Annotated in this window: 53 protein-coding genes and 1 tRNA gene (1 of these 54 only partly in view); 24 read left to right on the top strand and 30 right to left on the bottom strand. The window is 67.7% G+C overall.

Annotated elements, in window-relative coordinates; translation table 11 throughout:
* From QA609_RS10405 to QA609_RS10395, 3 genes are all read left to right on the top strand, one after another.
* Positions 1-549, top strand: a 549-nt coding sequence (locus tag QA609_RS10405; protein ID WP_278302541.1) for a 4Fe-4S dicluster domain-containing protein, incomplete at its 5' end; no start/stop codon positions are given.
* Positions 550-555: 6 nt separating this feature from the next.
* Positions 556-1,662: a dehydrogenase gene (locus QA609_RS10400; RefSeq protein WP_278302540.1), complete on the top strand. Its 1,107-nt coding sequence runs from the start codon at positions 556-558 to the stop codon at positions 1,660-1,662.
* A gap of 49 nt (positions 1,663-1,711) precedes the next feature.
* Complete coding sequence (locus QA609_RS10395) at positions 1,712-2,347, top strand: molecular chaperone TorD family protein (RefSeq protein ID WP_278302539.1); 636 nt, start codon at positions 1,712-1,714, stop codon at positions 2,345-2,347.
* A 56-nt stretch (positions 2,348-2,403) separates the two neighbouring features.
* Here QA609_RS10395 and QA609_RS10390 read toward each other — a convergent pair whose 3' ends face one another.
* The 3 genes from QA609_RS10390 to QA609_RS10380 all read right to left on the bottom strand — a co-directional run bounded on the left by QA609_RS10390 (position 2,404) and on the right by QA609_RS10380 (position 5,657).
* Positions 2,404-4,143: an aldehyde ferredoxin oxidoreductase C-terminal domain-containing protein gene (locus QA609_RS10390; protein ID WP_278302538.1), complete on the bottom strand. Its 1,740-nt coding sequence runs from the start codon at positions 4,141-4,143 to the stop codon at positions 2,404-2,406.
* Between the two features lie 67 nt (positions 4,144-4,210).
* Entirely contained in the window at positions 4,211-4,936 is a 726-nt protein-coding gene (gene yqeC, locus QA609_RS10385; RefSeq protein WP_278302537.1) for a selenium cofactor biosynthesis protein YqeC, read from the bottom strand.
* Between the two features lie 136 nt (positions 4,937-5,072).
* Positions 5,073-5,657 carry a hypothetical protein gene (locus tag QA609_RS10380; protein WP_278302536.1) on the bottom strand — a complete coding sequence of 195 codons (585 nt, stop codon included), beginning with the start codon at positions 5,655-5,657 and terminating at the stop codon, positions 5,073-5,075.
* Positions 5,658-5,840: 183 nt separating this feature from the next.
* Here QA609_RS10380 and QA609_RS10375 point away from each other — a divergent pair, with 183 nt between their 5' ends.
* Both QA609_RS10375 and QA609_RS10370 read left to right on the top strand, forming a co-directional pair.
* The gene (locus QA609_RS10375; protein WP_278302535.1) at positions 5,841-7,688 is read left to right on the top strand and encodes a S9 family peptidase; all 1,848 of its coding nucleotides are present in this window, start codon (positions 5,841-5,843) and stop codon (positions 7,686-7,688) included.
* 240 nt (positions 7,689-7,928) lie between these two features.
* Positions 7,929-8,963: a flippase-like domain-containing protein gene (locus QA609_RS10370; protein WP_278302534.1), complete on the top strand. Its 1,035-nt coding sequence runs from the start codon at positions 7,929-7,931 to the stop codon at positions 8,961-8,963.
* Here the strand turns inward: QA609_RS10370 and QA609_RS10365 are convergent.
* On the bottom strand, positions 8,960-10,021 hold the full coding sequence (locus tag QA609_RS10365) for an NAD(P)-dependent glycerol-1-phosphate dehydrogenase (protein WP_278302533.1): 1,062 nt from the start codon (positions 10,019-10,021) through the stop codon (positions 8,960-8,962). The genes QA609_RS10370 and QA609_RS10365 overlap by 4 nt on opposite strands.
* An 83-nt stretch (positions 10,022-10,104) precedes the next feature.
* A complete protein-coding gene (locus QA609_RS10360; protein WP_278302532.1) occupies positions 10,105-11,094 on the bottom strand; it encodes an NAD-dependent epimerase/dehydratase family protein in 990 nt (329 codons plus the stop codon).
* Positions 11,095-11,261: 167 nt separating this feature from the next.
* On the opposite strand from QA609_RS10360, the gene QA609_RS10355 reads away from it, so the two are divergent.
* The 4 genes from QA609_RS10355 (at position 11,262) to QA609_RS10340 (ending at position 13,414) form a co-directional block, all read left to right on the top strand.
* Entirely contained in the window at positions 11,262-11,747 is a 486-nt protein-coding gene (locus QA609_RS10355; RefSeq protein ID WP_278302531.1) for a hypothetical protein, read from the top strand.
* Between the two features lie 41 nt (positions 11,748-11,788).
* Positions 11,789-12,214 (top strand): GIY-YIG nuclease family protein, encoded by a 426-nt coding sequence (locus tag QA609_RS10350; protein WP_278302530.1) that lies wholly within the window; start codon positions 11,789-11,791, stop codon positions 12,212-12,214.
* A 32-nt stretch (positions 12,215-12,246) separates the two neighbouring features.
* Positions 12,247-12,840: a peroxidase-related enzyme gene (locus QA609_RS10345; protein ID WP_278302529.1), complete on the top strand. Its 594-nt coding sequence runs from the start codon at positions 12,247-12,249 to the stop codon at positions 12,838-12,840.
* 109 nt (positions 12,841-12,949) lie between these two features.
* Complete coding sequence (locus tag QA609_RS10340; RefSeq protein WP_278302528.1) at positions 12,950-13,414, top strand: hypothetical protein; 465 nt, start codon at positions 12,950-12,952, stop codon at positions 13,412-13,414.
* A gap of 17 nt (positions 13,415-13,431) precedes the next feature.
* On the opposite strand, the gene gltB is transcribed toward QA609_RS10340, so the two are convergent.
* Entirely contained in the window at positions 13,432-17,979 is a 4,548-nt protein-coding gene (gene gltB / locus QA609_RS10335; RefSeq protein ID WP_278302527.1) for a glutamate synthase large subunit, read from the bottom strand.
* Between the two features lie 342 nt (positions 17,980-18,321).
* Entirely contained in the window at positions 18,322-19,803 is a 1,482-nt protein-coding gene (proS, locus tag QA609_RS10330) for a proline--tRNA ligase (RefSeq protein ID WP_278302526.1), read from the bottom strand.
* A gap of 181 nt (positions 19,804-19,984) precedes the next feature.
* Here proS and QA609_RS10325 point away from each other — a divergent pair, with 181 nt between their 5' ends.
* A complete protein-coding gene (locus QA609_RS10325; RefSeq protein ID WP_278302525.1) occupies positions 19,985-21,490 on the top strand; it encodes an alpha-amylase family glycosyl hydrolase in 1,506 nt (501 codons plus the stop codon).
* 82 nt (positions 21,491-21,572) lie between these two features.
* Positions 21,573-22,544 (top strand): NADPH:quinone oxidoreductase family protein, encoded by a 972-nt coding sequence (locus QA609_RS10320; protein ID WP_278302524.1) that lies wholly within the window; start codon positions 21,573-21,575, stop codon positions 22,542-22,544.
* 280 nt (positions 22,545-22,824) lie between these two features.
* On the opposite strand, the gene QA609_RS10315 is transcribed toward QA609_RS10320, so the two are convergent.
* From QA609_RS10315 to QA609_RS10290, 6 genes are all read right to left on the bottom strand, one after another.
* Entirely contained in the window at positions 22,825-23,232 is a 408-nt protein-coding gene (locus QA609_RS10315) for a hypothetical protein (protein ID WP_278302523.1), read from the bottom strand.
* Between the two features lie 102 nt (positions 23,233-23,334).
* Positions 23,335-23,565, bottom strand: coding sequence for a hypothetical protein (locus QA609_RS10310; protein WP_278302522.1), 231 nt, complete (start codon positions 23,563-23,565; stop codon positions 23,335-23,337).
* 80 nt (positions 23,566-23,645) lie between these two features.
* Entirely contained in the window at positions 23,646-24,158 is a 513-nt protein-coding gene (locus QA609_RS10305) for an 8-oxo-dGTP diphosphatase (RefSeq protein WP_278302521.1), read from the bottom strand.
* Between the two features lie 45 nt (positions 24,159-24,203).
* On the bottom strand, positions 24,204-27,821 hold the full coding sequence (locus tag QA609_RS10300; protein ID WP_278302520.1) for a UvrD-helicase domain-containing protein: 3,618 nt from the start codon (positions 27,819-27,821) through the stop codon (positions 24,204-24,206).
* Positions 27,814-28,827, bottom strand: a complete 1,014-nt coding sequence (locus QA609_RS10295) for a PD-(D/E)XK nuclease family protein (RefSeq protein ID WP_278302519.1) — start codon at positions 28,825-28,827, stop codon at positions 27,814-27,816. Before QA609_RS10295 ends, QA609_RS10300 begins: the two co-directional genes overlap by 8 nt.
* Positions 28,820-30,982, bottom strand: a complete 2,163-nt coding sequence (locus tag QA609_RS10290; RefSeq protein ID WP_278302518.1) for a hypothetical protein — start codon at positions 30,980-30,982, stop codon at positions 28,820-28,822. The genes QA609_RS10295 and QA609_RS10290 overlap by 8 nt, the downstream gene beginning before the upstream one ends.
* Positions 30,983-31,088: 106 nt before the next feature.
* Here QA609_RS10290 and QA609_RS10285 point away from each other — a divergent pair, with 106 nt between their 5' ends.
* From QA609_RS10285 to QA609_RS10275, 3 genes are all read left to right on the top strand, one after another.
* Complete coding sequence (locus QA609_RS10285) at positions 31,089-31,496, top strand: CBS domain-containing protein (RefSeq protein ID WP_278302517.1); 408 nt, start codon at positions 31,089-31,091, stop codon at positions 31,494-31,496.
* Positions 31,497-31,784: 288 nt separating this feature from the next.
* On the top strand, positions 31,785-33,134 hold the full coding sequence (locus QA609_RS10280) for a S8 family serine peptidase (protein WP_278302516.1): 1,350 nt from the start codon (positions 31,785-31,787) through the stop codon (positions 33,132-33,134).
* Between the two features lie 318 nt (positions 33,135-33,452).
* On the top strand, positions 33,453-33,683 hold the full coding sequence (locus QA609_RS10275; protein ID WP_278302515.1) for a hypothetical protein: 231 nt from the start codon (positions 33,453-33,455) through the stop codon (positions 33,681-33,683).
* Positions 33,684-33,706: 23 nt separating this feature from the next.
* Here QA609_RS10275 and QA609_RS10270 read toward each other — a convergent pair whose 3' ends face one another.
* From QA609_RS10270 to tuf, 6 genes are all read right to left on the bottom strand, one after another.
* Entirely contained in the window at positions 33,707-34,345 is a 639-nt protein-coding gene (locus QA609_RS10270; protein WP_278302514.1) for a hypothetical protein, read from the bottom strand.
* A gap of 9 nt (positions 34,346-34,354) precedes the next feature.
* Positions 34,355-34,813, bottom strand: coding sequence for a 2Fe-2S iron-sulfur cluster-binding protein (locus tag QA609_RS10265; RefSeq protein WP_278302513.1), 459 nt, complete (start codon positions 34,811-34,813; stop codon positions 34,355-34,357).
* A 455-nt stretch (positions 34,814-35,268) separates the two neighbouring features.
* A tRNA-Ala gene (locus QA609_RS10260) sits at positions 35,269-35,340 on the bottom strand.
* 127 nt (positions 35,341-35,467) lie between these two features.
* Entirely contained in the window at positions 35,468-36,127 is a 660-nt protein-coding gene (locus QA609_RS10255) for a rhomboid family intramembrane serine protease (RefSeq protein WP_278302512.1), read from the bottom strand.
* A 108-nt stretch (positions 36,128-36,235) separates the two neighbouring features.
* Positions 36,236-36,544: a 30S ribosomal protein S10 gene (rpsJ, locus tag QA609_RS10250; RefSeq protein ID WP_005552865.1), complete on the bottom strand. Its 309-nt coding sequence runs from the start codon at positions 36,542-36,544 to the stop codon at positions 36,236-36,238.
* The gene (gene tuf / locus QA609_RS10245; RefSeq protein ID WP_278302511.1) at positions 36,545-37,810 is read right to left on the bottom strand and encodes a translation elongation factor EF-1 subunit alpha; all 1,266 of its coding nucleotides are present in this window, start codon (positions 37,808-37,810) and stop codon (positions 36,545-36,547) included.
* A gap of 270 nt (positions 37,811-38,080) precedes the next feature.
* On the opposite strand from tuf, the gene QA609_RS10240 reads away from it, so the two are divergent.
* A complete protein-coding gene (locus tag QA609_RS10240) occupies positions 38,081-39,277 on the top strand; it encodes an inorganic phosphate transporter (RefSeq protein ID WP_278302510.1) in 1,197 nt (398 codons plus the stop codon).
* A gap of 27 nt (positions 39,278-39,304) precedes the next feature.
* On the opposite strand, the gene QA609_RS10235 is transcribed toward QA609_RS10240, so the two are convergent.
* The 4 genes from QA609_RS10235 to QA609_RS10220 form a co-directional block, all read right to left on the bottom strand.
* Positions 39,305-40,258 carry a homoserine dehydrogenase gene (locus QA609_RS10235; RefSeq protein WP_278302509.1) on the bottom strand — a complete coding sequence of 318 codons (954 nt, stop codon included), beginning with the start codon at positions 40,256-40,258 and terminating at the stop codon, positions 39,305-39,307.
* On the bottom strand, positions 40,258-40,818 hold the full coding sequence (locus QA609_RS10230; RefSeq protein ID WP_278302508.1) for an amino acid-binding protein: 561 nt from the start codon (positions 40,816-40,818) through the stop codon (positions 40,258-40,260). The genes QA609_RS10235 and QA609_RS10230 overlap by 1 nt, the downstream gene beginning before the upstream one ends.
* A gap of 135 nt (positions 40,819-40,953) precedes the next feature.
* Positions 40,954-41,316: a NifU family protein gene (locus QA609_RS10225; protein WP_278302507.1), complete on the bottom strand. Its 363-nt coding sequence runs from the start codon at positions 41,314-41,316 to the stop codon at positions 40,954-40,956.
* 321 nt (positions 41,317-41,637) lie between these two features.
* Positions 41,638-42,615 (bottom strand): ROK family protein, encoded by a 978-nt coding sequence (locus QA609_RS10220; protein WP_278302506.1) that lies wholly within the window; start codon positions 42,613-42,615, stop codon positions 41,638-41,640.
* A gap of 115 nt (positions 42,616-42,730) precedes the next feature.
* On the opposite strand from QA609_RS10220, the gene QA609_RS10215 reads away from it, so the two are divergent.
* Positions 42,731-43,183, top strand: coding sequence for a hypothetical protein (locus QA609_RS10215; protein ID WP_278302505.1), 453 nt, complete (start codon positions 42,731-42,733; stop codon positions 43,181-43,183).
* Between the two features lie 13 nt (positions 43,184-43,196).
* Here the strand turns inward: QA609_RS10215 and QA609_RS10210 are convergent, their stop codons facing one another.
* Positions 43,197-43,661 (bottom strand): universal stress protein, encoded by a 465-nt coding sequence (locus QA609_RS10210; RefSeq protein WP_278302504.1) that lies wholly within the window; start codon positions 43,659-43,661, stop codon positions 43,197-43,199.
* Between the two features lie 143 nt (positions 43,662-43,804).
* The gene (locus QA609_RS10205) at positions 43,805-44,272 is read right to left on the bottom strand and encodes a universal stress protein (RefSeq protein ID WP_278302503.1); all 468 of its coding nucleotides are present in this window, start codon (positions 44,270-44,272) and stop codon (positions 43,805-43,807) included.
* A gap of 110 nt (positions 44,273-44,382) precedes the next feature.
* Here QA609_RS10205 and QA609_RS10200 point away from each other — a divergent pair, with 110 nt between their 5' ends.
* From QA609_RS10200 to QA609_RS10180, 5 genes are all read left to right on the top strand, one after another.
* A complete protein-coding gene (locus tag QA609_RS10200) occupies positions 44,383-45,123 on the top strand; it encodes an SDR family NAD(P)-dependent oxidoreductase (protein ID WP_278302502.1) in 741 nt (246 codons plus the stop codon).
* Between the two features lie 54 nt (positions 45,124-45,177).
* Positions 45,178-45,888, top strand: a complete 711-nt coding sequence (locus tag QA609_RS10195) for a DUF2071 domain-containing protein (protein WP_278302501.1) — start codon at positions 45,178-45,180, stop codon at positions 45,886-45,888.
* A 30-nt stretch (positions 45,889-45,918) separates the two neighbouring features.
* On the top strand, positions 45,919-46,419 hold the full coding sequence (locus QA609_RS10190) for an MOSC domain-containing protein (protein WP_278302500.1): 501 nt from the start codon (positions 45,919-45,921) through the stop codon (positions 46,417-46,419).
* Between the two features lie 115 nt (positions 46,420-46,534).
* Positions 46,535-47,332: a YqcI/YcgG family protein gene (locus QA609_RS10185; RefSeq protein ID WP_278302499.1), complete on the top strand. Its 798-nt coding sequence runs from the start codon at positions 46,535-46,537 to the stop codon at positions 47,330-47,332.
* Positions 47,329-47,901, top strand: a complete 573-nt coding sequence (locus QA609_RS10180) for a cysteine hydrolase family protein (RefSeq protein ID WP_278302498.1) — start codon at positions 47,329-47,331, stop codon at positions 47,899-47,901. The genes QA609_RS10185 and QA609_RS10180 overlap by 4 nt, the downstream gene beginning before the upstream one ends.
* 3 nt (positions 47,902-47,904) lie before the next feature.
* Here the strand turns inward: QA609_RS10180 and QA609_RS10175 are convergent, their stop codons facing one another.
* The 3 genes from QA609_RS10175 to QA609_RS10165 all read right to left on the bottom strand — a co-directional run bounded on the left by QA609_RS10175 (position 47,905) and on the right by QA609_RS10165 (position 50,361).
* Positions 47,905-48,720, bottom strand: a complete 816-nt coding sequence (locus QA609_RS10175; RefSeq protein ID WP_278302497.1) for a ZIP family metal transporter — start codon at positions 48,718-48,720, stop codon at positions 47,905-47,907.
* Between the two features lie 51 nt (positions 48,721-48,771).
* Positions 48,772-50,043, bottom strand: a complete 1,272-nt coding sequence (locus tag QA609_RS10170) for a digeranylgeranylglycerophospholipid reductase (protein WP_278302496.1) — start codon at positions 50,041-50,043, stop codon at positions 48,772-48,774.
* A 168-nt stretch (positions 50,044-50,211) separates the two neighbouring features.
* A complete protein-coding gene (locus QA609_RS10165; protein ID WP_278302495.1) occupies positions 50,212-50,361 on the bottom strand; it encodes a hypothetical protein in 150 nt (49 codons plus the stop codon).
* A 152-nt stretch (positions 50,362-50,513) separates the two neighbouring features.
* Here QA609_RS10165 and QA609_RS10160 point away from each other — a divergent pair, with 152 nt between their 5' ends.
* Positions 50,514-50,756 carry a hypothetical protein gene (locus QA609_RS10160; protein WP_278302494.1) on the top strand — a complete coding sequence of 81 codons (243 nt, stop codon included), beginning with the start codon at positions 50,514-50,516 and terminating at the stop codon, positions 50,754-50,756.
* A gap of 77 nt (positions 50,757-50,833) precedes the next feature.
* Here QA609_RS10160 and QA609_RS10155 read toward each other — a convergent pair whose 3' ends face one another.
* Both QA609_RS10155 and QA609_RS10150 read right to left on the bottom strand, forming a co-directional pair.
* On the bottom strand, positions 50,834-50,998 hold the full coding sequence (locus QA609_RS10155) for a hypothetical protein (protein WP_278302493.1): 165 nt from the start codon (positions 50,996-50,998) through the stop codon (positions 50,834-50,836).
* Between the two features lie 124 nt (positions 50,999-51,122).
* Entirely contained in the window at positions 51,123-51,617 is a 495-nt protein-coding gene (locus tag QA609_RS10150) for a hypothetical protein (RefSeq protein ID WP_278302492.1), read from the bottom strand.
* Positions 51,618-51,793: 176 nt separating this feature from the next.
* Between QA609_RS10150 and uvrA the strand changes: the two genes are divergently transcribed.
* Together uvrA and QA609_RS10140 are read left to right on the top strand one after the other, a co-directional pair.
* On the top strand, positions 51,794-54,757 hold the full coding sequence (uvrA, locus tag QA609_RS10145) for an excinuclease ABC subunit UvrA (RefSeq protein WP_278302491.1): 2,964 nt from the start codon (positions 51,794-51,796) through the stop codon (positions 54,755-54,757).
* Between the two features lie 138 nt (positions 54,758-54,895).
* Positions 54,896-55,268, top strand: partial view of a hypothetical protein gene (locus QA609_RS10140; RefSeq protein ID WP_278302490.1) — the 5' portion only. It continues 23 nt past the right edge of the window; the window shows 373 of its 396 coding nt (coding positions 1-373); it begins with the start codon at positions 54,896-54,898; its stop codon lies beyond the right edge, outside the window.

Here is a 55,268-nt window from a genome sequence, read left to right as displayed (position 1 = left end):
TCCTGTATCGACTGTGGCGCCTGCGAGGTCGCCTGTCAGCGGACCTGGGACCTCCCGCCGGAGAGCGACCGCATCCAGGTCGTCGCGCTCGGTCACGGGACGGAGGAGGAGACGAACAAGCCGATGCAGTGTTACAACTGCGTCGAGGCACCCTGCGTCGAAGTCTGTCCGACCGACGCGTTGCGCATCCGCGACAGCGGCAGCGTCCGCGTCAAAGCCGACATGTGTATCGGTTGTCACTACTGCGGCGTCGGCTGTCCGTTCGGCGCCCCCCAGTACCCGGACGCCGAGGTTCCCGAGGCCGAGGAGGCCAATCCGATGGGCTCCCGGAGCGGTGGCCTGATGGACAAGTGTACGACCTGCGAGCCGCGCCAGGAGGAGGGGCTCGAGCCCGCCTGCTCCTCGGAGTGTCCGACCGACGCCTTGCTGTTTGGCACGCCCGAGCAGCTCTCCGAGAAGCTCGACGAGGACGGCGTTTCGACGCCGTTCAACGACGAGGCCGCCGAGATCGTCTTCGGCGAGGACGCGGACGAAATCATGGGGGACTGACCGCCGATGGCAACCGAAGTCACGTTCGATCTTCCGTACACCCAGTGGAACTGGCAGATCGGCGTCTACATCGCGATGATCGGGATCGCCAGCGGGGCGTACCTGATGGGGTACGTCGCCGACCTGCTGGCTTCGCGGCGGAACGCCCACGGACACGGTCAGGTCGCGAAGTACGGCTACCTGGTCGGACTGCTCGGGTTGGTGATCGGTCCGCCGATCCTGCTGTCACACCTCGCGACGCCGTTCCGGGCGATGCTGATCCCGCTGACGATGACGAACTTCGACTCGTGGATGACCATCGGCGCGTACCTGCTCGGCGGACTCGGGCTGGGAGCGTTCCTGATGTTCGCCTGGGTCGCGTTCGGCCGGAACCGGCCACACGCGCCCGATCGAGCCGACTCCGGCGCCGTCGCGGCCGACGGTGGAACCGAACGTGACGCCGCCAGAGCCGCGACAACCGACAGGACCGACGGACTGCGCGGCGTCGCCGACCGCGTCGGACTGCTCGACCTCGTCGACTCGATCGCCGACACCACTCGCCCCTCGGAGACGGTTCGGCTCGCGATCGGCGGCGTGTTCTCGATCGCCGCGGCCGGCGTCCTGGTCTACTCGGCGATGGCTTACGGCTCCGGAATGACCGAGCGGGTCGCGCTGTGGGACAAGACGTTCCTGCTCCCGGTCCAGATCTTCAGCGGCCTCGGCGTGGGACTGGCCGGAGCGGTCGGCCTGGCGGCGGTAGCTGGCCGAAAGCCTGGCCGCGCGATCCGTCAGTACTCGCTTGCGGTTGCCGGACTGCTGGCGGCGACGCTGGCGATGGTCATCGCGACGATCGTCCTGTTACCCGGGCAGATCCCCGCAGCTGAGCCAGGGATCAACAACCTGCTCACCACCTACGCCGTACCGTTCGTCGGTCTCGCCGTGATCGGCGGGCTGGTCGTGCCGATCCTGCTGTCGGTCGGCACGGTCGTCGGCCAGCGACGCGACGCGCTCTCGCCGACGGCGGCGACGGCGACGTACGCTACTGTTGCACTCCTCGCGGTCGTCGGCAAGATCGCGCTGGCGCTGAGTTACCTGCTCGCCGCCGAGTTCGAACCGCTCATCCTCCCGCTGTAGGCGGGATCGAGCCAACTGTTTTAACCCGATCTACACCCTCGTACCCAGTATGACACGGACGAACGATCCCACGAACGAGCTCGCGGATCTGTACGCGTTTCTCTCCGGCGTCCTCGCGGATCCACCCGACGAGACGGCCGTCGAACGGCTCAGTGCCGAGCAGCTTCCGCGACAGGCGTCACCGCAGGCGCTCGACACCGGCTACCAGCTGCTCGACAAGTGGCGGGCCAGGGTCGACGACCCCGAAGAGGAGGCGGCCGAGCTGAATCGAGTTCACACCCGACTGTTCGTCGGGCCGCGCCCGCGGATGCAGATCCACGAGTCCTGGTACGCCGACGACTACCTCGGCGAGCCGCTCGCGGCCGTCAAAAGCTCCTACCGCGACCTCGGCATTCGGCCGTCGACGGAGCTCCGCGAGGAAGCCGATCACGCCGCCGTCGAGCTGGCCGCCCTCGAGATCCTGGCCCGCGGAGGCAACGACGAGTACCGACGGGCGTTCCTCCAGGCCCACGGCTGGTGGCTGCGGGAGCTGGCCCGCGACATCCAGGAGATGACCGACAACCCCTTCTACGAGGGCGTCGGCTGGCTGCTCGAGGGAGTGTTCCAGGCCGACACCTACTTGCTCGGCCTCGACCCCGACGACCTCTCGCCGGGCTACGGGCAGCTCTCGACGAACGGCAAGTAGCACCGCTCTTTTCCGATCGACACCACGCGCCGCGACGCACAGAACAGTAGTCGACGCTACAGTCCCTCGAGGTCGAGTCGCTCGAGGGTTCGGTCGGTCGGGACGCCGTCGTCCCACCCCCGGCGCTCGTAGTACCGCTCGAGAGTCTCCTCGAAGCCGGCCGCGTCGATCGCCGCGCCGTCGTTGGGCCCGCCCTCGAGTGGCTCCGTGAGCCGCTGGGGAAGCGTGTCGTCCTCGCGGGTAAACCCCTCGCGGCAGTTGAAAAGGCGGATCAGCGTCCAGACGCGCTCGCCCACCAGACGGAGCTCCTCGGGGCTGTACTCGCGATCGACGGCTGCGAGCCAGTCCGCACCCAGCGTCGCCGAGAGGGCCTCGCCGAAGAAGTCGTCGGCGATCAGACTCCAGAGCACGGCCCGTCGGTCCTGCTCGGCGATCACTCTGTTCACGCGGTCGACGTCGCTCCAGTCGGTGCCGCCCAGCGCCTCGACCTCTACCGGCCGTGCGCGGCGGTGACAGGCGCCCCGATCGCTGGTCGCGTAGGCGAGCGCCATCGCGGACGCGCCGCGGGGGTCGTAGGCGGGCAGCGCCATCCCCTTCACCGAGGGGATCAGGTCGTCGCCGCCGTACTCGGTCGCGGCCGCGTCGACGCCGTCGGCCAGCGTCTCGCCGAGCGGGCTCGAGCGGTGGGCGATCTCCTCGATCAGTTCGCGGGCGCCGTCCTCGTCGCCGAACTCGAGGTCGCGGTCGATCAGCCCCTCCTGGCTCGCGCGGATCGCCCAGGCGACGGCGTTACCCCCCGAGATGACGTCGAGTGCGAGCCGATCGCAGACTGATCCCAGGGTGGCGACGGCGTCGAAGTCGTCGATCCCCAGACCCGCGCCCAGCGAGATTGGGGTTGACCCCCGCGGGACGCTCTCGCCGTCGTCGCTCTCGACCTGGAACCCGCCCGGAACCGGCTCGTCGGCTCGCTCGCGGTCGTGGGCGGCGTCGCGGACGGCTTCGATCCCGATCCCGTCGGCGCCGTCGAACCGGCCCTCCTGCCAGCCGCGAGTCGGCAGGACGCCGACCTCGTTCGCGAAGTCGAGCGTCTCGACGGTCTCGCTGGCGGCCTGCCAGCGGCCGGTGTCGTCGGTCGCGAACGCCTCCTCGTACCGCCGGTGGAGCTCGCGGAGGTCCGCGTCGAGTTCGGGCAGATCGCCGCGGGCGACCAGCGCCTTCAGCCGCTTTGCACCCATCACCGCGCCCGCGCCGCCCCGGCCGGCGTGGTGGTCGCCGCCGTCGGAGGCGATCGTCGCGTAGGAGACGCCGTTCTCGCCCGCAGGGCCGATGCAGGCGACCGCGGCCTCGCCCGCTCGCTCGTCGGTCTCGCGGGCGTCGAGCCCCCACCAGTCCTCGGCCGACGTGACCGAGACCTCGCCGCCGTCGATCTCGAGCCTGACGGGACGATCCGCCCGCCCGGTGACGAGGATCCCAACGTGGTCGCCCAGCGAGCCCGCGAGCCGACCGGCCATCGAGCCGCCCGCGTAGGAGTCGAGAAAGGCCCCGGTCAGCGGCGATTTGGTGACGACGACGGAGCGTTGCTCGCCGGGCAGGAGACCGGTCAGCGGACCGGTGAGAAACAACAGGACGTTGTCGTCGCCCAGCGGGTCCGTCCCCGGCTCGAGCTCCTCGTAGAGGTAGCGGGCGCCAAGTCCCTTCCCGCCGACGTACTTTCGGCGCCACGACTCCGGTACCGGTTCGGACGCGACGGACTCGGCCGCGAGATCGACGCGGACGAGAGTCTCCCCCGTTTCCATGCAGTCCCGTAATCGTAACCGCCGAGCGATAGTTAAAGCTCTCGGCTGCGAACGCCGCCGCTCGGACTCAGACGACGTCGACGACCCGATCCTCGAGCAACTGCGCGAGAACGACCCGGGGTACGTCCCGTCGCTCGTGGATCTCGCTGGCGATCTCGCGGGCCGTCTCCTCGAGTTCGGGCGTGTCGACCATGTTCGCGAGCGGGATCACCGTCGCGCCGTGGGGAACGTCCTTGCATCCGCCTCGGTCGCTCGCCACGACGGTCGCGACGTCGCCCGCCGTGATCCGGTCGCCGGGCTCGAGATCGGTGATCGCCGCGACCCGCTCGGGGCGGTGGACGTGCTCCTCGTCGAGTCGCTCGCCGACGATCTTCGCGCTCGCGATCGGGACGACGACGTCGGTCGCGGTCGGTAGCTGGGGCTCGTCGTCGTTCGGCGCCTTGAACCAGCGGGTGCGGGCGCCGTCGGCCTTGACGACCACCGACGTCTCCGGCCCGAGGTCGGCCACGAAGTCGTCGACCGTTTCGGGATCGTAGCCGAGGTAGCGGTCCGATCCCTCGCGGCCGGCGACGAGCCCGATCGGCCACGACTCGGCCGAGTCGATCGCCTCGAGCGGGCGATCCGTGACGATCACGTCCTCGACCTGCTCCTCGAACGGCGGGATACGAACGGTGGCGGTGACGACCGCGCGCTCGAGTTGGGCCGCGAGCGCGTACAGCGTCGACTTCTTGCCGCCCGCGCCGACGACGCAGGTGACGTTACCGCGAGCGGTCAGCGCCTCGGAAAGATCCATGTCGATACCGAAGCATCGGAGCGGTCGTACTTGTAGCTGCGTGTCCGACTAACGCGGCGCCGACGAGAGTTGCACCCGCCGGCTCGCGTCGGTCGTCTCGCTCACGCGATCAGCGAGGGTGCTCGAGTCCCTGCCGTCAGTCGTCGTCATCGTCATCGTCGTCGTCATCGTCCTCATCATCGTCATCATCGTCGTCGTCATCGTCCTCATCATCGTCATCATCGTCGTCATCGTCCTCATCGTCGTCGTCCGCTTCGTCCTCCTCGTCTTCCTCGTCGTCACCATCGTCGTCCGCCTCATCATCGTCGTCTTCGTCGTCAGTCGACGATTCGTTCCCGTCGGTTTCGTTGTCGGCCGTCTCGTTGCCGTCGGTTCCGTCGTCGGTCTCGTTGTCGTCGTCCTCGAGGTCGTCCCAGTCGAGTTCCTCCGTCTCGTCGTCGTCACCGCCTCCGTCGTCGTCATCGTCGTCGCCCCCTTCATCGTCCGCCTCGTCGTCCGAATCAGTGGCGTCGATCATCTCGGAGGGATCGTCCTCGAGCCCCGGCAGGTCCTCGGTCTCCGCGTCCGTCTCGGCGCTCGAGGTGTCGCCGCTGACCCCGAGTCCGAGGGTAACTCCGGCGATCGTCATCCCGAAGACGACGAGGACGGCGACCGTCGTAACGAGCAGCGCTCCGACGGATCCCCCGTCCGGCTCCCGGTCGTGCCCGCGCGTTCCCGACATCGTACCTCGACGTACGCACCCTGATCGGTATTGTTAAGCACCGCAAACCCTCGCTCGTCCGAGGCGTAACGATGGCGCCGATTGGTCGGCCCCGCGTCGTCGGTCGTAGGCGGCGACTACCCGAGGCGGTCGCCGGGTTCCGGGACCGAAACGACTACCGGGTCGCGTTCGTACCACCGACCCATGGGACGCTACGACATCGAACGCTACCTCAACGTTCGCAGCGCCTACGGGGCCTCCTTCGGTCCCGACGGCGAGCGGCTCTCCTTCCTGATGGACACGACCGGCACCGCACAGGTCTGGACGCTCGAGGGCCCCCGCGAGTGGCCCGAGCAGCGCACGTTCTACGACGAGCGGATCACCTTCGCCTCCTGGTCGCCCGAACGGCCCGAGCTGATCTTCGGGATGGACGAGGGCGGCAACGAGCGCGCCCAGCTCTACCGGCTCGACGCCGAGACGGGCGAGATCGAGAACCTGACCGCGATGCCCGACGCGAAACACCGCTGGGGCGGCTGGAGTCACGACGGCGACCGCTTCGCGTTCGCCTCGAACCGCCGCGACGAGTCCGTCTTCGATATCTACGTGCAAGGTCGCGACGAAACGGGCGAGGAAGCGGAGCTCGTCTACGAGGGCGACGGCTGGCTCTCGCTGGCGGGCTGGAGTCCCGACGACTCCCGACTGCTCGTCTCGCAGGCGTACTCCAACTTCGACCAGGACCTGTACGCCCTCGACCTCGAGACCGAGGCGCTCGAGCATCTCACGCCCCACGAGGGCGACGTCCGCTACCAGAGCGCCAGCTGGGCGCCAGACGGTGAGGGGATCTACCTCGTGACCGACGAGGGCGACGCCGACACGCTGTATCTGGCCTATCTCGACCTCGGGGGCGGGGCGCGGAGTGCCCCGGAGCTCGAAACGGTCGTCGCCGACGAGGAGTGGAACGTCGACGGGATCGCGCTGGACGACGAGACGGGCCGGTTCGTCTACTCGAAGAACGTCGAGGGGTACACTGACCTCACCGTCGGCGAGTTCGACGCCGACGAGCCGACCGCGTTCGAGACCTTTCCCGAACCGGATCTACCGGGCGGCGTCGCCGGCGGCGTGAGTTTCGATCCCGATGCCGAGCGCTTTGCCCTGTCGACGACCGGTGATACGGTCAACACGAACGCCTTCGTGGTCGACGTAGAGACCGGCGAGACCGAACGCTGGACCGCGGCGCCGACCGGCGGGATCCCGCCCGAGACGTTCGATGCGTCTGAGCTGGTCCACGTCGAGAGTTTCGACGGGCTGGAGGTGCCCGGCTTCCTCACGCTCCCCGGCGAGGACGAGGCGAGCGAGACCGAAACCGGCGAGGGTGTCCCCGTCATCGTCGACATCCACGGCGGTCCCGAGGGCCAGCGCCGGCCCTCCTTCTCGAGCGTCAAGCAGTACTTCCTCGACCGAGGGTACGCTTACTTCGAGCCCAACGTCCGCGGGTCGGCGGGGTACGGCGCCGACTACGCCGCGCTCGACGACGTCGAGAAGCGGATGGACTCCGTAGCCGACATCCGGGCCTGCGTCGAGTGGCTACAGGACCACGATGCGGTCGACCCCGATCGGATCGTCGCCAAGGGTGGCTCCTACGGCGGGTTCATGGTGCTCGCGTCGATGACCGAGTACCCCGAGCTGTGGGCCGCCGGGATCGACATCGTCGGCATCGCCAACTTCGTCACGTTCCTCGAGAATACCGGCGACTGGCGCCGCGAGCTACGGGAGGCCGAGTACGGCAGCCTCGCCGAGGACCGGGAGTTCCTCGAGGAGATCTCGCCGACCAACAACATCGAGCACATCGCGGCGCCGCTGTTCGTCCTCCACGGCGAGAACGATCCCCGGGTCCCGGTCGGGGAAGCCGAACAGATCGCCGAGCAGGCGGAAGCGCAGGGAGTTCCGGTCCGCAAGTTGATCTTCGAGGACGAGGGCCACGGCTTCTCGAAGCTCGAGAACCGCATCGAGGCCTACTCGGCGATCGCCGACTTTCTCGACGAGCACGTCTGAGGAGCACTCTCGCCCGCCGTTCCGACGGCCGCGGTTCTGCCAGCCGTGGTCCCCTCGAGCGCGACCGTTGGCATCCGCTCCGAACGGGTCGAACTCGACGTGACCCGGACATCGGTGTGGGCCTCGGCTCCGAGGTACTGACCTCGGTCGACCTCTCGAGACACCGAACACACACTCGAGAGTGACATTCAGGACTGCGATTCCACCGACGTTTTTAGCGTCCGATCTGTAGGAGCGCCCATGCAGTGGCGGCGAGCTGTCGCCGGACTCGTCGTTGCAGTCGGCGTCGTGGGACTGTTCGTCTCCGGGGTCGGCTGGAACGAGGTGCTCGAACACGTCCGAGCGGCGCATCCAGCCGCGCTCGCGGCCGCCCTCGTCGCGGGCCTCGGGATGCTCGCGCTCCGCGGCGCGCTGGTCAAACGACTGCTCGCGCCGATCGACGGCGCGGCGGGCGGAACGACGTTCGCGACGGCGTACCTCTCGGGTTACTTCGCCCGCAGCGCCCTCCCGTGGGGGCGCTCGACCGGGACCCCGGTCATGGCCTACCTGCTCGCGAGGGACTCCGACTCGGAGTTCGAGGACAACCTCGCGGTCGTCGCCGCCGCGGAGGGGTTCAACCTCGTCGGCAGCCTGGTGCTCGCCGGGATCGGCGTGGCGATCTTCGCCACCGTCGGCGGCGGGTCGATCGATACCGTCATTGGCAGCCTCGCGGTCGCTGGCGGCGGCGGATTGCTCACCGCCGGCGCCCTGATCGTCGTGTTCAACCGCGGCGTCGCACGCCGGGTCTCGTTCGGTTTCGCGGCCCGCTGCGAGACCGCCGTCGGCTCCCTCCCGCGGCTGCCGTCCATCGAGGGGCGTCTCACGGGTCGCATCGACGGTTTCTTCGGGACCCTCGAGGCGATCCAGGCTTCCCGACGAACGCTCGTCGTAGCGTTCGGGATCGCGGTCGCGAGCTGGGTTCTCAACGCCTTACCCCTCTACTTCGGGCTGCTCGCGCTCGGCGTCGACGTCCCGCTCGCGCTGGTGCTCGTCTGTGCGCCGCTGGCCTCCTTCGGCGGAATCGTTCCCCTCCCCGGCGGTAGCGGTGGGATCGAGGTCGTCCTGGCGAGCCTGCTCGTCGCAACCGCCGGCGTTCCGGCCGACGTCGCGACCGCCGCCGCGATCCTCTATCGGCTGACGACCTACTGGGCACACTTTGCGATCAGCGGCTGCGTGGCCGTGCTGGTCTCGGTGTTCGGGACGAAGCCCGCGCTACCGATCGACCGCGGCCTCTAGTCGATGACGCCCGTTTTCGTCGCGACCTCGCGGGCTGCCCGCTCGTTTATTCCGTTGCCAAGAATGGTGTAGCGGTCCCGGATCGCGTGGCAGGTCGTCAACGCTTCCACTACCGTCTCGTCGTCGATACCGAGTTCAGCCGCGGTCGTCGGCGCGTCGATACTCGCGAGCGCCGAACGGATGTCCTGCCAGATCCCGCGCTCGCCACCGTGGAGGTAGGCCGTCATGATCGAGCCGACGCCGACCTGGTGGCCGTGCAGGGCCGTTCCGGGCTCGAGCCGATCGAGCTGGTGGGAAAAGAGGTGTTCGGCGCCGCTTGCGGGTCTCGAGGAGCCGGCGATGCTCATCGCGACGCCCGAGGACATCAGCGCCTTGGTGACGATCCAGGCCGACTCCTCGAGGCCGGGTCGGACGTGGTCGGCGTTGTCGACGAGGATCTCGGCGGTCATCTCCGAGAGCGCGGCGGCGTACTCCGAGTACTCGACGTTCTGGAGCCGGCGGGCGAGTCGCCAGTCCATGACGGCGGTGTAGTTCGAGATGATGTCGGCACAGCCCGCGGTCGTCAGCTCCCAGGGGGCCTCCGCGAGGACGCCCGTGTCGGCGATCACGGCGAGCGGCGGCTCGGCGGCGACGCTGTGGCGGGTGTCGCCGTCGGGTACCGAGCCGCGGTTGCTGACGATCCCGTCGTGGCTGGCCGCGGTCGGCACCGAGAGAAACCCCATCTCGAGGTGTTCGCTGGCCATCTTCGCGATGTCGATGGCCTTCCCGCCGCCGATGCCGACGAGGTAGGAGACCTCCTCGGCCTCGGCGGTCTCGATCACGTCCTCGACGGCGTCGAACGACGCGGACTCGACGGTGACGACCGCCGGTTCGACTCCGATGGCCTCGAAGTCGGCCACGATCGGTTCCGCCGCGACCCGACGCGGCGTCGGGCTGGTCACGAACAGCGGCCGTCCCTGCAGGTGGAGTTCGTCCACGGCGTCGACGACGTCCGACAGCACGTCGTGGCCGACGATGACGTTCCGCGGAAGGCGAATCCACGTCGACTTCTCGAACATACGGTAGCTGAGTCACCACCGGGATATACGTGTTGTTGCTCGCCGACACGACCGCCGACGGGCGCTCGAGGAGCGGTCGGCAGTCAGAAGGTGTCGAGAATCCCCAGCACGCGCTCCTCGCTCTCGCGGTCGGGCTCGTGTTCGCTCCCGTCGCGGTCGCTCTCGAGGTGGTCCGCGACCGAGCGGGCCATCGCCTCGTCGATCGGCGTCGGCTCCCAGCCCAGGGCCGCGAGTTTGGCGGTCGAGAGGATATGAGGGTACTCCCGGTAGAGGACGTAGTCGTCGGGCTCGATGGAGCCCGCTTCGAGTTCGCGGGGGCCGGCGGTGACGACGTCGACCGTAGTGTCCAACTGCTCGGCGATCAACTCGACCATCTCCTCGAGCGTGGCGAGCCGTCGGTCGCCGACGTTGTAGGCTTCGCCCGCCTCGCCGCGCTCGGCGACGATCCGCAGGGCGCTGGCCACGTCCTCGACGTACGCGCGGTGCCAGACGTTCGTCCCGTCGCCGGGGACGACGACCCGGTCGAAACGGTTGACGCGGTCGATCCAGAAATCGAGTCGTTCGGTGTAGTCGTGGGGGCCATACACGATACAGGGTCTGACGGACATGGCCCGGACCCCGCGCTCTGCGGCGGCGAACACCGCTCGATCGCCCTCGGCCTTGCGCGGGCCGTAGGTCGCGCCGGAGTCGTCGACGGCCTGCTCCGGACTGCAGTCCGCCAGCGGCGTTTCGTCCTCCCGCTTGGGGATCTCCTCGCGACCGTAGGCCGCGCCGCTCGAGACGAAGACGTACGCCTCGCAGTCGTCGAAGATCCGGGTCGCCGCCTGGACGTCCTTCGGGTAGTAGGCGACGCAGTCGAAGACGGCGTCGGGATCGACCTCGAGTGCGGCCGCCTCGAGCGCCGAGTCGTTCGTTCGATCGCCCTCGATCCGACGGACGCGGTCGTCGTCGGCGAAGGGGTTCTCGTGACTTCCACGGTTGAGGATCGTTACGTCGTAACCGTGCTCGAGCAGTTCCTCGACGAGGTGGCGGCCGATGAAGCGCGTGCCGCCGATAACGAGTGCGTCGTCCATGATCGACGGTCGTCGCTTCGGGGGAAAACGGTGACGGACGCGGTCGTCGTCGGTACCGTGTGAGTCACATGCAAGCGAGCGCGCGCCCCGGCCTTATCCGACTCATCGGCCAACCCCCGTCCGAAGCGCGACCGTCAGCAAGCGTCCGCGAGCCACCCTATTCGACTATGACAGACCGAACCGACGACCGAGGACAGGACCGCGATCGAGGGACAGAGGACGAAACCGACGCCGACGACGAGCTCGGGGAGCCCGAACGGCAGGAACGCACGGCCCAGCGCGATTCCGCGAGCGACGAGCGACCCGACCGCGATCCCGCCAAGGGCGACGCGAACCGTCAGCGACCCGGGGGCAGCGAGTCGGGACGCCAGCACCGCTCCGAGCAAGGGGGACTCGAGGGTACCGACGACGGAACTCCCGACGCGACGGAGACCGCTGCGACCCCCGGCGCTGCGGGCGACGAGACCGGCCAGGAGCCGACCCGCGAAGCCGAGGTGACCGACGACGAGGACGAGGACGAAGACGAGGATCCAGTCCCCGACGCCGAGACGGGAGACCGATCCGGCGGCGGACTCGAGCACGACCAGGACCGACTCCGCGACGAGTCGGGCGGCTGGACCGAGGACGAGGACGACGGCGACCGCGAGCGGTAGGGATCGCCGTCGTTTTCCTGGCACACCGGGTAGCGATCGGTATGAGCGGAACCTACGTCCTGGCGATCGACGTCGAACGACCGCTCTCGCTCGAGGTCGGCGCGCTCGGCGAGTGCGAGTTCGCGGCCGAGACGTACGCCTACGTCGGCAGCGCCTTCGGCCCCGGCGGGTTCGCGCGGCTCGACCGCCACCGCGAACTGGCCCGAGGGGAGCGCGACGTTCGCCACTGGCACGTCGACTACCTGCTGGGCAGCGAGGCGGCGAGCCTCGAGGCGACCGTCAGATTCCCCGACGCCGACCGGGAGTGCGACCTCGCCGCCTCGCTCCCCGGGAAGGCGGTTCCCGACTTCGGATCCTCGGACTGTGACTGCGGGTCCCACCTGCTCGAGACGCCCGGTCTCGAGACGCTGCTCGAGGCGGCCGACGACGCTGGCGGGGTCCTCGGGATCCGGCCCGAAGGCGACTAGACGTTATACGGATCGGCCGCGAACCCGAGGGCATGTCCGAGACGGACGTCGACCCCGAACTACGCGACGATGCGATGGACCGATTTCCGGTACCCGATTACGAGGAGCTCCCCGGAGACCTGCAAGAGCGGATCGACGAGGAGACCGACCGAGCCGGCTTCACGCCGAACGTGTTCTCCGCACTGGCGTACAAACCGTCGCACTTCCGAGCCTTCTTCGACTACCACGACGCCTTAGTCGAGGACACCGCCCTCGAGCGCGAGGAGATCGAGATGATCGTGGTCGCCGTCTCCGGCGTCAACCACTGCTACTACTGCAACGTCGCCCACGGCGCGCTCGTGCGGATCTACGCCGACGATCCGTTGCTCGCCGACCAGCTGGTCGCGAACTACCGCACTGCCGACATCAACGACGCTCATCGAACCATGTTGGACGTCGCCGTGAAACTCACCGAGCGCCCGACCGAGCTCGAGGAGGCCGATCTCGAGGCGCTGCGCGAGGCCGGTTTCAGCGAGGAGGCGCTGTGGGACATCGCCTCGGTGACGGCCTTCTACAACCTGAGCAACCGGCTGGCGATGTTCGCCGGAATGCGTCCCAACGAGGAGTTCCACACGCTGGGGCGGTAGCAGTCGGTTGCCGATCTCTGTCTCGCCGCACGACGATGGGCCAAGACGGCGAGCGCTCGGGCTCACGATCGGAACCCCCTTGTAGAATGATACGAAAGGCGAAGGCGACGTGGACCTCGTCCCGACTCGACTCGAGCGGATCGCGGCGGTGGTCGCGGTCCTCGCCGCGCTACTGTTGGTGCCCGCCGCAGCGCTCGGTTCCGGGATCACCGTCGTCGTGTTGCTGTTCGTCGCGTTCACCTGCGGAACGGTCGCGAGAGCACGTACCGGTCTCGACGGCCTGCTGACGTTCGGGCTCCGATCGGTTCCCGAGGACGACCCCCGCGCCGAACGGTACCGCGAGCGCCGGGAGCGCGAGGACGACCGGATTCGGGAGGCAGTTTCGTTCGACTACGATCCGCACCTCGATCGACTGCTGGCGATCGGACTGGCGCTTCTCGGGATCGGCGCGCTGGCGGCACTCGCCGTCGGACCCGTGGACGACCCGCGGCTGTTGCTGGTCGCCCTGGTCGCCCTCAACGCCGCGCTGATCGGCTACGCGGCGTCGTACGTGGGCTCCGACTCCGACGACTGAAAACGAGAGCTCGGGCGTTAGTCGTCGCTCGCGGCGAACTCCGTCGACTCGGCGTCGGCGGGCGTCTCGGGCGCGCCCGGCAGTTCGCTGCGGACGTCGTCGCTGCCCTGCTCGGTGATCGCCTCGTGGTAGGCCTCGGGCATCACCTTCACGAACGACTCGAGGGCGCGCTCCCAGTTCGCGAGCAGCTCGCGGCCCCGTTCGGAGCCGGTGTAGGCGACGTGGTTCTCGACGAGTCGGCGCAGCATCTCGACGTCGCGCTCCTCGAGGTCGTCGTGCAGCGAGACCATGCCGGTGTTGGCGCGGTCGGCGAAGTCGGTGTCGGGGTCGTAGACGTAGGCGACGCCGCCGGACATGCCGGCCGCGAAGTTCTTGCCCGTCTCGCCGAGCACGGCGACGACGCCCCCGGTCATGTACTCGCAGCCGTGGTCGCCGACACCCTCGACGACGGCCTTCGCTCCGGAGTTACGGACGGCGAAGCGCTCGCCGGCGACCCCGTTGACGTACAGCTGGCCGTCGGTCGCGCCGTACAGTGCGACGTTGCCGATCGCGACGTTCTCGGTCGGATCGTAGCTCGCGGTTTCGGGCGTCCGGACGGTGAGCTTCCCGCCCGAGAGCCCCTTGCCGACGTAGTCGTTGGAGCTCCCCTCGAGGTGCATCGAGACGCCGCTGGCGAGGAACGCGCCGAAGCTCTGACCGGCGGTCCCCTCGAGGTCGACGGTGACAGTGTCCTCGGGCAGGCCGGGCTCGCCGTAGCGGTCGGTGATGCGGTTCGAGAGCATCGCGCCGACCGCGCGGTCGACGTTGGTCACGTCGGCCGCGAGCGTGACCGGTGACTGGTCCTCGATCGCGTCGCTCGCGGCGTCGATGAGTTCGCGGTCGAGCTGGTCGTCGAGCTCGTGGTCCTGCTCGCGGATCTTGTGACGGACGTCGCCTGCGGGCTCGGCCAGCACGGCCGAGAGATCGACGTTGCGGGCCTTCGGGTGATCGACGTCCGTGCGCTGCTCTAAGACCTCGACGCGGCCGATCATCTCGTCGACGGTCTCGAAGCCGAGTTCGGCCATGATCTCCCGGAGCTCCTGGGCGATGAACGTCATGTAGTTGATGACGTGCTCGGGCTCGCCGGGGAACCGCTTTCGGAGGTCCTCGCGCTGGGTCGCGACGCCGACGGGACAGGTGTTCTTGTGACACTGTCGGGCCATCACGCAGCCCGAGGTGACCAGCGGGGCGGTCCCGAAGACGTACTCCTCCGCACCAAGGAGCGCGGCGACGGCGACGTCCCGACCGGTCTTCATTCCGCCGTCGGCCGAGACCCGAATCCGATCGCGAAGTCCCGTCTGGCGGAGCATCTGATTTGCCTCGGCGAGACCGAGCTCCCAGGGGAGGCCGGCGCTCTTGATCGACGTGCGGGGCGAGGCGCCGGTGCCGCCGGAGTGACCCGAGATGTGGACCACGTCGGCGTTGGCCTTCGCGACGCCGGCTGCGACGGTTCCGATCCCCGCTTCCGAGACGAGCTTGACGTTGATGTCCGCGTTCTCGTTGGCGGCCTTGAGATCGAAGATCAGCTGTTTGAGGTCCTCGATCGAGTAGATGTCGTGCAGCGGCGGGGGCGAGATCAGTCCGACGCCCGGCGTGGACTTGCGGACGTGGGCGATCATCTCGTTTACCTTCTCACCCGGGAGGTGGCCGCCCTCGCCGGGCTTGCTCCCCTGGGCCATCTTGATCTGGAGCTCGTCGGCGTTCGAGAGATAGGTCGAGGTGACGCCGAACCGGCCGGAGGCCACCTGCTTGACGTTGCATTCGCGCTCGGTGTTGAACCGTTCGGGCGGTTCGCCGCCCTCCCCCGAGTTGCTCTTGGCGCCGATGCGGTTCATCGCGATCGAGTTGTTCTCGTGGGCCTCCGGCGACAGCGAGCCGAGACTCATCGCTGCCGTCGAGAACCGCTGGACAACGTCGGCGATCGGCTCGACGTCCTCGACCGGGATCGACTCCCGATCGGAGTCGAACTCGAGCAGGCCCCGCAGCGTCTGGAGGTTCTGCTGTTGGTCGTTGATCTGGGCGGCGAACTCCTGGTAGCGCTCGTAGTCATTCGCTCGGACCGACTGCTGGAGCGCGCCGACGGTGTCGGGGTTCCACTGGTGATGAATTCCGCTCGAGCGGTGTTCGAACTCGCCGTGGCGGTCGAGCTTCGAGTCCTCGGCGCCGAACGCCGCCTCGTGTCGCTCGCGGACGTCGGCCTCGAGTTCGGCGAGCCCGACGCCCTCGGTTCGGTTCTCGGTTCCCTCGAAGTACTCCTCGACGAGACCACCGTTGAGGCCGACGGCCTCGAAGATCTGGGCGCCCTGGTAGCTCTCGACCGTCGAGATCCCCATCTTGGCCATGATCTTCAACAGCCCGTCCTCGACGGCGTCGACGTAGGCGTCGATCGCGAGTTCGGTCTCGGCGCCGTCGGGGCCGGCGGTGATGTCCGCGATCGTCTGGTAGGCCAGGTACGGGTTGACCGCGCCCGCGCCGTACCCGACCAGCGTCGCGAAGTGGTGGACGGTTCGGGGGTCGGCGGACTCGACGACGAGGCCGACGTGGTTGCGAAGCCCGTTGCGAACGAGGTGGTGGTGGACGCCACCGGTCGCCAGCAGGCTCGGGATCGCCGCGCGGTCGGCGTCGACGCCCCGATCCGAGAGGATCAGCACGTCGTGGCCGGCCTCGATGGCCTCGATGGCGTCCTCGCGGACGCGCTCGATCGCGGCTTCGAGATCCGCGCCCGGCTCGTCGCTCTCGAGCTCGTAGGTGATGTCGATCGTCGCGGCCGTGATGTCGTTGGCCGAGCAGTCGCGGATCGACTCGAGTTCGGCGTCCGTGAGGATCGGCGAGTCGAGCACGAGCTGGCGGGCGTGTTCGGGCGACTCCTCGAGGAGGTTGCGCTGGTAGCCCAGCCGGCTCTCCATTGAGGTGACCAGCTCCTCGCGGATGTAGTCAAGCGGCGGGTTCGTCACCTGCGCGAACAGCTGTTTGAAGTACGTGAACAGGGGACGGTTGAACTCCGTCAGAACGGACAGCGGCGTGTCGTCGCCCATCGAGCCGACGGGGTCTTTCCCCTTCTGGGTCATCGGCTCGATCATGTTCTCGAGTTCGTCGTGCGTGTAGCCGAAGGCGGCCTGCTGGTCGCGAAGCGCCGAAACGGGATCTCGAGGCGAGCTGTCGCCGGTCGAGACGATATCGTCGAGGCCGACCTGTTCCCGCTCGACCCACTCGCCGTAGCGGTCGTCGGTCAGGTCCTCGAAGACCTCGTCGTCAGGGATGACCCGGCCTTCCTCGGGATCGGCGAGAAACAGCTGGCCGGGCTGGAGGCGACCGCGCTCGGCGATCTCCGAGGGATCGGTCTCGAGCGCGCCGGCCTCGCTGGCCATGATCAGCCGGTTGTCGGTCGTCACGTCGTACCGACACGGCCGTAATCCGTTGCGATCGAGGACGGCGCCGACGCGCTCGCCGTCGGTGGCGGCGACCAGCGCGGGACCGTCCCACGGCTCGACCAGCGAGGCGTGGAAGTCGTACCAGTCCTTGCGGCCCTGATCCATCGCGTCGTCGCCGCGCCAGGCCTCGGGGACGAGCATCCGCAGCGCGTGCTCGAGGTCGCGACCGTCCTGCATCAGCAGTTCGAGGGCGTTGTCGACGCTCGCGGTATCGGACTGGTCGGGGTCGTCGATGATCGGCTTGACCGCCTCGAGGTCTTCTAGCACGTCGCTCTCGAGGTCCGTCTCACGGGCTCGCATCCAGTTGATGTTCCCTCTGATGGTGTTGAACTCGCCGTTGTGGATGATGTTGCGGTAGGGATGGGCGAGATGCCAGGCCCCGAGCGTGTTCGTCGAGAACCGCTCGTGAACCATCGCGAACGTCGACCCCATGCGCTCGTCGGTCAGATCCTCGTAGTAGGAAGCGACCTGCTCGCCCTTGAGCAGGCCCTTGTAGACGATCGTCTTCGAGTCGAGCGAGCAGACGTAGAACCGTTCCTTGTTCTCGACGTCGGCGTTCGCAACCGCGTTCTCGAGTGCTCGCCGGGCGACGTAGAGCCGGCGGTCGAACGTCTCGCCGGAGACGTCGTCCGCGGGTGCGACGGCAACCTGCCAGACGTCGGGTTCGGAGTCGAGGGCGGTCGCACCGAGGTCGGCGTTGTCGGTGGGGACGTCGCGCCACTCGAGGGTCTCGAGGTCGTAGTCGGCGAGAGTGCCCTCGACGATGTCGGCGAGTTCCTCGCGAGCCGTGTCGTCGGTCGGGAAGAAGAGCGAACCGACGGCGTAGGTGTTCGGGAGATCGGCGTCGAGAGCGTCGGCGAAGAAGGCATCGGGTCGCTGGAGCATGATGCCGGCGCCGTCGCCGGTGTCCTTCTCGGCGCCGGTCGTTCCGCGGTGCTCGAGGTTGACCAGCAGTTCGAGTCCGTCCGCGACGACGTCGTGTCCACCCTCGCCGTCGAGATCCATGACGACGCCGACACCGCAGTTCGATCGTTCGTCCGCCGGATCGGCGAGCCCCGAAGAACGATCGGTGTTCGAAGTGTGTGGCTGTGACATACCCCCTCCTTTGGAGATCTCCCATAAGAGGCTACCCCATAATGGCTAAGTGTATTATATACACATATGAGGAGGTATAAGGTCTAATTGGATAATTTATACTGTGGTTTCGGCAGGAGTTCGGGTGTCCGCCGATCCCTACCCGGGGCTGATCGGCGAAACGGTACGGAAAGGTGTCAGAGGCACGTAGTGTTCACCCACCAGAGTGAACACCACACTCGTACATCGTTCCCGGGTGGTAAGCACTATTTGGTTAAAGAGTTAGGTAGACGTAGAATCCGCACGTACGAAAGACCCAGTCTGCGGCCTCGAGCGGCCGATCGGCCGCGATAGCGGGCCGACTCAGTAGCTCTTCGCGAAGTACGCGACCTCGTCGGCGGACTCCCCGCAGACGCCACACTCGTCGCTGCCGGGTTCGACGACCTCACCCGCAGATTGGCCGCCCTCGTCCTCGAGTGGCTGCATGACGATTTCGGCTGCGATCTTCTCCTTGATCGCCTCCTCGCAGGCCTGGTCGCCACACCACGGCGTCTTCACGTAGCCGCCGTGTTTGCCGATCGTCCCGAGGATGTCCTCGGGGCTGTGGGCTTCGCGGACGTTCTCCGCGAGGTTCTCCTCGGCCGTCTCGTACAGTTTGTCGAAGACGGTATCGAGGTGGTCCTCGACGGTGTCGACGATCCCCTCGCGGTCGGCGACGGCCTTCTCGCTGTCCGGGCGGTGGACCAGCGTCACCTCGCCGTCGTCGGCCTCGTTGGGGCCGATCTCGAGTCGCAGCGGGACGCCGTTCAGCTCGTGTTCGTTGAACTTGAACCCGGGGTTGCGTTCGTCGCGGTCGTCGAGTTCGACGCGGATTCCGGCGTCCTCGAGCTCGTCGGCGATCTCCTCCGAGTACTCGAGGACGTCCTCCTTGGTGTCGGCCTGCCAGATCGGGACGATCGCGACCTGGGTCGGCGCGATCGTCGGCGGGAGCACGAGCCCCTGGTCGTCCGAGTGGGTCATGATCAGGGCGCCGATCGCGCGCCAGGACAGCCCCCACGAGGTCGTGTAGGCCGTCTGCTCTTCCTCGTCCTCGTCGGCGAAGGTGATGTCGAACGCATCCGCAAAGGACTGGCCGAGGTTGTGGCTCGTCGCCCCCTGGACCGACTTTCCGTCGGGCATCAGCGCCTCGACGGTCGTCGTCGTATCGGCACCGGGGAACTTGTCGTGTTCGGGCTTCTTGCCGCGCAGAACCGGGATCGCCAGGACGTCCTCGTACACTTCCTCGTACTGATCCAGACGGGTCCAGACCTCCTCCCAGGCGCCCGCGTCGTCGGCGTGAGCGGTGTGGCCCTCCTGCCACATGAACTCCTTCGTCCGGAAGAACGGCTTCGTCTCGGTGGCCTCCCACCGAACGACCGAACACCACTGGTTGATCCGCAACGGTAGGTCGCGGTGGCTACGGGTCCAGTCGGCCATGAACGGGGCGATGATCGACTCGCTGGTCGGTCGCACCGCGAGTCGTTCCTCGAGTTCCTCGTGGCCGCCCTGGGTGACCCAGGCGACCTCGGGGTCGAAGCCCTCGACGACGTCCTTCTCGCGCTCGAGGAAGCTCTCGGGGATGAACATCGGGAAGTAGACGTTGTCGACCCCGGTCGCCTTGAACCGACTGTCGAGTGCGTCCTGGATCCCCTCCCAGATCGCGTACCCGCGAGGTTTCGTGACGATAAACCCGCCCATCGGGGCGTAGTCGGCGAGGTTCGCCTTCTGAACGACCTCGGCGTACCACTCGCCGGGCTTGTGCGATTTCGTCTCGGTGATCCCGAGCTCCTGACTCTCGTCGCTCATACCGCCACCTTCGTGACCGGAGCAATAAATGGGCCCCGTTTGGGACCGCCGCCGATCGCGTCGGTGTTCGTTCGATCGAGCGTATTCGTTCGATGAAGTATTTCAACCGTTGATAACTGTCGTCCGAAACTGGATTAAAATCATTATGTATTATCACACCATAGATTATAATCGTGGACGAATGCGACGGAATCACAGCCACAGGAGCGATTCGGCGGGTGTCGACCGACGGAGCGTGCTGCGCTCGAGCGCCGCGCTCGGCGCGGTCGCACTCGGCGGCGTAACGATCGGCTCGACCAGTGCGGCCGCCCGCTCCGAGGGAGCAACGGCCCCCGAGGACGGCGTCGGCTACCAGTACTTCCACCGGGAGTGGACCGAGATCGAGGCCGACCTCGAGCGGGTCGCCGACCTCGGCGTCAGCGCGATCTGGATCCCCCAGCCCGCCGTCTCGAAACTCGGCTGGGAGAATCTGACCTACGAGGATCAAGAGGGGTTCTACGAAGGAGAGGAATCCGTCTACGGCCGCGAACGGGATCCCCACCCGCCGCTGGGGTACCAGCCCGTCGACCTCCGCGATTTCGACTCTGCTCACGGGACGGAGGACGAACTCGCCTCGCTGATCGAGACTGCCCACGATCACGATATCAACGTCATCGTCGACGTCGTCCTCAACCATATGGCCAACCCCGACGGCCCCGACGGCGAGGTCGAGTACCCGCAGTTCGACCTCGACGAACACTTCCACGACTACGGTACGCTCGGGGACTGCGAACTCGAGGGCGAGGAGGCGGAGATGTACGAGTGCGATCTGCTCGACCTTCCGTCGATGGACGTCGAGCATCCCGAGGTGAAGGCGGCTCACGAGGCCTACCTCCGGAAAATCGCCGACCTCGGCGCCGACGGCCTGCGGATCGACGCCGCAGCCCACGTCTGGCCGTGGTACTTCCAGGAGCACATCAATCCCCTGGCCGACGAACTCGGCCTCTGGCGGGTTGGCGAGGTCTGGGACGACGACGTCGATCACTTACTCGAGTTCGCGGACACCGGGATGACCGTCTTCGACTTCCCGCTGTACAACGCGATCATGGAGGCCTTCGAGGGCGGCAGCATGGAAGCGCTCTCCCAGGAGGCAGCACGAGGGGTCGTTCACGAGGATCCCGAGGTCGCCGTCACGTTCGTCCAGAACCACGACACGACCGGGCCCGAGGTCGAACCCAACGAGCCCGAGGGCCGGGCCGTCGAGCTCGCCGAGGCGTTCGTCCTCGCCTACGCCGGGATGCCGATGCTCTACCGCGGCGGCGCCGAGGACCGACCTGAGCTCGAGGACGACGACCTCCAGGCGCTCGTCGAGGTCTCCCGAACCCTCGCTCGAGGCGACGTGATCGACCGCCACGTCGACGAGGACGTCTACGTCTTCGAGCGCGAGGGGAACCTGCTGGCCGGGATCAACACCGCCGACGAAGCTCGTACAGTAACCGTCGAGACCGACTGGCGGACCGAGCCGCTGATCGATCACGCCGGCGACGGCGCCAACGTCACGACCGGTCCCGACTGTACCGTCGAGCTCACCGTCCCCGCCGAAGGGTGGGTCATGTACGGCCCCAGAGACGGCGTTCCCGCGGATCCGGAGCCACCGGGCGAGCCGGCACCGCCCGCCGATCCGGAGCCCCTGTCCGACGACTGCTAAAGACGCGAGGTCACAAAGAAACGCTCAGCATTCGGTTTCCTGTTCTCGGACGTTTATACGCACGCGTTACGAGTGGTAACCTATGAAGGCCATCGAGGTAACGGAGTACGGCGACAGCGACGAACTCGAGACCGTCGACCGTGACGTGCCCGAGCCCGACGCCGGCGAGGTCCGCATCGAGATCGAGGCCGCGGGGATCAACTTCGCTGACGTCATGCAGCGACGCGGCGTCTACCCGGGCGGTCCAGAGGCGCCCTACGTTCCCGGCATGGAGGCCGCAGGGACGATCGACGCGACCGGCGAGGGCGTCGATCTGGACGAGGGCGACCGCGTCGTCGCCATGCTCGACCGGGGCGGCTACGCGGAGTACGCCACCGCGAACGCCCAGATGCTGTTCCCGATCCCCGAGGGGATGAGCTTCGAGGAGGCCGCCGGCTTCCCCGTCCAGTTTCTCACCGCCCACTCCTGTCTGTTCGAGTGGGGCGAACTCGAGGAGGGCGAATCGGTGCTGATCCAGGCCGCCGCGGGCGGGGTCGGCACGGCGGCCGTTCAACTCGCCTCGAACGCCGGCGCGGAGGTGTTCGGCACGGCGAGCAGCGAGGAGAAACTCGAGCTCGCGGCCGAGCTGGGTTGTGACCACCCGATCCAGTACACCGAGACGGACTTCCGCGAGACCGTCGAGGCCGAGACCGACGGCGAGGGCGTCGACCTCGTCCTCGAGTCGGTCGGCGGCGACGTCTTCGAGCGCAGCCTCGACGCGATGGCACACTTCGGTCGCATGGTCACCTTCGGCGTGGCGAGCGGCGAGCCCGCGAGCGCGGAGAACCGACGGCTCCTCTTCGAGAACAAGAGCGTCCGCGGTTTCCACCTCGGTCAGGCCGCGATGCACGACCCGAGCCGGATCATGCAGGCCGTCCCCGAGCTCACCGAGGGGCTCGCGAGCGGCGATCTCGAGGTGATCGTCGGCGAATCGTTCCCGCTCGAGGAGGCCGCCGACGCCCACCGGTACATCGAGGATCGCAAGAGTTCCGGGAAGGTCCTGCTGAAACCGTAGTCGCCGAACGGGTACGACTGGCAACCCGTCGACCGCTTCTTACTCGCCCGTCTCTTCGATCTCGCCGTCTATCTCCACCTCGTCCCCGGTTTCGACCGTCTCGCCGCTCACGTCGCCGTCGACTTCGACGTCCTCTTCGAGAGTCACCGATCCGTCAGTGGTGACGTCTCCGTCGGCGGTTGCTCCGCTGTAGCGATGCTCGAGGGAAGCCGTAAGCGACCGCGAAAATCCGCACCGACGAGCGCCGGCTATCGGTCGCCAGCAGCTCTACCGAACCGGCTCAGTCGTCGCCGAGACCGTCGTCTTCGTCGGTCGTCTCGTTGCCGTCCTCGTCGTCTACGGCTTCGCCACTGGCCTCGCCGGCGTCGTCCATCTCGCCGTCGGTCTCGTTGTCGTCCTCGAGACCGTCGTCCTCGTCTTCGTCGCCGAGGCCGTCGTCGGTCTCGTTCCCGTCCGTATCGTCCTCGTCGTCGAAACCGTCGTCCTCGTCGTCCTCGGTGTCATCCATCCCGTCGTCGTCCATCTCGTCGTCTTCGGTGTCGTCGACGCCGTCGTCGGCACCGTTCTCGTCGTCGAGTCCGTCGTCGGCGTCGTCGCCGTTCTCGTCGTCGTCGGCACAGCCAGCTACCGCACCTACTACACCGGTAGCGGTGATCGCCAGCATCCGTCGGCGTGTTGTATCAGTCATTGCGACGTTCGATGATACTGACCAGTAAGTCAAGGATATTGACGTTGCGATAGAAGGCCGGGTTCGCCGAGCGGAACACGCTCGGCGAGCTCGGTTCGGGGGTTACTCGTCGTCTTCGTCCGTATCGTCGTCGTTCTCGTCGCTCTCGGTCCCTTCGTCGACGTCGTCCATCGGGTCGTCGTCTTCCTGTTCGGTCTCGTCGGGCGGTGCGTCGTCGAGGTCTTCGTCGCCTTCGCCCTCCTCCTGGTCCTGGTCGTCTCCGCAACCGGCGATCGCACCGACCGCTCCGGCAGCCGCGACCGAGAGCAGTTGGCGGCGGGTTCCATCAATCATCGTGATCGGACGTGCTACCCGTCGGCGTCGAAAGTGGGTTGCCGTTGCGATACAATGCCAGGGCTCGAGCGACCCGACACCTATCGGGAGCGGTCGGGAGCGTCGAAGTCGACGCCCCGCTCGAGGTCGTGCCCTTCGAACTCGGCCTCGTCGAGCGGTTCGCCGCCGACGAACCGGAACTCGCCGACGACCGTCCCGCCCTCGAGGACGGCGGGCAGCCAGAGTCGGTCGTCCTCCCACATCCGGTCGTAGGGGACGTCCTCGACCGCGAACCACTCCGGACGGGCCTCCTCTGAGGGGCGGGGTTCGCCCGCAAACTGGCGAGTGCGAAACACGTGACAGAGGGTGTGACGACCGCCGTCGAGGCGGAAGTCGAGTTCGCCCGCCTTCTCGAGGTCGCCGGGATCGATCTCGAGACCGACCTCCTCGCGGGTCTCTCTGACCGCACACTCTCGAGGCGTCTCCTCGCCCTCGAGTTTACCGCCCGGGCCGTTGTACCAGCCCTCGCCGAGCCCGCGCCGTTTCTCGATCAGGAGCACCTCGTCGGCCCCACCGACGTCCCGAAGGGGAAAACACAGCGTCGCCTCGATCATGGTCGCGGATTCGTCCGGCACGGAATAAACGCGTTCGGTATCGCGTCAGTCGTCGTCCGCGGCGACGTCGGGCACGTACTCCGCGGGCGCACAGCCCAGCGACCGATGGGCACAGTGCCGACAGTGCTCTCCAGGTGTCGTCTCGTGGTAGGAGGGGTCGTCGACGCCCTCGAGGGTCTCGCGGACCGACGCCCAGGACGGCAGCGCCTCGGGCTCGAACAGGTCGACCCGCGGCCCCTCGACGCCGCCGACGTAGACGTAGCCGACGGCCGCGATCGGCTCGTCGAATCGGTCGTCGCAGGCGCGGGCGTACAGCGCGAGCTGGGTCGCCTTTCCGGGGTCGATCCGGCTCGCGGTCGCCTTGTAGTCGAGGACCACGAGCCCGCCACCCGCGGAGTCGGGCAGTCGCCGAACCGTATCGACGTAGCCGACGACGTCGCCGTCGATCCCGGCGACGTCCGCGAGGGCGAACGGCAGCTCCGCCGCGAGCGTCTCCCAGTCGGCGACCGGCGGGTCGATCTCCGGCGCGGTCGCCTCGAAGTAGCGGTCGATACAGGCAAGCACCGCCTCGCGGTGCACGAGCAGGCCCCGGGCGGTCAGCTGGCGAACGGCGGCCTCGCGCCAGTCGGCTCGAGTCTCGTACCCGCGGTGGAACGCCTCCTCGGCGACGTCGTGGAACACCGAGCCGACGACCCGCGGGGCCGCGCCCGACTCGTCGGTCCCGTCCTCGCCGGCCGTCGGGTCGTCGACCGCCCGCACGACGTGCTCGAGGTAGTGCTTCCGCGAGCAGGCCTCGTAGCTCTCCATGGCCGTGTAGCTGTGGCGCATCGCGATCGGGAGTCGGCCGTCGCCGGAGAGCGCCTCGACCGGGAACCGGCTGGTCTCGGCCGTCAGAGACCCAGCCCGTCGCCCCGCCGGTGTCCGGATCGACGACTCCCCGTTCGAGGCGTCGGCTGCCGGAAGCAGCGTTCCGTTCCGCAACAGCCGACCGAGTTCGTGAACGGTCTCGATCGCCTCCCGGGTCTCGAGGGGTTCGACGGATCGGTCCTCGTAGCCGGCGTAGTAGGTGATCGTCCCCGGACGCTCGTCGGCCGCGACGGCGAGTTCGTCGGTGCGGTCGACCACGGTGCGGGGATAGGTCCCCCGGACGGACTCGAAGCTCTCGGTCAGGGTCGACCACAGCTCCATGCGCTCGCCGGCGACCGACCACTCGATGGCGGGATCGAGGCAGGCGTCTGCGGTGGAGACCGCCAGCTCGTCCTCCTCGCCGTCGTAGTCGTACTCGCTCCCGAAGACGAACAGGTGGTTCGCCGCCCGCGTGAGCGCGACGTGGAGCACCCGCCACTCCTCGCCGACCGTCTCGGCCGCGATATCGGCACACAACGGCGAGGCAACGTCGTCCTCGAGGGTCGCCGCGAGCAGCCGGGTACGGGCGCGACGGGCGTAGTCGTGCTCGACGCACCACTCCTCGTCGGAGAGGTAGGGGACGAGGACGGTGTCGAACTCCAGGCCCTTCGCCTGGTGGACCGTCATCACGTCGACGCGATCGTCCGAGGAGGTTCCCCTGTCGCGTTCGGCGCTTCCGCCCCGTAGCGTCGCCTCGAGGGCGTCGACGAACTCCGTCGAGAGGGTACGGACCACGCTCTCGGCGTCGTAGCGCTCGACGAAGCGGTCGATCCGCTCGAGCTGACGGCGCTCCTCGCTCGTGAGGAACCACTCGAGACGGGTGAGCTCCCGGAGCCTGGCGAGCAGTCCCGACAGCGGGTAGACGTCCCGAAGCGACGCGAGGCGATCGAGGTGAGTGCGGGCCCGCTCGAGTTCGGTCGTCGCCTCGAGCGTCTCGGCGTCGACGTCGAAGACGGCGTCGTACAGCGACCCCGACCGCTTCTGGAGGGTCGCGAGATCCGTCTCGGGGAGCCGGTAGCGGTAGAGCAACACTCGGCGAAGGTGAACGTCGGCGTCGGGCTCGACCAGCACCCGGAGGTACGACAGCAGCGTCCGGATCCCGGGAGAGATCTCGCCCCGGGGCGAGCCCGAGATCTCGTGGGGGATCTGGCGGTCCCGAAGCTCGTCGGCGACCAGGCGGGCGTGGCGGTTGGTCCGGACGATCACGGCGATGTCCTCGAGGCTGCGCTCGGGAACGTTCTCGCAAGCGCCGTTGAGCAGCCGTGAGACGGTGGTCGCGACCTGCTCGGCCGTCGGGTCGTCTATCTCGTCGCTCTCGACTTTGACGACCCGGTCCGGGGGGGCATCGCGCTCGTAGGTGCCGGGCTCGCGGCCGTCCTCGCGAAGCGTCTTCGAGCCGTCGGCGTACGCACAGCGATTCGTCAGCTCGAGGATCTCCTGGCGCGACCGGAAGTTCAGCTCGAGTTCGATCCCTGCGTGGTCGTCGTAGCGCTCGGCGAGTCGGTCGAGCCCCCGGCGGTCGGTGCCCCGCCAGCCGTAGATCGCCTGGTCCTTGTCCCCGATCGCGAGCAGGTCGGGCCGATCGGGTCCGTCGGTGAGTTCGGCGATGAGCTCGAACTGCGTCGCGTCCGTATCCTGGAACTCGTCGCAGTAGACCTGCTCCCACTGGCCGGTGATCTCGTCGGCAACCGCGTCGTCGGTCAGCAGGTCGGTCGCGGTGCGAACCAGTTCGTCGAAGTCGAACGCGCGCTCGCGCTCGAGAGTCGCGTGGTAGTCGGCGTACACCTCGGTGTAGTGGCGGGCCAGCCGGAGGAACTCGACGTAGTGTTTCAGCCGACCGAACGGGGTCTGCTCGATCCGTTCGGTTCCCGTGCCGCCGATCCGGTTGCCGAACAGCGCCCGCGGCAGCTGTTTCGTCGTCGGCTCCTCGAGGGAGAGCGCCTCGTAGGCGTTGGTCACGCACCGCTGGAGGATCCGCAGGTAGGCGTCGATATCCCGGACGACGTCGTCCTCGCGGAACGCCGCAGGCGCCTCGGCGATCTTCTCCCGGCAGTAGCTGATCAGCGTCCCGTACTCGACGAGTCCCTCGCGTGCCGCCTCGAGGTGTTCCTCCCGGTTGAAGTACCGCAGCGCCTCGTTGTCGAAGGAGAGCTCCGTCTCGGCTCGTCGCTCGAGCCAGTGGACGAACTCCTGGCAGAGCTCGAGGGTTCGGGTCTCGGGGAGTCGCGCCCGGAGGTCGTCGGGGGTGACGTCCTCCCGGCTCATCGTCGCGACGAAGCGGTCGACCGCGTCGGCCAGGTCGGCGGGCGAGCCGTCGCCGACGCTGGTCGCCGCGAACGCGTACTCCCGTTCGGCGAGGAGCCGGCCGACGATCCGGCGGCGCTTCCGTTCGGTCACCACCTCGAACTCGGGGGAGTAGCCGAGGTAGTAGGCGTACTCCCGGACCAGCCGGTGACACAGCGAGTGGTACGTCGAGACGGTGATCGGGGCCGCGACGTCGGGCTCGAGACGCTCGGCGACGGCCTCGCGGATGCTCGCGGCGGCCTCGTTGGCGAAGGTAACGACGAGCACGTCCTCGGGATCGACGTCGCCGCGCTCGATCGCCCGTTCGATCCGCATGAGCATCGTCGTCGTCTTCCCCGTTCCGGCGCCCGCGTCGACGGAGGTGCAGGCCCGGTCGCTCTCGATGACCGCTCGCTGGCTGCCGCGGGGCTCGAGCGTCTCGGGGTCGTCCTCGAACGGATGCGAGCTATCCATCGAAGCGCACCTCCGCGGCGAGGCGGTCCTGGCAGCCGACCGCGTACTCGCAGTCGGGACAGGACTCCGATGCGATCTCGTCCCACCGCGGCGTCGGATCGAACGACCCCCCGAGGACGTCGCTGGCCACGTCGACGAGCCGCGAGTCGACCGTCTCGTTTCGGTGTTCGTGCGTCATCGCGTAGGTGTGGTGGTCGATGTAGACGTCGGTGAGGTCGGTGGGTTCGACGGTCGCGTCGACGGTGTCTTGGACCCAGTTGACCGCGGTTCGGTTCCGATCGGCGAGAGGGACCTGTACGTACCGGCAGGTCTTCGCCTCGAGGTCGAGCCGCTCTTGCAACCGGCGGAGCCCGTCCACGACGACGCTTGTCTCGAACAGGGCGCCGACCGCCCGCGGTTCGAAGACGTCGGAGCCGCCGTCGAAGTGGTCGACGAACAGCGCGGCGACGTCTCCCTCCCAGTCCGAGCGGTAGCGCAGCAGTCCGAGCGGGGCGAGCGTCGGGACGAAGCTGACCCCGACGAGGCTCGACTCCGTGCGGGTGACGTAGTCGACCTTGGCGTCGATCCGCACGCGGTTGGGGCCGTCCTCTGCGGACAGCGAACGGGCGCTCGCGAGCGGAAGCGCGGGTCCGACGAGTTCGTTCGCGGACCCCTCGAGCCGCTCGATTCCGGCCGCGTGATCGACGCCGACCGCCTCGAGGTAGGCCTCGAGGACCGCCTCGAGAACCGCCCGCTCGTGGTTCCGCTGGATCCGCGAGTGGAACGGCTCGTCGTGGCCGGCCCACAGCTCCGAGAGCCGCTCCGCGGCGATCTCCTCGAGTCGCTCCCGGTCGGTCGCGCCGGACCGTAGCGCCGCACAGATCGCCTCCCGGAGGAGGGCGACCCGATCGCGCGAGGCGTCGTCGTCCTCGGCCTCGAGCCCATGGACGTGTGCGAACTCGTAGCGTCGGGGACAGTGCAGGTACGTCTCGAGACCGTCGGCCGTCAGCGTCGGCGAGTCACTCACCGCGGACCACCTCGCCAGCCGCGAACTCGAACTGCGAGCGGATCGCCTCCGCGAGCACCGGGTCGAGATCGTCGTCGGCGAGCAGCAGCGCGATCTCCTCGAACAGCTCCTCGGTCTCGCCGAGGTCGGCCCGACCCCCGGTGCTCGCCTCCCGGAGGACGCGCTCGAGCTCCCCGCGGGGCTGTGCGAGCAGCGCCTCGGTCGCGGCCGCCTCGCCGCGGATCCGCGCCGTGTCGGCGTCGGCGTCCGCGAGGGTGAGTCCCGGCGCATCGGCGACGAGCTGCAGGTAGCGCGACTCCTCGTGGGTTCGTCGAAGTCCGCCCGAGCCGCGTTCGTACGAACAGCAGTACAGCCGCGTCCGGGCCGCGCGGGTGGCAAGCGCGAGCCGACGCCGCGAGCGCTGGGCGTGGTAGGCGTCGAAGGGGTCGGTCACCTCGCTCGGATCCGCGACGGGCGCGAACGTGTCGGCGACCGTCTCCGGGGAGGGGTCCGTCACCGCGGGGTAGTTCGGCATCGACTCGAGCCACGCCCGCGGGAACAGCCGCGTGAGGTGTCCGTCGCCGGGGTAGTGGTCGTCGAGCAGGTCGAGCAGGAAGACGGCCTCACGAGAGTCGTACTTCAGGTCGTCGGCCGCACAGACGGCGACGCCCCCGGTCGGCGGACGGGTCTCGACCGCGTGGACGTAGGGGGCGTCGTACCGGATCGTCCGGCGGAGCATCCGCCGGAGCCCCCGCCAGTCGGGGCCGACCAGATCCGTCTCCTCGACGAAGCCGGCGATCTCGAGCACGCGCTCGACGCTCGCGAACTGTTCGCGGGCGTCGACCCAGGACTCCTCGCGGGCGATCCGTCCCTTGAGGTCCGTGCGCTCGATCCAGCGCTCGAGCGAAGCCGAGACGCTCGAGTCCGAGCAGGCCTCGAGTAACGATCGGTCGAACTCCGGAACGCGGGCGCGGAGTCGGGTCGTCGAGTCGTCGTCCTCGAGCGAGCGGGCACCGCGCTCCCGGCGAGCCTGGAGCGTGACGAACGCGTAAAGCTCGTTGACGACGGGGTCCTCCGCGAGCGAGGGCGTGCCGATCGTCGCCGTCGGGATCCCGGCCTCGCGGAGCCGGCGTCTGGTCTCGGGGACGCGCTCGATCCGGGGGACCGCGACCGCGAACTCGTCGTAGCTCCAGCCGTGGCGACCCCGAAGGGATTGAATCTCCCGGGCGACGGCCCGGACCTGCTCGCGGGCGGTGCGGGTGCGGATCCGTTCGGCGCGTCCGGTCGCTGCCTCGGACGCGGGCTCGCCGGCTCCGTGGGTCGTCGGCGTCTCGCCGGTCGCGAGAAACCGCGTGATCGCGCGGTGGGGCGAGCCGTCCCCGCCATCGGGCTCGAGGGGGTCGACCTCGAGGCCGACTTCTCTCGCGATCGACTCGACGGTGCCGGGCTCGACTCCGGTGCGCTCGACGCTGGCGTGGCGCTGACCGAGACAGCGCAGCTCGGCGTCGCCGGTGAGGGCGGCGAGATACTGCCGATCGAGCCGGCGGAACTCCTCGAACTCGACGGCCAGCACGGCGTCGAAGGAGTCGGTGATCCGCCCGCGAACGCCGTCGGCGTCGTCCTCGAGCAGCGAGACCGCCCGCGGGACCACGTCGGCTCGCTCGACGTACCCCCGCTGCTCGAGCACCTCGTGGAACCGGTCGTTCATCGCGTACAGAAAGGCCAGACAGTCGTGGGGGTCCTCGAGGTCGGCGAGCCGGAGCCGCTGGCGGGTCGCACCCAGCAGCAGCTGACCGACGTCGCGGGCGAACCCGTCGCGGTCGGCCGCGCGCTCGAGATAGTCGGGAATATCGCGGCTGGCGCCGTCGATCACCAGCGAGATGAGCTCGATTCGTTCCTCGTACTCGAGGCGGTCGAGGGTTGGATCGTAGGCCTCGATCGCCTTCGAGGCGTGCTCCGGCAGGGACTCGACGCGGGGCGAACGGGGCGCGTCGTCGGTGCCGAGCGTCTCGGCGAGTCGGTCGAGGCCCGTCGGGTGTCGCTTGAGCACGAGGACGTTCCGGTCCCCGTGGCGTGCGGCCAGCTCCGCGTACAGCTCGGCCGCGGCCGCGAGCGGGTCGCTCTCGGGACCGGGGAGGAGTTTGCAGGAACCGGAGAGGCGGGGCGGCGAAGGCATCAACGGTACCGACTATGTCCGATTCCGTACTTAAACCTGCGCCGTCGAGTCGACACGCGTTGTCCGGTTGGCCAACCCTTATGGGTTACAGTACCAATCGCCTCGTATGGACGATATTTTCGTCGCGCGAGTGATGTCGACCGATCTGCAGACGGTAACGCCGGAGACGCTCGTCGAGGATGCGGGGCAGGTGATGCGTGACAACGGCGTGGGATCGGTCATCGTCGTCGGCGAACGGAACCGACTCGAGGGGATCCTGACAACGACCGACTTCGTCGATATCGTCGCCGAGAGCCAGCCGAAGGCCGAGACGTCGGTCTCCCGGTACATGACCACGGACGTCGTCACGACGGACGCCCAGACGGGGATCCGCGACGCGGCGGACCTCATGGTCGAGCACGGCTTTCACCACCTCCCCGTCGTCGACGACGAGGAGGGCGTCATCGGGATCGTGACGACGACGGACCTGACCGCCTACCTCTCGCGGGTGCAGTCGCCGAGTCCCGAGGCGTAGTCGCCCTCGTTTCGTTCTCGGTCGAAAGGGAGCCGACAGCGGACAGATCCGGGTAGCGCCGCGACTCCCGACGGTCCTCTCAGCACGAACGGCGCGGCCGCTCGAGGCGTTTACGTTATCGACGCCCGGAGCGCGGCCCTAAAACTAGAATTGTTGGTGATGGATTTTCCGCCTCCGACATAAATTTTGTCACCCTATTCAGATAGAGATATGGACGGCAACGCGTATCGGAACGCCCGCACCTGCACTCGATAGGAGTCGGCACCCGCGTCGCCGACCGCTCGAATCATGGACCGACGCACCTTCATCACGGCAAGCGGCGTATCGCTCGGAACCCTCGCACTCGGCTCCGTCGCGACGGCGACGGACGCAACCGACCGGTTTCTCGTCGATCGCTCGAGTCTACGCGACGAGGACCGCGTCGAGACCGTCCACGAGCTGGAGCCGGTCGACCTGCTGGTCGTCCGATCCAGCGAGAACGAACTCGAGGGACAGGGGGCCGAGTTCGCCCCCGACGTCCGACTCGAGACGGACGGCTACCGGCCGGCCCGACGGAGAGGGCTGGAGTCGACCGCGACGGGTGACGAGGATCTGTCCGACTACCAGTGGGACAAGGCGAATCAGGGGATTCCGGAGGCCCACGACCATACTCGCGGCGAAGGCACTCGAGTCGCAATCATCGACACCGGAGTCGCCGCGGGCCACCCGGATCTCGAGGGCCAGGTCAACCTCGATCTCTCGAAGAACTTCGCCGACGACGAGTACGGCGTCGGCGAGCCCTACGGCGGAGCTCACGGCACGCACGTCGCGGGGATCGTCGGCGCAAGCGACGACGGGACGGGGGTCGTCGGCTCGGCGCCCGGTACCGAACTCGTCGACCTGCGCGTGTTCGCCGCCAATCCGGCGAGCGCGGACCGGGCGGAGCTCCCGCCGGCGCACCTGGGCGACGCGTTCCAGAGCTCAGTGCTCGCGGCGCTGGTCTACGCGGCCGAGATCGGCTGCGACGCCGCCAACCTCAGCCTCGGCTGGACGTGGCTGATGCGATCCGAAGGGGCGGGCGAACTCTGGGGAAGGGCCCACCAGCGCGTCGGGACGTACGCGAGACGGCAGGGAACCCTCCACACCCACGCCTCGGGCAACTGGGGCGAGAGCCTCCAGTTCAACCAGGACGAGACGGACTCCTCGGAGACCGCCGGGGGAATCACGACGAGTTCGACGGGTCCCGTCGGGTTCGATCCCGAGACCGGCGAGTACGACGCTCCTCCCTACACGCCCTCGACGTACACGACCCACGGCGTCGGCGCAATCGACCTCGCTGCGCCGGGCGGGCAGGGTGGGGAGTACGAGTACGACGACGTGTTGAACGTGGTCGCGGATCCGGTGTTCGACGACGGTGAGTACCAGGGCGCCGAGTACGGCTACGACTGGCTGGCCGGTACCTCGATGGCGGCCCCGCAGGTCGCGGGCGCCGTCGCGCTCGTCAAGAGCGTCGACGAACAGGCGAACGCCAACCAGGTGCGGACGACCCTCGAGCGAACCGCCTCGGTGCCCGACGAGTACGCGCGCAAGTACTACGGCCGGGGCTACCTCGACACGCTGGCGGCGGTCGAAGATGCGACGGATCCGGGCCGGCCGTAGGCGGCGAGCCGAGCACCGAAACGTCAGTCCCAGCCGTCTCGAGCGGGCGGCCCCGCCTCGAGCGTGTCGGAGACTTGGGCAATATTTGACAATCGGCTATCGCTTATCCTTCTCGCAACCAGAGATGGGGACGGTCCCGGCGTCAGAGACGCGTAGTGCCGTCCTCCACCCACCAGCACGGGGGTCCGTTCCCCGTTGTCCTCGAGCCTCGAGCCGCTGCCGTCCCGCGATCGGAGCCGACTGGAGGCGCTCGAGCGGCCGCACCCGTCTTGCCCGTGTCCGGAGATTAATACGTACCGACGGTGGAGAGGAACGACGATGGCCGACGGCGATCACCGAACCGACAAGACGGGGGGTATCGAGATCGAACTCGAACTCGAGTGTGGCGATCAGCGGGGGGAAACACTGGTCCGGACCTTCGAACGCGTGACGATCCTCGAGTCGGGGTGGCTCCGGGGGAACGAGCCCTTCGATGGGTGTGGCGTGCGGTACTATCCGTCCGAGAAAGTGTTGGATATTCGCTCGGATGGGTTTGCAGAGCTCGAGTGAGAGACGAGGAAGAGTCGAGAGTGTTAGATACTACCGGGGTAGTCACCGTGCTCTCGGTAGTGGCTGACGACCTTGATGAAGGCACCGAGGTGCAGAGTCACGACGACGAGAACGGTAGCCACGTACAGGAGATGGAGCGGATCCTCCGGTAGCGCTCCGCTCGGAGTGAAGACCTGATCGTAGATGTGGACCGTCAGCAGCCAGAACATGACGTACGTGCCGTGGCTCTGGTGCCACTTCCAGGCTTTCGGTCCCATGAACTGGTAGGCCGCGTTGTTCGAGGTGAGCGCCAGAATCACCGCGATGAGTACGCCGGCGATGGCGGCAAACGCCCAAGCACTCATCCCCACGACGAAGCCGATCACGTCCCAGCCCATGGACTCGAACACGGCGAGGACGTGCACCAGCGACCAGATCACGAACCAGATCCCCAGTTCCGACCGCCAGTTGAGCGGGAAGTTCCCGGAGAACTGCCGAGTGATCGGCGGCCAGATCTTTGTCAGCGGTCCGATAACCATGACGAAAAACAGCAGGAACCACGGGACGGCGGCGACAATTCGCGGCGGTGCGTAGCCCGCCATCCACAGGAGTCCCGCCATCACGAGACTGATCCCGACGACTGCGGCGTGGTGCTTGCCACGATTGAACGGATCAACAGTCATTGCTCGAGACTACGCATCGTCCGGATGGGCGACCTCGAGTTCGGCACTGTCCCGCGGATACGCGACACACGTCAACACCCAGCCGTCGGCGATCTGGTCCTCCTCGAGATAGTCGTTTCCGTCGTGGGCGACGACGTCGGTGGCGTCCCCGTCGTAGCGCGCGGTACACTGGCCACAGGTTCCGGCTTCGCACGAGTACGGGATCTCCACGTCCGCCTCGAGGGCCGGATACAGCAGTTCCTCGGTCTCCTCGACCGTCACCTCCGTCTCCGCTCCGTTCTCGAGGAAGGTGACGTCGTGTGCCGCAGCTTCCTCGTCGTCGGTTTCGTCGTCCAGGCACCCGCCGAGTGCAGCGGCTCCCGCGGTTCCGGCTGCGAGCAGGACGTGGCGACGCTCGAGACCGAACCGCGTTTTCGCCGGACAGGACGAGGTAGTTGCTCGAGCAGAGCTGGGTGGTGAGTCGGTCATGCAGGGATACGCACCACCAGGAGTGTCAAAATATCCCCACTCGAGTTTCGTTAGAGAGGAAACAAACCCCGTTTTGATTTGTTCTTAAAAATGGCGTGGCTCGACTGTTACACGGAAGCGGCCGTTCCCGCGTGCTTGCTGGGAGAACCGCGACAGCGAGGATCCAGATCCTGTCTTCGACGACGATTCTCACGGCTCAGGAATTTGTGGGCCGCGCAGGAATCACGGACTCGCTGGGACTGAGCAAACGCTTCGCGTTTGCGAGGTACAGCGAGTCCATTGACTGGAGCGAACGAAGTGAGCGGAAGGAAATGGACTCGCTGGGATGTTGAACTACGCCCAGACGTTCCGGGTCGCTCGCTGCGCTCGCTTCCCGGGCTGCGACTGGTCTAGTTCAAATCCGAGCATCGACGATAATTTGCGCCGCTCGCGAGTTTGCTCGCGGCGCAGAATTATGGACTCGCTGGGATTTGAACCCAGGGCCTCTTCCTTGCGAAGGAAGCGATCTACCACTGATCTACGAGCCCGCGACCGTTTCTACCCGTGGTTTCTACTTGTAGCTTGCGTTTCGGAAACGACGTGGGCCGCGAGCACACGCGACGGGCCTCGAGCCAGACCTCCAACACTCCTGACCTCGAGCCACCCCCGAGACGATCACACACTCGCGTCGGCTCGAGCCCGCCTCGAGGCCACGTCCAGCACGCCGGCCCGACCCGCGAGCAGTCCGAGCAGGAACCCGGTGAAGTGGGCGATCAGGGCGACGCCGGGGGCGCCCGTCGCGATCGTGATCACGGCCGCGAGGACGACGAAGACGGCCACGGCAGCCCATCGGGGGATCTCGACGACCGACGCGAACGCGTCCGAGAGACGGTTGCCTGCGATCAGGTAGCCCGCCAGCGCGAACACCGCGCCGCTGGCGCCGAGCACGGCGGTCGGGTCGCCGACGCCGATCGAGGCGAAGAAGCTACTCGTCACCACCTGCGTGATTCCGGCGAGCGCCCCCGTCACGAGGAAGAACGTGTGAAAGCGCAGCCGCGTCGTCGCGCGGGCGATCGGCCAGCCGAACAGCACGAGCCCGACGCTGTTCGAGAGCAGGTGACCGAGCCCGCTGTGGGCGTAGACGCTGGTGACGATCGTCCAGGGGTTCGCGGTCAGCGGCGGCCCGAGGACGAACAGTCCGGCCATCAACCCGGCGCTGATAACTGCGGCGACGGTCTGGGCGATGAGCACGACCACGAAGATGAGCAGCACCTCGAGGATGGGACCGCCGGAGCGGGAGTCGGTATCGGAGCTGCGGCGCGAACGGGTCACCATACTACCGATATGGGATACGGCGGTAAAAGTTCACGCGGCCTACATTCGCCTGCCACGACGGCACCGCGGCTCACGAGGCGCGAAAAAACGGAAAATCCGCGCTCGAGATCAGTCTTCGAGGACGATCTCGATCGAAACGTCGTTCGGCACCTGAATGCGCATGAGCTGGCGGAGTGCGCGTTCGTCGGCGTCCAGATCGATCAGGCGCTTGTGGACGCGCATCTCCCAGTGCTCCCACGTGGCGGTGCCCTCGCCGTCAGGCGACTTCCGGGTCGGCACCTCGAGGGTCTTCGTCGGCAGCGGGATCGGACCGCTCAGGTTGACGCCGGTGTTGCTCGCGATCTCGCGGACGTCGTCACAGATGTCGTCTAGATCCTCTGGACTGGTGCCCGCGAGTCGAACGCGTGCCTGCTGCATTTATTCGTTGACCTCGAGGACCTTGCCGGCCGCGATGGTCTGACCCATGTCACGGATGGCGAAGCTCCCGAGCTCGGGAATCTCGCTGGACGGTTCGATGCTGAGGGGCTTCTGCGGTCGGATCGTCACGACTGCAGCGTCACCCGACTGGATGAAGTCGGGGTTCTCCTCGGCGACCTCGCCGCTTGCGGGGTCCATCTTTTTGTCGATGGACTCGATCGTACAGGCGACCTGGGCCGTGTGGGCGTGGAAGACCGGCGTGTAGCCGGCCGTGATGACCGAGGGGTGCTGCATGACGACGACCTGGGCCTGGAACGTCTCGGCGACGCTTGGCGGGTCGTCGGCGGGACCACAGACGTCACCGCGGCGGATGTCGTCCTTGCCGATGCCGCGGACGTTGAATCCGACGTTGTCACCGGGCTCGGCCTTGGGGACCTCCTCGTGGTGCATCTCGATCGTCTTGACCTCGCCGCCCACGTCGCTGGGCTGGAAGGAGACGTCGTCGCCGATGTTCATGATACCGGTCTCGATACGTCCGACTGGGACGGTACCGATGCCGGAGATCGTGTAAACGTCCTGGATCGGGAGTCGGAGCGGCGCGTCCGTCGGCGGCTCCGGCTCCGGCAGGTCGTTCAGGGCCTCGAGCAGGGTACGGCCGTCGTACCACGGCGTGTTCTCGGACTCCTCGGCGATGTTGTCGCCCTCGAACGCCGAGATCGGGATGAACGAGGCGCCGTCGGTCTGGAACTGAACCTGCTTGAGCAGCTGGTTGACTTCCTCGACGACCTCGTCGAAGGTGTCCTCCTTGTAGTCGACGACGTCCATCTTGTTGACGCCGATGATCAGCTCGTCGATACCCAGGGTGCGGGCCAGGAAGACGTGCTCCTGGGTCTGGGGTGCGACGCCGTCGTCAGCGGCGACGACGAGGACGGCGTTGTCGGCCTGGCTCGCGCCAGTGATCATGTTCTTGACGAAGTCGCGGTGGCCAGGACAGTCGACGATCGTGAAGTAGTAATCGTCGGTGTCGAACTCCTGGTGGGCGATGTCGATGGTGACACCACGCTCTCGCTCCTCGGCGAGGTTGTCCATGACGTAGGCGAACTCGAATCCGCCCTTGCCCTTCTCCTCGGCTTCTTCGCGGTGCTGTTCGATTACGTGCTCCGGGACGCTCCCCGTTTCGTAGAGGAGTCGGCCCACGAGCGTACTCTTCCCGTGGTCAACGTGACCGATGATGGCCAGGTTCTGGTGGGGTTTGTCTTCGCTCATTGTTGTAGCTCACGCGCAAAGGCGCTTATATCGGTCTCTTTTGCTCGTTGCGGTTAAAACCATTTCGAAAGCGTATTCGGTCGAACCCAACGCCCGCTTGCGGTTTGTGTCTAGTGCACACGGTTCCGACCACGATCGGCGTGTACACGCCGGTCGGGTCGAACTGGATTACGAGCCCGTTACTCAAATAGCTGTTCGGATCCACCTTCCGGACGAACTAGCGGCGTTCGGCGGTACCCGCATCGCCGACGGCGTCAGCAAAGGTTACAGATGATCGAACTCAGCGCTGCACTGCTGTTTATCGTGGCGATCGCCGCGAGCTTTTTTGCCGCGTGGACGATCGGCGCCGGATCGTCCGGATCGACGCCGTTCGCACCGGCGGTCGGCGCGAACGCGATCACGACGCTGCGAGCGGCGTTCGTCGTCGGCCTCCTCGGGTTCGCCGGCGCAGTGTTGCAGGGGGCGGCGGTGACCGAGACCGTCGGCGAGGGACTCATCGAGGGCGTGACGCTGTCGCCGCTCGCCTCGGCGATCGCGCTTACGATCGCCGCGACCTACATCGCCGCGGGGGTGTTCGCGGGGTATCCGATCGCGACCGCGTTCGCCATCACCGGTAGCGTCGTCGGCGTCGGGCTGGCGATCGGGGGCGAACCGGCCTGGGGAACCTACACCGAGATCGGGCTCTACTGGCTGGTGACGCCGATCGCCGTTGCCCCGCCCTCGTACGCGCTCACGCTGCTTCTCCGGGGAACGGCGGTTTCGGAGAAGCGACTCGTCGCCGCGCTCGCGGGGATCGTCGGCGTCGTCGTCGCGAACATGGAGTTTCTCTTCCTCGGTCCGCCGGGCGAACAGGCGTCACTCGCGACGGCCGCGGCGGCGGGGCTTCCTGGCCCGTCCCTCGTCGGCGCAGCAACGGTGACACTCGCCGTCGCCGCTGTCGTCACCTGGATCGTCGCGCGCTCGCTCGAGCGAGATTCCGTCGCGGCACAACGGCGATTCTTGCTCGCACTGGGTGCCCTCGTCGCGTTCACCGCCGGCGCCGGCAAGGTCGGCCTTGCGGTCGGACCGCTGTTGCCGCTCGTGGAGGGGACCGTCCCCGTCGACGCGGTCGTCCCCGTGTTAGTGTTCGGCGGGATCGGTATTCTGCTCGGGTCGTGGATGGCCGCTCCGCGGATGATCAAGGCCCTCTCGCAGGATTACTCCGAACTCGGTCCGCGTCGCTCGATCGCCGTCCTCATCCCGTCGTTCGTCTTCGCCCAGATCGGGATCTTCTTCGGGATACCGATGTCGTTCAACCAGATCTTCATCGGCGCGATGGCTGGCGTCGGCTACGCGGTCGGCGGCGACACCGTAAGCGAGCGAAAGCTGGTGGTGACTGCGGTCGCCTGGATCGGATCGCTCGTCTTCGGACTCGTCGTCGGCTACGGCCTCCAGACCGCGGCGGTCGGGCTCGGCGAACTCCTCTGAACCCGACTCGAAAACGGTTCCCGTGCGTTACTCCTCGAGCGACGGCAGCCGGCCGACGTCCGACAGCACCGCCGTCGCGGTCTCGGGACCGCCCGCGCCCCGGCCGCTGTTGTGGAGGCTGCCCGCGTGTTTGGTCTCGAGCTGGACGATGTTTCGCGTCCCCGTCACCGCGAGCGCGCCGTTTTCGGGGACGAGTCGCGGTCCGACGCGGACACCCTCCCGGGAGGCCTCGCCGATGAGCCGGATCGTTCGGCCGTCCTCGGCGGCGAGCTCGAGCGCGCTCCCGGGAATGTCCTGGATACCCTCGACGGTCGCGTCCTCGAGCGAGAACCCGCCGTCGGCCAGCACGTTCGCCAGGATGACGAACTTCAGCGCGGCGTCGGTGCCGTCGACGTCGAAGGTGGGATCGGCCTCCGCGACGCCGAGGTCCTGGGCCTCCGCGAGGACGTGCTCGTAGTCTAACCCCTCCGCGGCCATGCGCGTGAGGATGAAGTTCGCGGTGCCGTTGAGCACGCCCCGGGCCGCTGTCACCGCCTGGGGCGTACAGTCCTCGATCGTCGACAGCACCGGGATGGCGCCGCCGACGGTCGCCTCGAAGCGGATCGAGCCCGCGCTGTCGGCCTCGAGCGCGCGCAGCTCCTCGTAGCGCTCGGCGACGGGTCCCTTGTTCGCCAGCACGACGTGGTGGTCGGTCTCGAGTGCGCGCTCGACGTGGGTGAAGCCGGGCTCGGCGTCGCCCAGCGTCGTCGGCGTCGCCTCGACGAGGACGTCGTAGTCGGTCTCGAAGAGCGTCGCGGGGTCGGCGGTGCCGACGGACTCACCGCCGGCCTTGCGCTCGAGCGCGCGCTCGACGTCGATCCCGTCGGCGTCGACCGCCGCGCCGCTCGAGTCGGCGATCGCGACGACCTCGTGGCCGTACTCGCCGGCCAGGTCGGCGACCGACCGACCGACGTCGCCCGCGCCGACGATGGCGAGTCGCATCAGGCCTCACCCCCGACCAGCGGCTCGACGACGGTCAGCTCCTTGTCGGTGCCGACGGCGCGAATCGCCTCGAAGACCCGCTCGGCGCGCCCGGAGTCGATCGCGAGTCGGAGTCGCGCGCTCGCGGTCGCGTTCGTTCCCTCTGGGGCCGCAAGCGAGAGGTCCTTGACGACCGCGTCGGCTTCGTCCTCGATCCGCGAGAGCGTCTCCGAGAGGTCGGTCTCGACGAGGTCGCCGACCAGGACGACCGAGAGCTCCTCGCCGTAGTGTTCCGCGCCGGCCTGGATCACGTTGATGCCGGCGTCTCGCAGCGCGTCGACGATCCCGTCGAAGCGCTCGGGCGGGCTCTCGAGGTCGACCTCGACGGGGATGTGGCCCCGCGGCGTGATGTTGCCGCGCTCGTGGTGGATGCTCAGGAGGTTGCCGCCGTTGGCCGAGATCGGCTCGAGCGCGCGGAGCAACTCGCCGGGCTCGTCGACCAGCTCGAGGCGGACGGTGTAGGCGCGTACGCCGCCGTCGGTCTCGGGTTCCTCCTCGTCGGACTCGGGCACGTCAGCCATCGTCGTCACCTCCGAACTGTGGGCGTCCAGGCGTTGTCATACTCTGTGACTCCGTAATGGGCGTGTAAAAGGATATAGGACTTCCCAAAACTCTCCGGCCGTGTCAACAGCCGGCACGGCCGCTCGAGATCGGACTCAGAGGTGGTCCTCGCCGGGGTTCGAGGAGCCCCAGTCGCCCCGCCCGCCCTCGGTGCGGTCGACGCCCATGATCGACTCGGCCTGATCCGGCCCGCCGAGGCTCTCGCGGGCGTCCGGGATGCGAACCGTGACCTCGTCGATCTCGGACCACGTGATCAGTTCGGCCTCGATGTTACTCGTCGTGATGTCGCCGACCGAACACCCCTTGCAGCCGCCGCCGAGTTCGATGATAACCTCGCCGTCGTCGGGGTCGGCCTTCCGAACCGCGCTGGTTCCCCCGTGCATCTGGATGATCGGCATCTCGCGCGTGAGCCACGTCTCGACTCGGTCTTTGAGCGGGTCGTCCTCGGAGTCAGTCATCGCCCGACCTAAGCACTCGAGCGATGAATAGGTTTGGTCCGAAACCCTCACGATCGTTCGATACAGCGCCGACGGACCGATTCCAGTCCGGGCGCGCTCGACGAGTCGAACGCGTCGTCCCGAGCGGCCGCGTTGCCCGCGAGAGCACAACCGCGACTCGCGGCGGGAGGGCTGCTCTCGGCGTTCCTCGAGTTGGGGAGCCGGACCGACGAACGAAACGGCCCAAGAGGCGGCTCGAGCAGTGTTGGTATCGTCCCGACGTCCCGGCACGCGCGGACGACGGCACGCGGGTGCGCCGGAGCCGACTGACGGCGGCCGGCCTCAGCTTCGCATCCGCTCCCTGTCGCCGGTCCCCTCGGTGAGGGCGCTGGCGATCGCCCCCTCGAGGACGACGTCGTCGCCGTGGTCGGTGACCCGGATCTCGGGAACGTTGTTCAACAGCATCTCCGAGACGCGTTCGCGGATCGGGTCGACGACCAGCTCCTCGTTGTACAGGGCGACGGCCCCGCCGAAGGAGACGACGATCGGCGCGAACGACTGGACGACGTTCGTGACCCCGATCGCGTTCCAGTGGGCGAGCTGCTCGATGGTGTAGTCGGCCAGCTCGTCCCCGCCGGCCAGCTCGAAGACGTCCTTCGCGGTGAAATCGGGACTCTCGAGGGGGAGCTCCGTCGAGACGGTCGGATCGTCGTCGGCCAGCAACCGTGCGAAGTCGGGAATGCCGTTGCCCGAACAGTACGCCTCCCAGTGGCCGTCGTGACCGCAGCCACAGGTCAGCCGCCCTCGAGGATCGACGACGCAGTGGCCGACCTCGCCGGCGTTGCCGTCCCAGCCGGCGAGGATATCGCCGTCACAGCAGACGCCGGCACCAATCCCCGAGGAGATCGTAATATAGACCATGTCGTCGGGGTTGCGCGCGGCGTGGAACCGCTCGCCGATGACGCCGGCGGTGGTGTCGTTGTGGAGGTGAACTTCGTCGCTGCCGATGAGCTTCTCGATCGGACCCGTCAGCGGGATGCGGTCGATCGAGTCGGGCAGGTTCGCCGGGTCGATCACCGCCCCCTCCGCGAGGTCGAACGGGCCGATCGAACCGATGCCCGCGGCGACGATCTCCTCGGGCGCGACCCCGGCGTCGCCACACGCCTCGCGAAGCGTTCGAAGGACGCCCTCGGTGACGTCGATTCCGGTGGGGCCTCGCGGCGTCCCGTTGCGACTGATGCCGATCGTCGTCGCGTCGTCGGTCGCGACGGCCGCCCGGACGTTGGTCGCACCGAGATCGACGCCCGCGTAGTAGACCATACTACAGCAGAGCACGGTCGTCGTACTTAACTACCGGTATCTTCACTCGACCCCGAGTAGCGACCGAGGGCAGATCGGGCGCCACAGGTATGTCACGTGAGACCATAGGTAACATATGGCAACCGACGAGTACGACTCCGATCCGGTTCCAGGTGCTGCGCTCACCGATGCGGAGCTCGAGGCGCTCCACGAGGTCGAACTCGGATTCGAGTGGCTCCAGCGCGCCCAGGGCTGTCTGCTCGAGTTCCACCACGCGACGGGCCACGGGATGGACCATCTCGACGACGCCGAACGGCTGCTCAGGGAAAGCGGCCACGACGAGCTCGCCGACGCGATCCGAACCCAGCTACTCCCCCACGGCGTCGTCGACGGTGACCGCTGGTCGTACGACGTCCTCGAGGACTTCCAGGGGACGCTGCTGGCCGAGACGGCCGCGCTCGAGGCCCGCGTCCGGCGGGAGCTAGTCGACGGTCGACGCCACGTTCCCGAGCGACGGCAGGAACGACGGTGGAAGGAACGGGCGGACCGGGACGAGCCGACGGAACGGACCGCGGGCGAGGGCGAGTAGCCGTCCGCCCCGCTCACTCCATCACGTCGAGATCCCGGTAGTACGTGACCGGACAGGGAGCCGCGAGGATGATCTCCTGGGAGACCGAGCCGAGCACCGCCTTCTCGGCCGGTGAGCGCCGGCGTCCGCCGACGACCAGCCGGTCGGCGTCGACCGCCCGCGCCATCTCGACGACCTCGGTGGCCACGTCGCCGAGTGCGCCCCGAACCTCGGTCTCGACGCCAGCCGCCGAGAGACGCTCCTCGAGGTCGGGAACCGGCGCCCGGCGGGCCGCGACCGCGGTGGGGTCGACGTCCTCGACGCGCTCCTCGAACCCCAGATTCTCGCGGAACTCCTCGTACTCCGCCTCGGTGAAGGCGTGACCGATCACGACGGTCGCCTCGAGCGGGGCCGCGATCTCGAGGACGGTCTCGGCGAGTTCCTCGGCCCGGACGGTGTCCATCGGCCCGACTGCGAGCAAGACGGTATCGATAGCCATGCGAGTACGTGTCATTCCCACCCGCTTAACGGTTCGCGATCCCGCAGTCGGTCACCGACGCCGCTTCAGAGGGCGTGGTCGTCGTCAGTTCCGGTGCAGCCGCGACCGCTCCGCGAGTTCGGAGCTCGGTGTAACGAACCGCCTCACTCCTCCGCCTCCTGGCGTTCTCGGACGAACGTTACCGGACACGGCGAGGAGAGCAAAACCTCCTGGGCCGTCGAGCCGAAGACGGCCTTTCCGGTCGGCGAGCGCCGACGACCGCCGACGACGACCCGATCGGCGGCCACTCCGGTCGCCAGCTCGACGATCGTCGAGCCGTGGTCGCCGATATCGCCGCGGACGTCGTAGTCGACGTCCGCCGCCTCGAGTTTCCGGCGCAGGTCCCTGATCGTCGAGTGTCGGGAGGCGACCTCGTCGGGACGGACCTGACCGCTCTCGTCGTCCATCTCGAGGTTCTCGAGCACCTCGTTGTACTCGTCCTGGGTGAAGACGTGGGCCAGAACGACCGTCGCGTCTGCGGGCTGTGCGACTTCGATCACCGTCTCCGCGAGCTCGTCGGTGCGGTCGGCGTCGCCCGGACCGACGGCGAGGAGAATCGTCTGTAGCGTCATATCCGCTCTATGTATCGGTGCCGACTTAAATTCGGGAGTTCGGGAGTGGGTTCCGCGCGCCAGTCGCCGGTTCCGGGTCGCTTTTGCCCGCTGTCGCCGACGAACGCGATATGAACGATCCCGATCTCTCGAACCGGACCGTCCTCGTCACGGGTAGCGCGAGGGGCGTCGGCCGCGAACTCCTGCTCGCGACCGCCGACTGCGGGGCGAAAACCGCGGTTCACTACCACACCAGCGCGGACGCCGCCCGGGAGGTTGCCGAGTCGGCCCGCGATCGGGGCGCGCCGGAGGCGATGACGGTGCAGGGCGACGTCACCGATCCCGAGAGCGTCGACGGGCTCTTCGCGGCCGTCGAGGCCGAACTCGGCGACGTCGACGTCCTCGTGAACAACGTCGGCGACTTCGCGCCCGCCCACTGGGAGGAGCTCGAGTTCGACAGCTGGAATCGGGTGCTCGAGACCAACGTCAACGGCACCTACCTCTGTTCGAAGCGCGCGCTCCCGTCGATGCGGGAGGCCGACTACGCCCGGATCGTCAACGTCGGCTACGCCTCCTCGGAGAAGGGACTGGTGAGCCCGAAGAACTTCCCGTACTTCGTCGCGAAGGCGGGCGTGTTGATGTTCACGCGGATGCTCGCCGCCGACACCCGGGACGACGGGATCACCGTCAACGCCGTCTCGCCGTACGTCGTCGAGAACTCCGACGAATTCCCCGAGGAACTCCCGCGGGACCGCCCCGCGAGCTTCGACGACCTGATCAACCCGCTGCTGTTCTTCCTCGATCCCGACAGTGAGTACGTCAGCGGCGAGAACATCGAGGTCGACGGCGGCTGGCTTCCCGAGACGGTGTGAGAGAGGCGACCGTTAGGGACGGCGCTTTTTCGGCGGGCACCGCTCTCTCGAGGTATGGTGCTTCCCGTTGCGATGGGGTGGCGACAGCTCCTCTTTGCGAACTGGCCGGTCGATCCGGAGGTCGTCGACGCCAGCCTGCCGGACGGGCTCGTCGCCGACACGCACGACGGCCGGGCGTGGCTCTCGGTCGTCCCCTATCTGAACGTCGCCGTCCGGCCGCGGGGACTGCCCGCCCTCGCAGGCTTCGAACTGCCGGAACTCAACCTCCGGACGTACGTCCGGTGTGACGGCAAGCCGGGGGTCTACTTCTACAGTCTGGACGCCGAGGGCGTTCTCGGCGTCGTCGCCGCACGCCTCGCTCATCGGCTGCCGTACTACAACGCGAGCGTCGAGATGGAGCGAACGGGCGAGCGAGTCGTGTTCTCGAGCGAGCGTCGCCATCCCGGCGCGCCCGACGCGATCTTCGCGGCAACGTACGAGCCCGTCGGCGAGGCGTTTGCGCCAGAGCCGGGGTCGCTTGCCGCCTTTCTCACCGAGCGGTACCGGTACTACACGCCCGGTCACCGCGGGGGGCTGCGCTACGCCGACCTCTCCCACGAGCCGTGGACGCTCCAGCCGGCGACCGCCACGTTCGAACGAAACGGGCTGTTCGAGGCGAACGGGTTCGAGACGCCAGAGACGTCGCCGGTCTGTTACTACGGGGCGGGCGTCGACATCGTTTCGTCACGAAACCGGCCGTGGACCGGCCCGACGAACACCGGTTGAGCTAACCCGACGGCGCGAGTGAACTCGATCATGACCGATACGGCACGGGTGCAAGCGATCCACGTCGCCGCCGAGCAGGGTGAACCGACGACGGCGCGCGAGCGCGTTCGGGCGCTCGCCGGACGCGGGCTCGAGGGCGACCGCTACTGTCTCGCCGACGCCGAGGCGGGAGACGAGCCCGACGAGCGTGCGGGAGGCACGTTCGCCGACCGAGAGGGCAGCGATCTGACGCTGATCGAACGCGAGGCACTCGAGGCCGTCGAGCGAGACTACGATATCGAACTCGAGCCGGGCGTCCACCGGCGAAACCTGACGACCGAGGGGGTCGCGCTGAACCACCTCGACGGGGCGCGGTTCCGGGTCGGCGACGTCGTCTGCGAGGGCGTCGAGCTCTGCGAGCCCTGTTCCTATCTCGAGCGCCACCTCGCCGAAGACGGGGTCCGCGAGGCGCTGGTCCACCGCGGCGGGCTCCGAGCGCGAATCCTCGAGGGTGGCGTCCTGACGGTCGGCGATCGGCTCGAGGCGCTCTGAACCGGAGCCGCGGGCTCGCACACGTTCGGTCGGCTGGTCTCCGGGCGCGCCGTGACCAGCCGAATCGGGGCGACAACGCGAAGGTACATTGCCGCGCGGTCCCAGCACTCGCCCGATGAACGAACCCGGCGTCCAATCGCTGATGGACCAGGAGACGCTCGACGAACGGGTGCAGACCGGCGACGCTCCGGACTGGGTCGTCGCCCACTGGCGGTCGTTCCGAGACGGGTTGCTTGGCGAGCGAAACGGGACCCCGTTTCCCTGCTTTTTCGGCGCGGAATCGGTCCAGCAGGGTGAGCCGCTGTACACCGCGGTGCCGTCGATGTCCGACGCCGACGCCCTACTGACGCTGCGCGATCGGATCCTCGAGTACCTCGAGGTCTACCGCGAGCACTCGCCGCGAGCCTCGCTGGTGACCTTCTTCGAGCCGCCCGAGGAACCGCTCTCCGAACGGGAGTACCACGAGACGTTGTGGCACATCTTGCAGACGCTCCATCTCCACGATCCCGAGCCCTGGCCCGAGGGGATCCCGACGGATCCCGACGACGAGCGCTGGGAGTTCTGTCTGGGTGGTGAGCCGATGTTCCCGACCTGTCGAGCGCCGTTCTACGACGAGCGCAAGAGCCGCTATTGCCCGATCGGGCTCGAGGTAACGTTCCAGCCCCGCGCGCTGTTCGAGAACCTCGGCGTGACGGCCGACACCCACGCGGGCCAGCAGGCTCGCGACGTCATCCAGGACCGCCTCGAGGGGTACGACGGCGTCTGTCCCCACGCCGATCTGGGCGACTGGGGCGTCGAGGGCGACCGCGAGTGGCCCCAGTACATGCTGACGGCCGACGACGCCCAATCGCCCGATGAGTGTCCGATGACGGTCACTCGAGATCATCCGAAACCCGGTGCGCAACTCCCATGACCGACAGGGCAAACGAAAGCGACGGGGAGCCCGCACTGATCCTGATCGACCTTCAGGACGGGTTCGACGATCCGACGTGGGGAACGCGGAACAACCCCGACGCGGAACAGCGTGCGGCCGAACTGCTCGAGGCCTGGCGCGAGGCCGACCGTCCCGTCGTCCACGTTCGCCACGACTCGAGCGAGCCGGCGTCGCCGCTGCGGAGCGACGGGCCGGGCTTTGCGTTCAAACCGGAGACGGCGCCCGCGGAGGGCGAGCCGACGTTCGAGAAGTCGGTCAACAGCGCCTTTATCGGGACGGGCCTCGAGTCCTGGCTCCGGGAGCACGGGCTCGAGCGGCTCGTCCTCGCCGGGCTCACGACCGACCACTGCGTCTCGACGACGACCCGGATGGCCGAGAACCTCGGCTTCGAGCCGACGGTGGTCGCCGACGCGACGGCGACGTTCGACCGCGAGTTCGACGGCGACGCGTTCGACGCCGAGACGATCCACCGGACGGCGCTGGCCCAGCTCGAGGGAGAGTTCGCGACGGTGGCGACGACGGCGGAGCTGGTGGCCGAACTCGACTGACGATCAGACGGTGCCGATCCCCTCGGCCGCCGCGATGATCGCGAGCGTGGCGACGAAGCCGACGAACGCGCCCGCGAGGAGCTCGGGCCGGCCGCGGTTCTCGAGGTCGGCGCCCGCGGCGATGCCAGCCGGGAGGAACTCGACGACGACGAGATAGAGCAGGGCGCCGGCCGCGACGCCGAAGCTCAGCGCCAGCAGCCCCTCGAAGGTCGTGACGAAGACGTAGGCGACGACGGCGCCAACGGGCTGTGGCAGCCCGGAGAAGACGGCCCAGCCGACGACCTTCCAGCGGTTCATCCCGTAGGCGATCAGCGGGATCGCGATCGCCAGCCCCTCCGGAACGTTCAGAATCGAGATCGCGATCGCCATAAAGACCGCGAGCGAGGGGAGCGCGAGCCCCGCGATCTCGACGACACCGTCGGTCGGATCGGCGAACGAGACGCCGACGGCGATCCCCTCCGGAATACTGTGAATCGTCAGGACTGCCACGGTGAGGACGACCGTCCGGGTATCGACGTCGGAGACGGCGTTCGGAGCGAACTCGTAGCCGTCGATGGCGCGGTCGGCGAGGGCGACGAATCCGATCCCGACGAGCGCGCCGAGCGCGACGGGACCGACGCCGCCAGCGGCGAGTCCCTCCGCGAGCAGCCCGAATGCGGTCGCCGACAGCAGGATACCGGTAGCGACGCCCCAGAGGACGACGAGCCAGCGGTCGCGGATCTCCTCGAGGACGAAAAACGGGAGCACGCCGAGTCCGGTCGCGAGACCGGTGACGAGTCCGACGGCGAACACGAGCGAGAGATCGGAGAGCGGTGACATCGGGCGGGAGGGAGTACGAATGCGGGCGGTGAGCGGAGGGCTGGTACCGAGTTACTGACGGAGTTTGTCGACGAGCGGGAGGTCGGGAAGGTCGACGCCGAACTGTTGGCGTGCGAACCTCGCGAGCATCGGGACGTCGTTGGCGCTCAGCAGCTTTCGGATGGCGAGTGGGCTCCCGTTGTTCGCCCGCGCCAGCGTCTCCTCGTCGAGACGCTCGAGGTCGGCCATGAACTCGTCGTACCGGTCGTTGTCCGCGAGATAGAGCAGCCGGGTCATCAGCTGTCGCTTCCTGACGTTCGGTGCGACCTTCTTGTGCCACAGCGAGTCGTACACCTCGAGGTTCTCGGCCGTGGGTTCGACGTTGCCGTGTTTGAGACAGCTATCCGTGGCGGCCGCGGCCATCCGACCGGACTGCATACACGTGTGGATTCCCTCGCCCCACAGCGGGTCGACCGTCGGCACGGTGTCGCCGATGGCCATGAACCGATCCGTGTGAATCTGATCCGGCGGCTGGATGTGAGCCGAGCCGCGGTGTTGTTTGCCCTCGATGCGCTCGGCGTTTCGGAACCGCGGGTCGGTGTCGAGCCAGTGAGAGAGGTAGTCGTCGATGCCGAAGTCGTCCCGGGCGTACGTGCTGTGACTGCCGTTCTGGATGTAGCAGACGCCGACCTTGGCGGTGTCCTCGCCCGTGTGGAAGATCCAGGAGTAGCCGCCGGGCGCGATGTTGTGATCGAGTCGCAGCATCATCGCGTCGTGGAGGTCGGCGAAGCCGGGCCGATCCATCTCGATTCCCTCGAGTTCGTACTCGATGCCGATGGCGTGGTTCTTGCGTTCCAGATCGCTAACGCCGAGCTTCTTGGCGATCGGCGCGGCCGGCCCCGTCGCGTCGACGACGATCTCGGCGTACACCTCCTCGTCGCCGTTGTAGGTGACGCCGACGGGTTCGCCGTTCTCGACGATCGGTGCGGTGGCGCGTGCGTCGAAGCGGTACTCCGCGCCCTCCTCCCGACCGTCCTCGACGAGAAACCGCTTGAAATCCGCAAACTCGAGAACGGCACCGGGCTGGTTCTGGACGTAGTGGTCCGTCGGGGACTCGAGGACGACCTTGTCGGTGTACTGCATCACGACGTCGTCCGGGATCCCGAAGGAGGCCATCATGGAGGGGAACGTGCCCGCGGTGGACTTGTTGCTCTGGCGCGGGAACTCGTCTTCCGCCTCCGTTTCGAGGACGACGACGTCGTAGCCTCGGACCGCGAGGTCGCGAGCACACTGGGCACCGGCCGGCCCGGCCCCGGCGACGACTACATCGTAACGCTCGTTCATAGTGCTGAAACTGTCTCGCCCCCTAATGAGTTTGTCCAAGCAGTTGCGTCCCCGGCCAGCCAACGGAACCACGACAGGACGGTGGGTTCGACGCGGCTCGAGGACGCGGGCAACGGAAGCGGTCTGAAGGACGGGCCGTCAACCCGAGCAACGTCGAGACGGGGTCCGTCACTCGCTGTACCCTTCCTGCACGAACGTCCCCTCGGTCTCGTAGATCGAGACCAGTTCCTCGACGAGCTCCTCGGGGGACTGGCCCTCGTCGCAGTGGCTGTCGAGTCGATCCTTGAGTTCGTCGCTGATCTCGAGGGTGTGAGTCATGTGTGGTCGTCGGTCGTACTCCCCGGTCCGCAGTCAAATAGTTCTGGGATGCGTGTGCAGCCGTCGGTAGAACTGAGTGACTGCGCGAAGGGGCGACCCCAGCCGGCACGAGACGGCACCGCGATTATCCCCCCTCCGGAGAAAGGTAGCGTATGGTAACGACACTGTCCGATGACGACGTTGGGAAGAAAGTGATCGACGCGGAAGACAAGGAGCTCGGTATCGTCGCGAAGGTCGAGGACGGTCGGGCCTCGGTCGATCCGAACCCGAGCGTCGCAGAGCACCTGCTCGCGAAGATCGGCGTTGAGGGCGAGGACGACGAGGACTACCTCGTCACCGAGAGCATGGTCGATCGAGTCGACGACGACACGATCGTCCTGCAGGGCGACATCTAAAACCCGCACCCGCTTCCGAAACGGCCGCGTTTTCGGCCCGCAGTCGAACGCCTCGAGGACCGGCTTCGCCTCGAGCGTCAGGAGGGATGCTGGTGGCTGAGTCGTTCGGCGACGACGTTCGGTACCGGGGTGTTGCAGTCCTTGCACTTCCAGCGGCGGCGCACCCCGCTTCGGTCCTCGACCATGTCCTGTCTGAACCGCAGCGTCGCGCCACAGGTACAGCCGTGGGTCGTCGGGGACATACCCGAGTGTTCGGGCGCTCGGCTCAAAGATCCACTGGTCGGTCAGACGGACCGCTGTAGCTCGTTGCCGGTGATCGTTGTCCCCGTCCGAGCAATCACCGATAACACGCTACACCGATCGGTATCACTCCTCGTCGCTGGCCTCGAGTGCGGCCTCGCAGAGCGTCTCCCGCTCGTCGAAGTACGCCGGCGCGTCGGCCTCGGCCTCGAACTCGACGATCCGGTTCAGCGCCTCCTGTCCGTCGTCGACCTCCGTCTGGAGGTCGGCGGCCAGCTCCGTGTAGCCGGCCGACAGCTCCTGGAACGCCTGGATCCGGGCCTGCTTGGCGTCGACGAGCGCCTGTTTCTCCTCGAGGTCCCGTCCGGCGGCCTCGAGGTCATCGACGTCGGTCCCGTCGGCGGGCCCGGTCGCCGACGGCGGTCGCTCGGTCCGCGGGGTGTCGTTCGACCGCTCCTCGAGCTCCGAGCGCAGCTCGGCCAGCCGCTCGTCGATCTCGTCTAACAGCGCGTTTGCCTCGTCGGTCATCGTTTCGACCCGCCCGGACAGCAGGCCCGCCTGAGTGTGACAGTACTCGACGAACTCCGAGACCGACGGGGGCGCTTCGGTGTCGTCGCTCATATCGGACCCGTTCGTGCTTCCGACCGAAGTCAGTTCGGCTCCCGAGATAGCCGAATGTTACCACACCGCGCCGTGTTGGGCTTTCAGACGGGTTAAGTTCCTCCGACTCCTGACTTGGGTATAATGATTCGTCCGTCAGCGCGACCACCGTTTCACGCCCGTCTCCGGAGGGCTCTATGAGTCGGGATACGATCGAGGTTCGCGGCGCCGAGGAACACAACCTCAAGGACATCGACGTCACGATCCCCCGCGAGGAGTTTACCGTCGTCACAGGCCTGTCGGGCTCGGGGAAGTCCTCGCTGGCGTTCGAGACCGTCTACGCGGAGGGGCAGCGACGCTACATCGAGAGCCTCTCGGCGTACGCTCGGAACTTCCTGGGCCAGATGGACAAACCGCAGGTCGAGACCGTCGAGGGGCTCTCCCCGGCGATTTCGATCGACCAGAAGAACGCGGCGAACAACCCCCGATCGACGGTGGGGACCGTCACCGAGCTCCACGACTACCTCCGTCTGCTCTACGCTCGCGTCGGCACCCCCCACTGTCCCGAATGCGGTCGGGAGGTCGGCGAGCAGTCGGCCCAGAACATGGTCGAGCGCATCCTCGAGCTGCCCGAAGGGACGAAAGCCAAGCTCGCGGCCCCCGTCGTCCGCGACCAGAAGGGCGCCTTCGAGGACCTGTTCGACGAACTCGTCTCGGAAGGGTACTCTCGGGTCGAGGTCGACGGCGAGGAACACGACCTCACGCTCGAGAAACCAGATCTCGACGAGAACTTCGATCACACGATCGACGTCGTCGTCGACCGCGTGAAGGTCTCGACGGAGGCCCGCCCGCGGATCATCGACAGCGTCGAGACGGCCCTCGAGGAGGCCGAGGGCGTCCTGAAGGTCATCCTGCCGGACGCCCCCGAGGCGGTCGCCGCCGAACTCGGCGAGGAGTCCCGCCAGACGGGTGCGCTCGGCGACGAAGACGAGGCCGACGACCGCTTCGTCGTCGAGTTCTCGAAGGATCTAGCCTGTACGCACTGCGGGATCGACGTCCCCGAGATCGAGACCCGGTCGTTCTCGTTCAACTCGCCCCACGGCGCCTGTCCCGAGTGCGAGGGGCTGGGCGAGACCAAGGAGGTCGACGAGAACCTCGTCGTCCAGGACACCTCGAAGCCGCTCAAGCACGTCTTCGAGGCCTGGAGCTACAACCGCTCGTACTACAAGACCCGACTGGACGCCGTCGCCGACCACTTCGACGTCTCGCTGACGACCCCCTTCGAGGAACTCGAGGAGGACGTCCAGCAGGCGTTCCTCTACGGCACGAGCCGACAGGTGCTGTTCAAGCGCCAGACGAAAAACGGCACCCGCCGGAAGAAAAAACGCTTCGAGGGCGTCATCCCGAACCTCGAGCGACGCTACCTCGAGACCGACTCCGACTCGACCCGCGAACACATCGAGGACTACATGTCGGTCACGGAGTGTCCCGCGTGTGACGGCACCCGCCTGAAGCCCGCCTCGCGGGCGGTGCTGGTCGACGGCACCGCGATCACCGAAATCAACGCACAGAGCATCGGCGACGCCCGCGACTACTTCGAGGCGATGGAGGCCGACCTTACCGAACGCGAGCGCGTGATCGCCGAGGAGATCCTCAAAGAGATCCGCGCCCGTCTGGGCTTCATGTGCGAGGTCGGACTCGAGTACCTGACCCTCGATCGCGAGGCCGCCACGCTCTCGGGCGGCGAGAGCCAGCGGATCCGGCTCGCCACCCAGATCGGTTCCGGTCTCGTCGGCGTGCTGTACGTCCTCGACGAGCCCTCGATCGGGCTCCACCAGCGCGACAACGACCGACTGCTCGACACCCTCGAGGAGCTTCGCGACCTCGGAAACACCCTGCTCGTCGTCGAACACGACGAGGAGACGATGCGCCGGGCCGACAACGTCATCGACATGGGGCCCGGTCCCGGGAAGCGGGGCGGCGAGGTCGTCGTCAACGGCTCCGTCGACGAAGTCAAGGCCTGCGAGGAGTCGATCACCGGCGACTACCTCTCCGGCCGCGAGCAGATCCCGGTACCCGACGAACGGCGCGACGCGGACGGCGCACTGACGATCCGGGGGGCCCGCCAGCACAACCTCGCCGACCTGGACGTCGATCTCCCGCTCGGCAACTTCACCGCGATCACGGGCGTCTCCGGCTCCGGGAAGTCCACCCTGATGCACGACGTGCTGTACAAGGGCCTCGCCCGACAGATGAACGATAACACGAGCGTCATTCCGGGCGACCACGACGGCCTCGAGGGTCTCGAGGCGATCGAAACCGTCCGACTGATCGACCAGTCGCCGATCGGCCGGACCCCGCGATCGAACCCGGCGACGTACACGAACGTCTTCGACTACGTCCGGGAGCTGTTCGCCCAGACGAAGCTCTCGAAACAGCGCGGCTACGAGAAGGGCCGATTCTCGTTCAACGTCAAGGGCGGTCGCTGCGAGGAGTGTGGCGGTCAGGGCACGGTGAAGATCGAGATGAACTTCCTCTCGGACGTGTACGTCCCCTGCGAGGAGTGCGACGGCGCCCGCTACAACGACGCCACGCTGGACGTCACCTACAAGGGCAAGACGATCGCAGACGTCCTCGATATGGAGGTCGAGGAGGCCTACGACTTTTTCGAGTCCTCGAGCCAGATCCGCCGTCGCCTCGAGCTCCTCAAGGACGTCGGCCTGGGCTACATGACGCTCGGCCAGCCCTCGACGACGCTTTCCGGTGGTGAGGCCCAGCGGATCAAGCTCGCCGAAGAGCTGGGGAAGAAGGACTCGGGCGAGACACTGTACCTGCTCGACGAGCCCACCACGGGACTCCACCACGAGGACGAGCGCAAGCTGATCGACGTCCTCCACCGCCTGACCGACAACGGCAACACCGTCGTCGTCATCGAACACGAACTCGACCTCGTCAAAAATGCGGACCACGTCATCGACCTCGGACCCGAGGGCGGTGAGCACGGCGGCGAGATCGTCGCCACCGGCACCCCCGAGGAGGTCGCCCGCCTCGAGGACTCCCATACCGGACGGTATCTGCGGGACCTGCTCCCGAAGGTCGACCTCGACGGACCCCGCGGCGAGCGCGTCGAGCCCGTGACGGCGCCGATGGACGACGACTGAGACGGTTTGCTGTACCGATGTACCGGTGCAACCGTAGGCGGGTCGCGGTTGCACCGGCAATGACTTACTAGAGCGTCTGGGATGGGCGGTACGCGATCGGAACCGTTACCAGCCCGATCACCCTACGCTCGCGGACGAATGAGCGATCGAAAGGACCGCCTCCGACGGGGCTTTCTCGGCGTCGGCGTCGTTACGCTCGTCCTCGCGCTGGGGATCGTCGCCCTCGCGGGACCGACGCCCGTGACGGCGGCGCTGTTCGGCTGGCTCGCGGTCGGCGGCTGTCTGCTGGTCGCCGCCGCCGTCAGCGAGCGGCTCGCGGGCGTCGGCTGGCCCCGCATCGGCGCCGTCGGCCTGGCGGTGCTCGCGCTGGGCGCGACGACGCTCGGGTTCGTCCAGCTGCTCGCCGGCGCCGGCGGCTGGACCCTGCTCAACGGCCTCGTCATGCTGATCGTCGGACTCGTGCTCGTCTTGCTCACCCTCGAGTGCTGGCTCGGCGGCGTCGGGATGGACC

Source organism: Natronococcus sp. A-GB7, assembly GCF_029688865.1.
In the GTDB taxonomy this organism is placed as follows: Archaea; Halobacteriota; Halobacteria; order Halobacteriales; family Natrialbaceae; genus Natronococcus.
This window is presented reverse-complemented; position numbering and strand designations above follow the sequence as displayed.

What these genes read in the sequence shown, in the direction of transcription:
- QA609_RS10400 (WP_278302540.1), top strand. Translation starts at nt 556, where the DNA reads ATGGCAACCGAAGTCACGTTCGATCTTCCGTACACCCAGTGGAACTGG.
- QA609_RS10395 (WP_278302539.1), top strand. Translation starts at nt 1,712, where the DNA reads ATGACACGGACGAACGATCCCACGAACGAGCTCGCGGATCTGTACGCG.
- QA609_RS10390 (WP_278302538.1), bottom strand. Translation starts at nt 4,143, where the DNA reads ATGGAAACGGGGGAGACTCTCGTCCGCGTCGATCTCGCGGCCGAGTCC.
- yqeC (WP_278302537.1), bottom strand. Translation starts at nt 4,936, where the DNA reads ATGGATCTTTCCGAGGCGCTGACCGCTCGCGGTAACGTCACCTGCGTC.
- QA609_RS10380 (WP_278302536.1), bottom strand. Translation starts at nt 5,657, where the DNA reads ATGTCGGGAACGCGCGGGCACGACCGGGAGCCGGACGGGGGATCCGTC.
- QA609_RS10375 (WP_278302535.1), top strand. Translation starts at nt 5,841, where the DNA reads ATGGGACGCTACGACATCGAACGCTACCTCAACGTTCGCAGCGCCTAC.
- QA609_RS10370 (WP_278302534.1), top strand. Translation starts at nt 7,929, where the DNA reads ATGCAGTGGCGGCGAGCTGTCGCCGGACTCGTCGTTGCAGTCGGCGTC.
- QA609_RS10365 (WP_278302533.1), bottom strand. Translation starts at nt 10,021, where the DNA reads ATGTTCGAGAAGTCGACGTGGATTCGCCTTCCGCGGAACGTCATCGTC.
- QA609_RS10360 (WP_278302532.1), bottom strand. Translation starts at nt 11,094, where the DNA reads ATGGACGACGCACTCGTTATCGGCGGCACGCGCTTCATCGGCCGCCAC.
- QA609_RS10355 (WP_278302531.1), top strand. Translation starts at nt 11,262, where the DNA reads ATGACAGACCGAACCGACGACCGAGGACAGGACCGCGATCGAGGGACA.
- QA609_RS10350 (WP_278302530.1), top strand. Translation starts at nt 11,789, where the DNA reads ATGAGCGGAACCTACGTCCTGGCGATCGACGTCGAACGACCGCTCTCG.
- QA609_RS10345 (WP_278302529.1), top strand. Translation starts at nt 12,247, where the DNA reads ATGTCCGAGACGGACGTCGACCCCGAACTACGCGACGATGCGATGGAC.
- gltB (WP_278302527.1), bottom strand. Translation starts at nt 17,979, where the DNA reads ATGTCACAGCCACACACTTCGAACACCGATCGTTCTTCGGGGCTCGCC.
- proS (WP_278302526.1), bottom strand. Translation starts at nt 19,803, where the DNA reads ATGAGCGACGAGAGTCAGGAGCTCGGGATCACCGAGACGAAATCGCAC.
- QA609_RS10325 (WP_278302525.1), top strand. Translation starts at nt 19,985, where the DNA reads ATGCGACGGAATCACAGCCACAGGAGCGATTCGGCGGGTGTCGACCGA.
- QA609_RS10320 (WP_278302524.1), top strand. Translation starts at nt 21,573, where the DNA reads ATGAAGGCCATCGAGGTAACGGAGTACGGCGACAGCGACGAACTCGAG.
- QA609_RS10315 (WP_278302523.1), bottom strand. Translation starts at nt 23,232, where the DNA reads ATGACTGATACAACACGCCGACGGATGCTGGCGATCACCGCTACCGGT.
- QA609_RS10310 (WP_278302522.1), bottom strand. Translation starts at nt 23,565, where the DNA reads ATGATTGATGGAACCCGCCGCCAACTGCTCTCGGTCGCGGCTGCCGGA.
- QA609_RS10305 (WP_278302521.1), bottom strand. Translation starts at nt 24,158, where the DNA reads ATGATCGAGGCGACGCTGTGTTTTCCCCTTCGGGACGTCGGTGGGGCC.
- QA609_RS10300 (WP_278302520.1), bottom strand. Translation starts at nt 27,821, where the DNA reads ATGGATAGCTCGCATCCGTTCGAGGACGACCCCGAGACGCTCGAGCCC.
- QA609_RS10290 (WP_278302518.1), bottom strand. Translation starts at nt 30,982, where the DNA reads ATGCCTTCGCCGCCCCGCCTCTCCGGTTCCTGCAAACTCCTCCCCGGT.
- QA609_RS10285 (WP_278302517.1), top strand. Translation starts at nt 31,089, where the DNA reads ATGGACGATATTTTCGTCGCGCGAGTGATGTCGACCGATCTGCAGACG.
- QA609_RS10280 (WP_278302516.1), top strand. Translation starts at nt 31,785, where the DNA reads ATGGACCGACGCACCTTCATCACGGCAAGCGGCGTATCGCTCGGAACC.
- QA609_RS10275 (WP_278302515.1), top strand. Translation starts at nt 33,453, where the DNA reads ATGGCCGACGGCGATCACCGAACCGACAAGACGGGGGGTATCGAGATC.
- QA609_RS10270 (WP_278302514.1), bottom strand. Translation starts at nt 34,345, where the DNA reads ATGACTGTTGATCCGTTCAATCGTGGCAAGCACCACGCCGCAGTCGTC.
- QA609_RS10265 (WP_278302513.1), bottom strand. Translation starts at nt 34,813, where the DNA reads ATGACCGACTCACCACCCAGCTCTGCTCGAGCAACTACCTCGTCCTGT.
- QA609_RS10255 (WP_278302512.1), bottom strand. Translation starts at nt 36,127, where the DNA reads ATGGTGACCCGTTCGCGCCGCAGCTCCGATACCGACTCCCGCTCCGGC.
- rpsJ (WP_005552865.1), bottom strand. Translation starts at nt 36,544, where the DNA reads ATGCAGCAGGCACGCGTTCGACTCGCGGGCACCAGTCCAGAGGATCTA.
- tuf (WP_278302511.1), bottom strand. Translation starts at nt 37,810, where the DNA reads ATGAGCGAAGACAAACCCCACCAGAACCTGGCCATCATCGGTCACGTT.
- QA609_RS10240 (WP_278302510.1), top strand. Translation starts at nt 38,081, where the DNA reads ATGATCGAACTCAGCGCTGCACTGCTGTTTATCGTGGCGATCGCCGCG.
- QA609_RS10235 (WP_278302509.1), bottom strand. Translation starts at nt 40,258, where the DNA reads ATGCGACTCGCCATCGTCGGCGCGGGCGACGTCGGTCGGTCGGTCGCC.
- QA609_RS10230 (WP_278302508.1), bottom strand. Translation starts at nt 40,818, where the DNA reads ATGGCTGACGTGCCCGAGTCCGACGAGGAGGAACCCGAGACCGACGGC.
- QA609_RS10225 (WP_278302507.1), bottom strand. Translation starts at nt 41,316, where the DNA reads ATGACTGACTCCGAGGACGACCCGCTCAAAGACCGAGTCGAGACGTGG.
- QA609_RS10220 (WP_278302506.1), bottom strand. Translation starts at nt 42,615, where the DNA reads ATGGTCTACTACGCGGGCGTCGATCTCGGTGCGACCAACGTCCGGGCG.
- QA609_RS10215 (WP_278302505.1), top strand. Translation starts at nt 42,731, where the DNA reads ATGGCAACCGACGAGTACGACTCCGATCCGGTTCCAGGTGCTGCGCTC.
- QA609_RS10210 (WP_278302504.1), bottom strand. Translation starts at nt 43,661, where the DNA reads ATGGCTATCGATACCGTCTTGCTCGCAGTCGGGCCGATGGACACCGTC.
- QA609_RS10205 (WP_278302503.1), bottom strand. Translation starts at nt 44,272, where the DNA reads ATGACGCTACAGACGATTCTCCTCGCCGTCGGTCCGGGCGACGCCGAC.
- QA609_RS10200 (WP_278302502.1), top strand. Translation starts at nt 44,383, where the DNA reads ATGAACGATCCCGATCTCTCGAACCGGACCGTCCTCGTCACGGGTAGC.
- QA609_RS10195 (WP_278302501.1), top strand. Translation starts at nt 45,178, where the DNA reads ATGGTGCTTCCCGTTGCGATGGGGTGGCGACAGCTCCTCTTTGCGAAC.
- QA609_RS10190 (WP_278302500.1), top strand. Translation starts at nt 45,919, where the DNA reads ATGACCGATACGGCACGGGTGCAAGCGATCCACGTCGCCGCCGAGCAG.
- QA609_RS10185 (WP_278302499.1), top strand. Translation starts at nt 46,535, where the DNA reads ATGAACGAACCCGGCGTCCAATCGCTGATGGACCAGGAGACGCTCGAC.
- QA609_RS10180 (WP_278302498.1), top strand. Translation starts at nt 47,329, where the DNA reads ATGACCGACAGGGCAAACGAAAGCGACGGGGAGCCCGCACTGATCCTG.
- QA609_RS10175 (WP_278302497.1), bottom strand. Translation starts at nt 48,720, where the DNA reads ATGTCACCGCTCTCCGATCTCTCGCTCGTGTTCGCCGTCGGACTCGTC.
- QA609_RS10170 (WP_278302496.1), bottom strand. Translation starts at nt 50,043, where the DNA reads ATGAACGAGCGTTACGATGTAGTCGTCGCCGGGGCCGGGCCGGCCGGT.
- QA609_RS10165 (WP_278302495.1), bottom strand. Translation starts at nt 50,361, where the DNA reads ATGACTCACACCCTCGAGATCAGCGACGAACTCAAGGATCGACTCGAC.
- QA609_RS10160 (WP_278302494.1), top strand. Translation starts at nt 50,514, where the DNA reads ATGGTAACGACACTGTCCGATGACGACGTTGGGAAGAAAGTGATCGAC.
- QA609_RS10155 (WP_278302493.1), bottom strand. Translation starts at nt 50,998, where the DNA reads ATGTCCCCGACGACCCACGGCTGTACCTGTGGCGCGACGCTGCGGTTC.
- QA609_RS10150 (WP_278302492.1), bottom strand. Translation starts at nt 51,617, where the DNA reads ATGAGCGACGACACCGAAGCGCCCCCGTCGGTCTCGGAGTTCGTCGAG.
- uvrA (WP_278302491.1), top strand. Translation starts at nt 51,794, where the DNA reads ATGAGTCGGGATACGATCGAGGTTCGCGGCGCCGAGGAACACAACCTC.